At 48.0% G+C, this 53545-nt stretch carries 68 protein-coding genes; 30 read left to right on the forward strand and 38 right to left on the reverse strand.

The genetic code is table 11. From position 1 onward, the window contains the following. Positions 1 to 182: 182 nt before the first annotated feature. The 8 genes from EAO37_RS05810 (at position 183) to EAO37_RS05845 (ending at position 3979) form a co-directional block, all read left to right on the forward strand. Positions 183 to 596 (forward strand): hypothetical protein, encoded by a 414-nt coding sequence (locus EAO37_RS05810; RefSeq protein ID WP_120944664.1) that lies wholly within the window; start codon positions 183 to 185, stop codon positions 594 to 596. A 1-nt stretch (position 597) separates the two neighbouring features. Further along, positions 598 to 894: a YkgJ family cysteine cluster protein gene (locus EAO37_RS05815; protein WP_120944662.1), complete on the forward strand. Its 297-nt coding sequence runs from the start codon at positions 598 to 600 to the stop codon at positions 892 to 894. A gap of 13 nt (positions 895 to 907) precedes the next feature. Continuing rightward, on the forward strand, positions 908 to 1192 hold the full coding sequence (locus EAO37_RS05820; RefSeq protein ID WP_120944660.1) for a hypothetical protein: 285 nt from the start codon (positions 908 to 910) through the stop codon (positions 1190 to 1192). Continuing rightward, on the forward strand, positions 1189 to 2487 hold the full coding sequence (locus tag EAO37_RS05825) for an ATP-binding protein (protein ID WP_120952308.1): 1299 nt from the start codon (positions 1189 to 1191) through the stop codon (positions 2485 to 2487). Before EAO37_RS05820 ends, EAO37_RS05825 begins: the two co-directional genes overlap by 4 nt. Next, the gene (locus tag EAO37_RS05830; RefSeq protein WP_120952311.1) at positions 2480 to 2878 is read left to right on the forward strand and encodes a hypothetical protein; all 399 of its coding nucleotides are present in this window, start codon (positions 2480 to 2482) and stop codon (positions 2876 to 2878) included. The genes EAO37_RS05825 and EAO37_RS05830 overlap by 8 nt, the downstream gene beginning before the upstream one ends. A gap of 8 nt (positions 2879 to 2886) precedes the next feature. Next, positions 2887 to 3213 (forward strand): hypothetical protein, encoded by a 327-nt coding sequence (locus EAO37_RS05835; protein ID WP_120952314.1) that lies wholly within the window; start codon positions 2887 to 2889, stop codon positions 3211 to 3213. Between the two features lie 64 nt (positions 3214 to 3277). Beyond that, complete coding sequence (locus tag EAO37_RS09635; RefSeq protein WP_240451746.1) at positions 3278 to 3463, forward strand: hypothetical protein; 186 nt, start codon at positions 3278 to 3280, stop codon at positions 3461 to 3463. Positions 3464 to 3622: 159 nt separating this feature from the next. Then, entirely contained in the window at positions 3623 to 3979 is a 357-nt protein-coding gene (locus EAO37_RS05845; RefSeq protein WP_120952317.1) for a hypothetical protein, read from the forward strand. A gap of 777 nt (positions 3980 to 4756) precedes the next feature. Here EAO37_RS05845 and EAO37_RS05860 read toward each other — a convergent pair. From EAO37_RS05860 to uvrB, 8 genes are all read right to left on the reverse strand, one after another. Beyond that, positions 4757 to 5056 (reverse strand): hypothetical protein, encoded by a 300-nt coding sequence (locus tag EAO37_RS05860; protein WP_162982978.1) that lies wholly within the window; start codon positions 5054 to 5056, stop codon positions 4757 to 4759. 28 nt (positions 5057 to 5084) lie between these two features. After that, positions 5085 to 5510: a hypothetical protein gene (locus EAO37_RS05865; protein ID WP_120952329.1), complete on the reverse strand. Its 426-nt coding sequence runs from the start codon at positions 5508 to 5510 to the stop codon at positions 5085 to 5087. A 23-nt stretch (positions 5511 to 5533) separates the two neighbouring features. Next, the gene (locus EAO37_RS05870; RefSeq protein ID WP_120952332.1) at positions 5534 to 5812 is read right to left on the reverse strand and encodes an iron transporter; all 279 of its coding nucleotides are present in this window, start codon (positions 5810 to 5812) and stop codon (positions 5534 to 5536) included. 68 nt (positions 5813 to 5880) lie between these two features. After that, entirely contained in the window at positions 5881 to 6123 is a 243-nt protein-coding gene (locus EAO37_RS05875) for an iron transporter (protein ID WP_240451747.1), read from the reverse strand. A gap of 10 nt (positions 6124 to 6133) precedes the next feature. Then, on the reverse strand, positions 6134 to 6412 hold the full coding sequence (locus EAO37_RS05880; RefSeq protein WP_240451748.1) for an iron transporter: 279 nt from the start codon (positions 6410 to 6412) through the stop codon (positions 6134 to 6136). Positions 6413 to 6443: 31 nt separating this feature from the next. Next, entirely contained in the window at positions 6444 to 6863 is a 420-nt protein-coding gene (locus EAO37_RS05885; protein ID WP_120952335.1) for a hypothetical protein, read from the reverse strand. Positions 6864 to 7215: 352 nt separating this feature from the next. Further along, positions 7216 to 7494, reverse strand: coding sequence for an iron transporter (locus EAO37_RS05895; RefSeq protein ID WP_120952340.1), 279 nt, complete (start codon positions 7492 to 7494; stop codon positions 7216 to 7218). A 2-nt stretch (positions 7495 to 7496) separates the two neighbouring features. Further along, entirely contained in the window at positions 7497 to 9467 is a 1971-nt protein-coding gene (gene uvrB, locus EAO37_RS05900; RefSeq protein WP_120952343.1) for an excinuclease ABC subunit UvrB, read from the reverse strand. 744 nt (positions 9468 to 10211) lie between these two features. Between uvrB and EAO37_RS05910 the strand changes: the two genes are divergently transcribed. Next, entirely contained in the window at positions 10212 to 10535 is a 324-nt protein-coding gene (locus tag EAO37_RS05910) for a hypothetical protein (RefSeq protein ID WP_120952349.1), read from the forward strand. Positions 10536 to 10600: 65 nt separating this feature from the next. Further along, complete coding sequence (locus EAO37_RS05915) at positions 10601 to 11038, forward strand: hypothetical protein (protein WP_120952352.1); 438 nt, start codon at positions 10601 to 10603, stop codon at positions 11036 to 11038. Here the strand turns inward: EAO37_RS05915 and EAO37_RS09280 are convergent. Both EAO37_RS09280 and EAO37_RS05920 read right to left on the reverse strand, forming a co-directional pair. Next, complete coding sequence (locus EAO37_RS09280) at positions 11026 to 11181, reverse strand: hypothetical protein (RefSeq protein WP_162982182.1); 156 nt, start codon at positions 11179 to 11181, stop codon at positions 11026 to 11028. The genes EAO37_RS05915 and EAO37_RS09280 overlap by 13 nt on opposite strands. A gap of 45 nt (positions 11182 to 11226) precedes the next feature. Continuing rightward, complete coding sequence (locus EAO37_RS05920; protein ID WP_120944622.1) at positions 11227 to 11799, reverse strand: DedA family protein; 573 nt, start codon at positions 11797 to 11799, stop codon at positions 11227 to 11229. 57 nt (positions 11800 to 11856) lie between these two features. Between EAO37_RS05920 and EAO37_RS05925 the strand changes: the two genes are divergently transcribed. The 3 genes from EAO37_RS05925 to EAO37_RS05935 are packed head-to-tail and all read left to right on the forward strand — an operon-like array spanning position 11857 to position 13837. Continuing rightward, positions 11857 to 12672, forward strand: coding sequence for a flagellar hook-basal body protein (locus tag EAO37_RS05925; RefSeq protein ID WP_120944620.1), 816 nt, complete (start codon positions 11857 to 11859; stop codon positions 12670 to 12672). A 52-nt stretch (positions 12673 to 12724) separates the two neighbouring features. After that, positions 12725 to 13372, forward strand: coding sequence for an outer membrane protein (locus EAO37_RS05930; protein ID WP_120952355.1), 648 nt, complete (start codon positions 12725 to 12727; stop codon positions 13370 to 13372). A gap of 24 nt (positions 13373 to 13396) precedes the next feature. Further along, entirely contained in the window at positions 13397 to 13837 is a 441-nt protein-coding gene (locus EAO37_RS05935) for a DUF4149 domain-containing protein (RefSeq protein WP_235853001.1), read from the forward strand. Here the strand turns inward: EAO37_RS05935 and fliP are convergent. Beyond that, entirely contained in the window at positions 13834 to 14574 is a 741-nt protein-coding gene (fliP, locus tag EAO37_RS05940; protein WP_240451753.1) for a flagellar type III secretion system pore protein FliP, read from the reverse strand. The two genes, EAO37_RS05935 and fliP, sit on opposite strands and share 4 nt — an antisense overlap. Positions 14575 to 14655: 81 nt before the next feature. Here fliP and glmU point away from each other — a divergent pair, with 81 nt between their 5' ends. The 3 genes from glmU (at position 14656) to EAO37_RS05955 (ending at position 17319) form a co-directional block, all read left to right on the forward strand. Further along, the gene (glmU, locus tag EAO37_RS05945) at positions 14656 to 15954 is read left to right on the forward strand and encodes a bifunctional UDP-N-acetylglucosamine diphosphorylase/glucosamine-1-phosphate N-acetyltransferase GlmU (protein ID WP_120952361.1); all 1299 of its coding nucleotides are present in this window, start codon (positions 14656 to 14658) and stop codon (positions 15952 to 15954) included. Positions 15955 to 16016: 62 nt separating this feature from the next. Continuing rightward, on the forward strand, positions 16017 to 16775 hold the full coding sequence (locus EAO37_RS05950; RefSeq protein WP_120952364.1) for a disulfide isomerase: 759 nt from the start codon (positions 16017 to 16019) through the stop codon (positions 16773 to 16775). A 58-nt stretch (positions 16776 to 16833) separates the two neighbouring features. Beyond that, entirely contained in the window at positions 16834 to 17319 is a 486-nt protein-coding gene (locus EAO37_RS05955) for a DUF1104 domain-containing protein (protein ID WP_120944608.1), read from the forward strand. Here the strand turns inward: EAO37_RS05955 and EAO37_RS05960 are convergent. After that, positions 17316 to 17750, reverse strand: coding sequence for a N6-threonylcarbamoyl adenosine t(6)A37 modification in tRNA (locus tag EAO37_RS05960; RefSeq protein WP_205589754.1), 435 nt, complete (start codon positions 17748 to 17750; stop codon positions 17316 to 17318). The two genes, EAO37_RS05955 and EAO37_RS05960, sit on opposite strands and share 4 nt — an antisense overlap. A gap of 192 nt (positions 17751 to 17942) precedes the next feature. Here EAO37_RS05960 and EAO37_RS05965 point away from each other — a divergent pair, with 192 nt between their 5' ends. Continuing rightward, a complete protein-coding gene (locus tag EAO37_RS05965; RefSeq protein WP_162982979.1) occupies positions 17943 to 19481 on the forward strand; it encodes a methyl-accepting chemotaxis protein in 1539 nt (512 codons plus the stop codon). Continuing rightward, positions 19481 to 19978, forward strand: a complete 498-nt coding sequence (gene ruvC, locus EAO37_RS05970; RefSeq protein WP_120944606.1) for a crossover junction endodeoxyribonuclease RuvC — start codon at positions 19481 to 19483, stop codon at positions 19976 to 19978. Before EAO37_RS05965 ends, ruvC begins: the two co-directional genes overlap by 1 nt. Here the strand turns inward: ruvC and EAO37_RS05975 are convergent. From EAO37_RS05975 to greA, 10 genes are read right to left on the reverse strand one after another with little or no spacing between them, the layout of a single operon-like run. Next, positions 19935 to 20210, reverse strand: coding sequence for a hypothetical protein (locus tag EAO37_RS05975; protein ID WP_120944604.1), 276 nt, complete (start codon positions 20208 to 20210; stop codon positions 19935 to 19937). The genes ruvC and EAO37_RS05975 overlap by 44 nt on opposite strands. Next, positions 20203 to 20553 carry a dihydroneopterin aldolase gene (locus EAO37_RS05980; protein ID WP_235853000.1) on the reverse strand — a complete coding sequence of 117 codons (351 nt, stop codon included), beginning with the start codon at positions 20551 to 20553 and terminating at the stop codon, positions 20203 to 20205. Before EAO37_RS05980 ends, EAO37_RS05975 begins: the two co-directional genes overlap by 8 nt. Beyond that, a complete protein-coding gene (gene plsY, locus EAO37_RS05985; RefSeq protein ID WP_120952420.1) occupies positions 20550 to 21218 on the reverse strand; it encodes a glycerol-3-phosphate 1-O-acyltransferase PlsY in 669 nt (222 codons plus the stop codon). Before plsY ends, EAO37_RS05980 begins: the two co-directional genes overlap by 4 nt. A 40-nt stretch (positions 21219 to 21258) precedes the next feature. Then, a complete protein-coding gene (locus EAO37_RS05990) occupies positions 21259 to 21774 on the reverse strand; it encodes an HAD family hydrolase (protein WP_120952367.1) in 516 nt (171 codons plus the stop codon). Then, positions 21771 to 22460: a sulfite exporter TauE/SafE family protein gene (locus EAO37_RS05995; protein ID WP_120944599.1), complete on the reverse strand. Its 690-nt coding sequence runs from the start codon at positions 22458 to 22460 to the stop codon at positions 21771 to 21773. The genes EAO37_RS05990 and EAO37_RS05995 overlap by 4 nt, the downstream gene beginning before the upstream one ends. Further along, positions 22451 to 23065 carry a type III pantothenate kinase gene (locus EAO37_RS06000; protein WP_120944597.1) on the reverse strand — a complete coding sequence of 205 codons (615 nt, stop codon included), beginning with the start codon at positions 23063 to 23065 and terminating at the stop codon, positions 22451 to 22453. The genes EAO37_RS05995 and EAO37_RS06000 overlap by 10 nt, the downstream gene beginning before the upstream one ends. Beyond that, the gene (locus EAO37_RS06005) at positions 23062 to 24258 is read right to left on the reverse strand and encodes a hypothetical protein (protein WP_240451749.1); all 1197 of its coding nucleotides are present in this window, start codon (positions 24256 to 24258) and stop codon (positions 23062 to 23064) included. The genes EAO37_RS06000 and EAO37_RS06005 overlap by 4 nt, the downstream gene beginning before the upstream one ends. Then, positions 24255 to 24866 (reverse strand): hypothetical protein, encoded by a 612-nt coding sequence (locus tag EAO37_RS06010; RefSeq protein WP_120944595.1) that lies wholly within the window; start codon positions 24864 to 24866, stop codon positions 24255 to 24257. Before EAO37_RS06010 ends, EAO37_RS06005 begins: the two co-directional genes overlap by 4 nt. After that, positions 24866 to 25297, reverse strand: a complete 432-nt coding sequence (gene dut, locus EAO37_RS06015) for a dUTP diphosphatase (protein ID WP_120952370.1) — start codon at positions 25295 to 25297, stop codon at positions 24866 to 24868. The genes EAO37_RS06010 and dut overlap by 1 nt, the downstream gene beginning before the upstream one ends. Next, positions 25284 to 25775 (reverse strand): transcription elongation factor GreA, encoded by a 492-nt coding sequence (greA, locus tag EAO37_RS06020; protein ID WP_120944591.1) that lies wholly within the window; start codon positions 25773 to 25775, stop codon positions 25284 to 25286. The genes dut and greA overlap by 14 nt, the downstream gene beginning before the upstream one ends. Before the next feature lie 73 nt (positions 25776 to 25848). Between greA and EAO37_RS06025 the strand changes: the two genes are divergently transcribed. Together EAO37_RS06025 and rny are read left to right on the forward strand one after the other, a co-directional pair. Next, positions 25849 to 26466 (forward strand): 5-formyltetrahydrofolate cyclo-ligase, encoded by a 618-nt coding sequence (locus EAO37_RS06025; RefSeq protein ID WP_162982980.1) that lies wholly within the window; start codon positions 25849 to 25851, stop codon positions 26464 to 26466. Continuing rightward, the gene (gene rny / locus EAO37_RS06030; RefSeq protein ID WP_120952376.1) at positions 26399 to 27964 is read left to right on the forward strand and encodes a ribonuclease Y; all 1566 of its coding nucleotides are present in this window, start codon (positions 26399 to 26401) and stop codon (positions 27962 to 27964) included. The genes EAO37_RS06025 and rny overlap by 68 nt, the downstream gene beginning before the upstream one ends. On the opposite strand, the gene priA is transcribed toward rny, so the two are convergent. From priA to dapF, 3 genes are read right to left on the reverse strand one after another with little or no spacing between them, the layout of a single operon-like run. Continuing rightward, positions 27965 to 29449, reverse strand: coding sequence for a primosomal protein N' (gene priA, locus EAO37_RS06035; RefSeq protein ID WP_240451750.1), 1485 nt, complete (start codon positions 29447 to 29449; stop codon positions 27965 to 27967). Continuing rightward, positions 29377 to 29769 carry a hypothetical protein gene (locus EAO37_RS09640; RefSeq protein ID WP_240451751.1) on the reverse strand — a complete coding sequence of 131 codons (393 nt, stop codon included), beginning with the start codon at positions 29767 to 29769 and terminating at the stop codon, positions 29377 to 29379. Before EAO37_RS09640 ends, priA begins: the two co-directional genes overlap by 73 nt. An 18-nt stretch (positions 29770 to 29787) precedes the next feature. After that, entirely contained in the window at positions 29788 to 30552 is a 765-nt protein-coding gene (gene dapF, locus EAO37_RS06040) for a diaminopimelate epimerase (RefSeq protein WP_120952379.1), read from the reverse strand. A gap of 46 nt (positions 30553 to 30598) precedes the next feature. Between dapF and EAO37_RS06045 the strand changes: the two genes are divergently transcribed. Continuing rightward, positions 30599 to 31681, forward strand: coding sequence for an AI-2E family transporter (locus EAO37_RS06045; RefSeq protein WP_120944713.1), 1083 nt, complete (start codon positions 30599 to 30601; stop codon positions 31679 to 31681). Here EAO37_RS06045 and EAO37_RS06050 read toward each other — a convergent pair. Genes EAO37_RS06050 through guaA form a run of 3 tightly spaced genes read right to left on the reverse strand, consistent with a single transcriptional unit; the run spans position 31629 to position 34505 of the window. After that, positions 31629 to 32372 carry a hypothetical protein gene (locus tag EAO37_RS06050; RefSeq protein WP_120944583.1) on the reverse strand — a complete coding sequence of 248 codons (744 nt, stop codon included), beginning with the start codon at positions 32370 to 32372 and terminating at the stop codon, positions 31629 to 31631. The genes EAO37_RS06045 and EAO37_RS06050 overlap by 53 nt on opposite strands. Next, positions 32356 to 32973 carry a thiamine phosphate synthase gene (thiE, locus tag EAO37_RS06055; RefSeq protein ID WP_120952382.1) on the reverse strand — a complete coding sequence of 206 codons (618 nt, stop codon included), beginning with the start codon at positions 32971 to 32973 and terminating at the stop codon, positions 32356 to 32358. Before thiE ends, EAO37_RS06050 begins: the two co-directional genes overlap by 17 nt. Next, positions 32964 to 34505 carry a glutamine-hydrolyzing GMP synthase gene (guaA, locus tag EAO37_RS06060; protein WP_120952385.1) on the reverse strand — a complete coding sequence of 514 codons (1542 nt, stop codon included), beginning with the start codon at positions 34503 to 34505 and terminating at the stop codon, positions 32964 to 32966. The genes thiE and guaA overlap by 10 nt, the downstream gene beginning before the upstream one ends. Before the next feature lie 90 nt (positions 34506 to 34595). On the opposite strand from guaA, the gene ccoG reads away from it, so the two are divergent. From ccoG to EAO37_RS06100, 8 genes are all read left to right on the forward strand, one after another. Next, positions 34596 to 35993 carry a cytochrome c oxidase accessory protein CcoG gene (gene ccoG / locus EAO37_RS06065; RefSeq protein WP_120952388.1) on the forward strand — a complete coding sequence of 466 codons (1398 nt, stop codon included), beginning with the start codon at positions 34596 to 34598 and terminating at the stop codon, positions 35991 to 35993. 118 nt (positions 35994 to 36111) lie between these two features. After that, positions 36112 to 36738, forward strand: a complete 627-nt coding sequence (locus tag EAO37_RS06070) for a NapC/NirT family cytochrome c (protein WP_120944711.1) — start codon at positions 36112 to 36114, stop codon at positions 36736 to 36738. Positions 36739 to 36769: 31 nt separating this feature from the next. Next, positions 36770 to 38146, forward strand: a complete 1377-nt coding sequence (locus tag EAO37_RS06075; RefSeq protein ID WP_120952391.1) for a multiheme c-type cytochrome — start codon at positions 36770 to 36772, stop codon at positions 38144 to 38146. A 67-nt stretch (positions 38147 to 38213) separates the two neighbouring features. Continuing rightward, on the forward strand, positions 38214 to 38486 hold the full coding sequence (locus tag EAO37_RS06080; protein ID WP_120944573.1) for a hypothetical protein: 273 nt from the start codon (positions 38214 to 38216) through the stop codon (positions 38484 to 38486). 146 nt (positions 38487 to 38632) lie between these two features. Then, positions 38633 to 38968 carry a DUF485 domain-containing protein gene (locus EAO37_RS06085; protein ID WP_120944571.1) on the forward strand — a complete coding sequence of 112 codons (336 nt, stop codon included), beginning with the start codon at positions 38633 to 38635 and terminating at the stop codon, positions 38966 to 38968. Further along, positions 38955 to 40613, forward strand: a complete 1659-nt coding sequence (locus EAO37_RS06090) for a cation acetate symporter (protein ID WP_120952394.1) — start codon at positions 38955 to 38957, stop codon at positions 40611 to 40613. Before EAO37_RS06085 ends, EAO37_RS06090 begins: the two co-directional genes overlap by 14 nt. A 10-nt stretch (positions 40614 to 40623) precedes the next feature. Beyond that, positions 40624 to 41589, forward strand: coding sequence for an arginase (gene rocF / locus EAO37_RS06095; protein ID WP_120944567.1), 966 nt, complete (start codon positions 40624 to 40626; stop codon positions 41587 to 41589). Positions 41590 to 41599: 10 nt separating this feature from the next. Further along, complete coding sequence (locus EAO37_RS06100) at positions 41600 to 42748, forward strand: FAD-dependent oxidoreductase (protein ID WP_120952397.1); 1149 nt, start codon at positions 41600 to 41602, stop codon at positions 42746 to 42748. Here EAO37_RS06100 and EAO37_RS06105 read toward each other — a convergent pair. Next, positions 42745 to 43623: an outer membrane protein gene (locus EAO37_RS06105; protein WP_120952400.1), complete on the reverse strand. Its 879-nt coding sequence runs from the start codon at positions 43621 to 43623 to the stop codon at positions 42745 to 42747. The two genes, EAO37_RS06100 and EAO37_RS06105, sit on opposite strands and share 4 nt — an antisense overlap. 109 nt (positions 43624 to 43732) lie before the next feature. Here EAO37_RS06105 and EAO37_RS06110 point away from each other — a divergent pair, with 109 nt between their 5' ends. Further along, the gene (locus tag EAO37_RS06110) at positions 43733 to 44479 is read left to right on the forward strand and encodes a hypothetical protein (RefSeq protein WP_120944561.1); all 747 of its coding nucleotides are present in this window, start codon (positions 43733 to 43735) and stop codon (positions 44477 to 44479) included. Here EAO37_RS06110 and EAO37_RS06115 read toward each other — a convergent pair. Genes EAO37_RS06115 through EAO37_RS06155 form a run of 9 tightly spaced genes read right to left on the reverse strand, consistent with a single transcriptional unit; the run spans position 44463 to position 53449 of the window. Further along, positions 44463 to 45305, reverse strand: coding sequence for a glycosyltransferase family 1 protein (locus EAO37_RS06115; RefSeq protein WP_240451752.1), 843 nt, complete (start codon positions 45303 to 45305; stop codon positions 44463 to 44465). The genes EAO37_RS06110 and EAO37_RS06115 overlap by 17 nt on opposite strands. A gap of 8 nt (positions 45306 to 45313) precedes the next feature. Continuing rightward, entirely contained in the window at positions 45314 to 45682 is a 369-nt protein-coding gene (locus EAO37_RS06120; RefSeq protein ID WP_120952403.1) for a hypothetical protein, read from the reverse strand. Next, positions 45679 to 46752, reverse strand: a complete 1074-nt coding sequence (rlmN, locus tag EAO37_RS06125) for a 23S rRNA (adenine(2503)-C(2))-methyltransferase RlmN (protein WP_120952405.1) — start codon at positions 46750 to 46752, stop codon at positions 45679 to 45681. The genes EAO37_RS06120 and rlmN overlap by 4 nt, the downstream gene beginning before the upstream one ends. Then, positions 46752 to 47600, reverse strand: coding sequence for a glycosyltransferase family 25 protein (locus EAO37_RS06130; protein WP_120952408.1), 849 nt, complete (start codon positions 47598 to 47600; stop codon positions 46752 to 46754). The genes rlmN and EAO37_RS06130 overlap by 1 nt, the downstream gene beginning before the upstream one ends. Beyond that, positions 47600 to 49408, reverse strand: coding sequence for a glutamine--fructose-6-phosphate transaminase (isomerizing) (gene glmS, locus EAO37_RS06135; RefSeq protein ID WP_120952411.1), 1809 nt, complete (start codon positions 49406 to 49408; stop codon positions 47600 to 47602). The genes EAO37_RS06130 and glmS overlap by 1 nt, the downstream gene beginning before the upstream one ends. 9 nt (positions 49409 to 49417) lie before the next feature. Continuing rightward, positions 49418 to 49657 carry a DUF2443 family protein gene (locus tag EAO37_RS06140; protein WP_120944553.1) on the reverse strand — a complete coding sequence of 80 codons (240 nt, stop codon included), beginning with the start codon at positions 49655 to 49657 and terminating at the stop codon, positions 49418 to 49420. A gap of 2 nt (positions 49658 to 49659) precedes the next feature. Next, complete coding sequence (locus EAO37_RS06145; RefSeq protein ID WP_120944551.1) at positions 49660 to 50637, reverse strand: KpsF/GutQ family sugar-phosphate isomerase; 978 nt, start codon at positions 50635 to 50637, stop codon at positions 49660 to 49662. Beyond that, entirely contained in the window at positions 50637 to 51668 is a 1032-nt protein-coding gene (msrB, locus tag EAO37_RS06150; protein WP_205589756.1) for a peptide-methionine (R)-S-oxide reductase MsrB, read from the reverse strand. The genes EAO37_RS06145 and msrB overlap by 1 nt, the downstream gene beginning before the upstream one ends. A 2-nt stretch (positions 51669 to 51670) precedes the next feature. Continuing rightward, positions 51671 to 53449 carry a ribonuclease J gene (locus EAO37_RS06155; protein WP_120944707.1) on the reverse strand — a complete coding sequence of 593 codons (1779 nt, stop codon included), beginning with the start codon at positions 53447 to 53449 and terminating at the stop codon, positions 51671 to 51673. Positions 53450 to 53545 lie beyond the last annotated feature (96 nt).

Genomic DNA, 53545 nt, shown 5'->3' on the forward strand with positions numbered 1-53545 from the left:
AACTCCCTAGACTCTAACCAAACAACCTCTTATCTTTTTTCTCATAACCCCCAAATTTTTAAACTTCCGCTCTCTTTTTGTTACTAATTTCTACTTTTATCTTTTTTAATGCATATTTTGGGCTCGAAGGCTTGACAGGGGGGGGTAGAATATCATCGCAAATTTTCAAAAGAGGAGTTTGTATGTTTTTAGGCGCATTAGATTTAGAGGAGAAAAAGGCGTTTTTACGGATCGCCCACCATTTTGCTTGGAGCAATCACGACTTTTCAGACGCACAAAAGGGCGTGATTTCTACTTATTGTTTGGAAATGCAAGTGGAGGACATCACTTACAATGCCGATACATTCGATCTAAAAGCCACTTTGCAGACTTTTAAACAAAAAGAGCACCAAAAGATCGTCTTGTTAGAAACCATGGCACTAGCCATGGCAGATCGCCTAACCCACTTGGAGGCTTTGCATGAGGGGGAAAAAGAAGTGCTAGAGACCATGATTAAAACCTTTGGCTTAGAATCAAATCTTGCCACCATTTATGCGGATTGGACAAAGGCAATGTTGGTTTTGACCGATCAGGGCAAAAATCTCATCAAGCTTTAACATGGGCTTTGCTTGCACGATTTGTGGGGCGTGTTGTGCTAACATTGGCGGGGTTAAAGAGTTAGCGCATTTGGATTTAGGCAATGGGGTGTGTCGCCACTTAGACCCACAAACTAATCGTTGCCGTATTTATGAGAACCGCCCCCAAATTTGCAGAGTCGATGCGATGTATGAAAAAGTGTTTTACAAACACTATAGCCTAGAGGAGTTTTATGCCCTCAATCTCAAAGCGTGCCAAATTTTGCAAGAAAAAGAGGGCGTAGAGGAGGCTTTGAGAATCAAAGTTGATAAGAATTAAATAAGGAGAGAAAATGCCTTTACCATGGATCATAGGCGGGATAGCATTAGCGGTGATTGGGGGAATTGCCATTTTAAGCATTAGCCAGTTTTTAAGCAAGATTAGAGAACTCAAAGAGGAGCTGGCAAGAGAGCAAAGGCGACAAATGGCGGCAAAAGTTAAAGCCATGTGGAACGCGGGAGATTACGCCGAAGTTGATGTCGGTTTGTATGCTGATGGGCGCGAAATCGGTGAAAAAACCTACAAAGTGGATAAAGATGACGCTAGGAGAGAGCTTAGAGAGGGCATGGTTTTATGAAAACAGAGGTGCTGTTTATCAACAATGATTTGAGCAAACAAGCCAACCCAGAACAGCTAGAAACTTTTAGCCATGCCATAAAAGAGGTATTAGAAAAACCGGATTACGACTTTAGCGGTGTGGAGGAAGTGGCTTTAGTGGGGGTATTTGATCCAAACGGGGCGCATAAAATTCAGGTCAAAACCGACCAATACAGACCCGCGTCAGCGGAGGAAGTGGGCATTTCTTTACTCCTCTCTAGGCTTAACCACCCCATTAATGAGGTTCTAGTGGAGGGCAAGTTTTTAGGCATTGGGGCGCATTTTTACCTAGCCATTAACTGCACCCAAACTTTAATCAACCATCTAAATAAACAAGCTAACGAGAAAAAGGCAATCAAACAAGAGCAAGAAAATGCCCCAAGTTTAAACTTGCGTATGGAAGACCCGCGCTATAGCTTAGATCGCATTGAGCTAGACAAAAAAACCAAAAAGGGGATTTTAGAGGTCATCACTTTGGTGCAAAAACAACCCTTGATTTACGAGGAGTGGGGGTTTAAAGAGGTCGATGGGATTGCTAAAACCATTGTCAATTTTCATGGCAAGCCGGGCACGGGCAAAACCATGAGCGCGCACATCATCGCCAAAGAATTAGGCAAGCAAATTATCCATGGCAATTACGCCGACATCGAGTCTAAGTTCGTGGGGGATGCGCCTAAAAATTTGGTCGCCGCCTTTGATTTAGCCCAAAAGCACGATGCGATTTTATTCTTTGATGAAGCCGATAGCTTTTTAGGCAAACGGATTTCTAATGTAACCCAAAGCGCAGATCAGGCGGTTAATTCTTTGCGTAGTGAGCTCTTAAAGCTTTTGGAGGAACGCCCCGTCATTGTGATTTTTGCCACCAATTTATTAGAAAATTACGACAAGGCGTTTCATAGCCGAATCTTGCGCTCCATTAGCTTTGAGTTGCCCAATGACAAGCAACGCCAGAGCATTATTTTAAAACACATCCCCACAGCACTTTATGAAAAGGGCATGGCACAACTCACACAAGAGGAGCTAGCAACTTTAAGCAAGATTTCTAAAGGTTTTTCGGGACGCGAGATCAAAAACGCCGTGCTAAATGGCTTGATTAGTGCGGCAAGGGAGGAGGTGTTGCCTAATTTTGCACACTTTCAAAAGGCATTCAAGAGTGCCAAAAAGGAATTTGAAAAAACGCATAAGGAGGAGAACAGAAAACAAAGTTTGGGCGAGCGGATCAAGAGTAATTTAAAAAAAGGCAAATTCAAAACCATGAGGAGAAAAGATGATTGATAATAACAAAGGCAAAAACAGCAACATTGTAGAACAAATTGTCAAGTTTTTAAAAGACAATGGCATTGATTTAGCCAGCTTGCAAGAAATGCTTAAAGCCGATTCGTTTTTGCAGGCGTGGAATTATACAGAGCTCAAGCAAGACAAATACAGCTTTAAAGAGTTGCTTTCTTGGGTCAAAGAGCACTTCAACCCTAGCCTACACAGCGCGGCGAGCTTAACCAAAGAGGAGAAAGCAGGGGTGGGGATCATTTTAAGCTGTTGCTTTATGGATAAAAAGAACGAGGCAATGGCAGAGGCTAAAGACCCTTTCTTACGGGTTATTGCTAAGGAGATTGATGAGGACTTGAAAAAGAACTTTGGCAATAAAGACATGATTGTCTTAAAATAGGGTGTAAAATGGGTATCATTGACAATGTCCTGGACTTTTTTAGGAGTGTGTGGGAGTGGATCAAGCGCATTTGGACGCGTATTTTAAATTTCTTTAAAAATATTGTGGCTTGGTTTAAAGACCCGGGGAGATTGCAACGCCTAAAACAAAATAAAAAGGTGATCGCCACCTCTATTAAGGAGAGGCTGGACAATGGAGAGTATGGCGTTGTGAATTGCCTCTTTAACACAGCAACGGGGGACATTGAAGGGGAGGCAGAGGGTATTGAGAGCGAGCAGATCGATGAAGAAACCCGAAAGAAATTTGGCAATAAAGAAATGATTGTTCTCAAGTAGGGGGAGAGCATAGCACTAGGGCGCATGCCCTTCAATGTCTAAAAGATTGAAAAAAGGAGACACAATGGATTTTGCAGATTCTCAAAAAGCACGGGAGGCTTTGCTGTGGAAGTTTTTAGAGGATAGTATTATTTTTAAGGAGATTATTTCTTTCAAAGACGACATTATCGCTTGGCTTAAAAGCCCAGAACGCCTGCAATACTTGCAAAAAATAAAAACGTGCTGGCTGTTTCTATTAAAGAAAAGTTAAACAATGGAAATTATGGGATTATCAATTGCCTCTACAATAAAGAAACAGAAGAGATTGATGGAAAAGAAGTTCTGGGTATTCAAGGCAAGGAGATCGATGAGGATACTCAAAAGAACTTTGGCGACAAAGACATGATTGTCCTAAAATAGAAGGGAGCACATGCCAACTTATCTAATTGTTTTAATTGTGGTTGTGGTGATCGGCTTTGTGGCGTTAGTCGCCTTGCGTAAGAAAACTCCCACAGCGATCGAACAAGAAGTTTTGAGTATGAAAGAAGTGATCGCCTTCTTTAAAGAGGGGGATGTGATGCAAAGTTTAAGGGGCAATAGTGCTTTGATCGCCGTTGCCATGCGCGAAAGACAAAGCGATGGGCGTTTAAAGATCACCCTCACCCCCTATAACAAGCAAGAAAACGCGATCCCTCACAATGCGCCCATAAAGACTTATTTAGTTAAACGCCTAGATGAGGACTTAGAAAAGAATTTTGGGGATAAGGGGATGGTTGTTTTAACTTAAGGAGGGTAGGGGGTCTACCATTGTTATTTTACCTAGTTATGCGCACCAAAGAAAACCCGTGCAGCAAAACCCACACCTCCTATTAAAATCACGCCATTAAGTCCAGCGAATACCAAACAAGCCATCTTCCAAACACGACTAGGTTTTGTTTCACTATAAACCACCCAAATCAGTGCAAAAGACAACAAACTACAAAGGGGTGCGCTCAAAAGCGCTGAAATCTCATGCCCCAAATAAGATAATCTGCCCCCCACTCTAGCGCATAAAAAAAGCGTTAAAAAGGGTGTTATGAGAAGCAAAACCCCCCAATAAAACCTCTCTATACGATCGATCCACTTCTTCATATAACGCTCCAAACACAATCGATCCAAACACAATCGATCCAAACCCAACCTCTCATACACAAACAAAATGATAAGGGATATCAACACTAATCCCAAGAACAAGAGAAAAATTTTCAACATTGATCCTTACTAGGGCATAGAACGCAAGACTTAAAAACATAAGGGATACCAAGCCACCACAGCTAGAGCATTAAAAACCCCGCTAATGATACAACGCCACGCCCAAACTCTGCTAGGCGCATGGCGCTTGTAAATTTTAAAAATGGGGTAAAAAGACAAACCCCCTAAGATCCATGAAGCCATAAGGGCGAGGTTAAGATCAAGAACAATGCAAAGAACCAATGCAAAAAAGAAAAGGCACGATGCAAAAGTAACAAAGGGCATGAGCACCAACTCCAAGCAAAACAATGTTGCCATTTTCATTTTTACACTCCTAACAACAAAACAATTGCGTGTCCAAAAGAACCCCAATAAGCGACAAGCCCACCACAATCATTATGTTAGCGCATATACTGATCTTACAAGCCAAAGCCCAAATCTTGCTAGAGGCGGTGTATTGATAGATTTTGACAAGGGGCACCAAAGAGAGAGCCCCTAAGAGCACATTACTTAGGCAGACTAAACGCGCATGGCAGGGACCAAAGTATGTCATTACATCTGCGCACACCCAAGAAGTCAAAACAGGCACAAGCACCAACACAGCCCCCAAGCAAAACGCTTTGATCTTTTTCATAGTCTCTAAAACATCTTGGTCGGGCAACCTACCTAAGGGGCGCCCCAGTAGTAGCGCGCCCTAGACACTCAGGACAATACTTTCCAATACAACTATCTTTATCCTTCGGGTCTGTAGGGCAAGGGCTCTCATAACACATCCCCTCACACACGCACCGCTCTGCATAGCAAGGGCGATCCCAAACCCCCAGCCCCACAAAAAAACCACTCAGCACCACTAATAGAGTGAAAATCCCGCTCAAGCGACAGCCAAAAACCCAGCCCGTGCGCTTGTAAATCCCAAAAATCAACCCAAGAAACAGCACCCCTAAGAGCACTTGGCTTAAAGCTGCTAAGTGAGAATGGCAAGCATTCACAAGTTGCTTCCCGACAAACAAACACACTCCAAAAGCCAAAACAGGCATTAACCCCAACGCTAGCCACAACAACTCTAAAAGCTCTTCTCTTTTTTTCATCACCAACCTTTCCAATATGCATATCATGAATATGGGATACTGAGCATAAAACAACATCCCACGATCACAGCATTCACAATCCCACTCACCACACAGCCATCCCAACCCGTGTATTTATAAATCTCCCTAATGGGTAAGAAGGACAGCACGCCTAGCACCGCTACGCTTACAACTTGCAAAATATGAGTCCTATCGCAACCACAATCATGGATTGTTACAATTACCCCAAAACACATACACAAAGTAAGAATGGGCGTTAACCACAACGCTAGCTTTAAGAGAGACTCTTCTTCACTTTTCATCGCCAACCTTTTCAAAATATGCATGCTATATGCATGCTAGTATCAGGCACAATGCCACCACTAACCAATTAAACCCCACTCACCCCACAACCAAAAACCCAACCCGTGTGTGCATAAATTTTACTAATGAGCAAAAAGGACAGCACACTCAACACCGCTACGCTTATAAATCTCAAGATATGCTCAGGGTCGTAACCATAATGGTAACCATAATCATGCAATGTTACGATGACCTCCACACACATATACAAATTGACGCTAGGGATGAGCACCAACACCGCCCCTAAGAAAAACGCTTTGATAGCTTTCATTACTTATCTTTCAATATACATAGGATGCTATCATATGGCAAAACACCACCACCAACCCATTAATACCCGCACTCACCACACAGCCAGAATACCAACCCGTGTATTTATATATCTCCCTAATGGGTAAAAGAGACAGCACGCCCAACACCGCTACGCTTATAAATTCCAAAACATGGGCATGGCAACCATGATCAGCCAATATTGCGATCATCCCCATACACATACACAAAGTAAAAACAGGCATGAGCACCAACACCGCCCCCAAGCAAAGCGCCTTAATCTTTTTCATAATAACCCCTAAAACATCTTAGTCGGGCTACCTACCTAAGGCGCGCCCCAGTAGTAGCGCGCCCTAGACACTGAGGACATTGCTGTCCAATACAACTATCTTTATCCTTCACAGGGTCTGTAGGGCAAGGGCTCTCATAACACATCCCATCACACACGCACCGCTCTGCATAGCAAGGGCGATCCCAACGCCCCAACCCTACAGAAACCCCACTCAGCACCACTAATAAGGTGAAAATCCCGCTCAATTTAGAGCCAAAAACCCAGCCCGTGCGCTTGTAAATCCCAAAAACTAACAAAAGAAAAAACGCGCCTAAGATCACTTGACTAAATAATGCTAAGTGAGAATGGCAAGCCTTGACAAGTTGCCACCCGGCAAACAAACACGCTCCAAAAGCCACAACGGGTATCAACCCCAACACTATCCCTAAAAACACCTCTCTAGTTTTCATCACCAACCTTTTTAATATGGTATATGGAGTGCCATCAAAATATTATATATAATATTATTATGGGGAAGAGTATTACGCCCACAGCATTAACAATCCCACTCACCACACAGCCAAAAGACCAACCCGTGTATTTATAAATCTCTCTAATGGGTAAAAAAGACAGCCCATATAACACCACTATGCCCACCACGCCCATGCCTCCCCAAACCCCATTAAGGCAACCATAATCATGCAATGTTGCGAAGACCCAAAAACACATACACGCAGTGAAAATAGGCATGAGCACCAACACCAACCCTAAGAAAAACGCTTGGATATTTTTCATCACTCACCTCTTTAATATCATAGAGTGCTATCGTAGGAATAGCATGATTGCAGGGAAGAGTATTACGCCCACAGCATTAAAACCTTCACTCACCCCACAAGCAAAACGCCAGCCCGTGTATTTACAAATCTCCCTAATGGGCAAAAAAGACAGCACATAAACAAGCGCTAAGCCCATTGCGCCCATAGCTTGCCAAACCCCATTAGGGCAACTATAATCATGCAATATTGCAAAGACCCCAAAACACATACACGCAGTGAAAATAGGCATGAGCACTAACACCAGCCCTAAGAAAAAATTTTTCATCTTTACAACCCTCTAATGCGCGCGATCTCATCGCGCAGTCTTGCTGCCTCTTCAAAGTCTAACACCTTAGCGCGTTGTTGCATTTGTGCCCTTAAAGTTTTAATCAAGCGATCCTTTTCGCTCTTGGGCATTTTTTCTAGGGCTTTGGAGCGTTTAGGTTTGGTAGGTAGGCTCTCTGTGAGCTCCTCCTCTAAGAGTCTCTGCACACTCTTAGGCTCAATGCCATGCTCTAAGTTAAAGGCTTTTTGTTTAGAGCGCCTCTCATCACTAATTTGCATCGCTTTTTGCATGCTGGCGGTGATTTTATCCGCATAAAACAACACCTTGCCATGCACATGCCGTGCAGCACGCCCCATGGTTTGAATCAAACTCGTTTCACTACGCAAAAACCCCTCCTTGTCCGCATCCAAAATCGCCACTAAGGACACTTCGGGCAAATCTAGCCCCTCCCTTAACAAGTTGATCCCAATGAGCACATCAAATTCTCCTAATCTTAAGGAGCGAATCAAATGGTTACGCTCGATTGCATCAATATCGCTATGCAAATACTGCACTCTCAAGCCCCATTCTAAATAGTGCTTGCACAACTCCTCAGCCATGCGCTTAGTCAAGGTGGTAACTAAGACGCGCTCCTTTCTAGCTACTACCTCTTTAATAGTTTCATATAAATCCCGCACTTGGTTAGCCACAGGGCGCACTTCATACTCGGGGTCTAGTAACCCGGTAGGGCGGATAATCTGTTTGGCGATATGTCCTTGTGAGAGTTCTAACTCTAGGGGGTTGGGGGTAGCTGAGACAAAGAGAAAATGGGGGGGTTTGCTGATAAACTCCTCGTATTTAAGCGGGCGGTTATCCAGCGCACAGGGCAACCTAAAGCCATAATCTACCAAGACTTGCTTACGACTCAAATCCCCGGCATACATCCCCCTAAATTGGGGCAAACTCACATGGGATTCATCTACAATCACCAAAAAAGGGCGTTGTTTCTGGGCGAAATAATCCATGAGCGTGTAAGGGGTTTCTCCCGCCCTCTTGCCCGTAAAGTGGCGCGCGTAATTTTCAATACCCTTACAAATGCCCGTGGCACTGATCATCTCTAGGTCAAATTCGGTGCGGGTTTTAAGGCGCTCATACTCTAGGGGCTTTTGGGCTTGCTTGAAAAAGGCTAAGCGCTCTTGTAATTCTTGCTCGATGTCTTGAATGGCTTGTTGCAAACGCTTAGGGCTTACAATAAAAGCATTTGCCGCATAGAGGGGGTAGGAGTCTAGTTGCTTTAGGGGAGTGTTTTCTAGCGCGTCCATGCTAGTGATGCGCTCGATCTCATCGCCAAAAAACTCGATGCGGATAAAATTTTCATCATTGTAAGCGGGGAAAATATCCACGCACTCCCCCACCACCCTAAATTTGCCCCGCTCTAAGATGTCATGGCGCGCATAGCCCATTTCTACTAACTTGAGCAAGAATTGCTTGTAAGGGCGCACTTGCCCCACTTGGATTTTTTCTAGCATGCTCAAATACTCCGCTGGGTTGCCCAGCCCATAATTAGCCGACACGCTAGCGACCACGATCACATCCTCATAGCTTAAAAGCGAAGTTACCGCGCTCAAGCGCAGGCGTTCTAAATCCTCATTGATGGAGCTGTCTTTTTCTATGAAGAGATCGCGTCTGGGGATATAAGATTCGGGCTGGTAATAATCAAAGTGGGAGATAAAGTATTCTACATGATTTTTAGGAAAAAAGCCTTTGAACTCGCTGTAAAGCTGGGCACAGAGGGTTTTATTATGACTCATGATCAAGGTGGGCATTTGCAAATGCGCGATTAAATTTGCCATGCTAAAGGTCTTGCCTGAACCAGTAACCCCGATCAAGGTCTGATAACGCGCCCCTTGGGCTACCCCCTCACTCAAAGCTTGCACAACTTTTTCTTGTTCTAAACTCATGGCATAGGGGGCGTGTAGGTTAAATAAATCCATGTTGACTCTTTGTGGTTTTTGGCGCGATTGTAGCACAACCCCTAAGAAGACTCGATCAGTGCTTGCTTAGTTGAGTAACATTTCAAGGCGTGCAAAATTCTTTGTTTTAAATAATCAAGCTAGATTGCCTAAGATTTATGTTAACTTGAGATCGTGCTGGTTGGCACAAGAAAATACAAAGGAGCACTTATGAGGAAGTTGTTATTAGTGTGTCCCTTAGCTGCAGGGTTTTCTTGTGTAAGTTTGGAGGCAAATGAGTATATAATGGCTGTGCAGGACGCGCGCGAAACATACGCGCAATCCCACTCCCCAAAACCAACTCACAGTCCACAACATGATAGCAGAACGCCAAGCAGGCCAGAGAGTTATCTTAAATCGATTTTAGAGCCACCCACTTGCTGCACGCCCGCTGAAATGAAAGGGATGTCCACAATAGGCAAGACTACAGGCAAAGCTGTAGGAGAGGTTGTATTTGGTGTGGGGGGACATCTACTTGGAAATGTTATAGCCAACAAGGCTAAAATAGGGGGGGCTTCCCTAGCAGGCAAGACAGGTGAGCTAGCGATTTCAATAGGCATGGAAAAGCTTGGAGAGAAGGCGGGTTCTTATCTAGGGGAGAAATTTGGCGAGTTTATCGATCGCACCATTGAAGCGAACGCTGTGCCGCGCAACAGCTCCCACCGCTGGACGGGGTGGTATAGATAGGTTTTCTCTCATAAGAAGGAGGGGGTAGAAAGGATTTGCATGCAACAAGAGAAGTGGACTCTCGTGGACAATACGAAGTCTTTGTGTTATGCTACTGGTCTTTACTCAACCTCTCTGTTTATACGGTTGACAGAATCATCCGATCCCTTTGACTTTTTGAACGATTCTAAGCATTCTATCTTTTTATGGGCGATTATTGTGCCAGCTGCGCTTGTGCAGACCTATATTTTTAGTGCTAGAAGGAAGCCTTCTGCGCTAAAATCCAAATCTAGCTCCATCCAATTCCAACCCATCTTAGAATTGCTGGTAGCCCTAACCCCTGTGGCTTTAATCCATGTGATCTTTAACACCCCCCTTGGCTAGAGATACTTCTATTCTTAGGCATCACACAGCTCTACAACCGGCTGATAGTCCCTAGGGTCGCTTGTTTGCGCTTTGAGCCAGAAGAGGAGGATACAAGCATCCCTGCGGTCTCTATAGTGCGCGGGGGCATTTATCCCGGTGTGCTCTTTGGTCTTGCATGTATAGTAGGCGATCAATTCGCGGGACTTAAACTTCTCACCAATCCTAGTAATTCCGCGCTCATAGGGGCGGGTCTTGTTATGGGGGCGTTTCTTGCCGATTGTTTTTATAGCCTCAGGGGGAAGCTGGTATCTAGCTCTAATCGCGCGCCAAGACCTATCAAATGGCAATTCCAGCCCACCTTAGAGATGCTAGCCAAGCTAGCTCCCATTGCCTTGATCCATGCCATCTTTAACACCCCCCCTTGGCTAGATGTGTCGCTTCTGCTAGGCATAAGCGTGTTCTACTACAAGGTGGTGGTCCCCAACGCCACATTCTTACAGGTGCAAGGTTATTCTACCTGATGGGGCTCGCCATCATTGGGGGCGACCTTGGGGGGTTTTTTATGGCTTTTGTGTTGTTTGGGGGAGTTGGTGGGAGTGATAGGGCATTGGCAACACCCCGCCAGCCACAACAACGCACCCAAGCAAGCTAGAATTTTACCCATGTCGATCCTTTTTGCACGACTTTACTCTGTTAAAGCCAATGTTCATTAAGCCTTCTTGCTCCCCCGTTTAAGCACCCATACAATCCCCACAACCAAAGCCAAGATAAAGAGGGGCATCAAATAGGCATAAGCGCTCAGGCGATCCCATATATGGCGCACCCATGCGCTCGCATAAAAAGCGATCGCGCCCACCACCACCGCCCACAGCGCGCATGCCCCCCCATTTAACAGCGCGAATTTCTTTAGATCGTATTTGCTAAAGCCAATGGCTAGGGGCAAAATGCTCTTGATCCCATAGATGTATTTGTTAAAAAAGATCAACCACACCCCGTATTTTTGCAACCACATATGCACTAGGGCGAATTTACGGCGGTGTTTGGCAAAGTAGTTAAACAACTCTTTTTTCTGGGTGCGTCCCAGCAGAGCTAGCCCCATACTCCCCACAAAATTGCCCACCCCCGCGCTGAGTATGCTGAGTTTAATATCCATTTGCCCCATAGAGCTTAGGATCGCGGCCACCACAATCCCCACATACCCACTCCCCAAAGAGTAGGCAAATAAGAGCAAATACCCCCAAGTGCTAAATAGGTGTTGAAAATGCGCGATGCTCTCTTGCACGCCAATCCTTGTATTTTTTAGGTTATAATAGCACACTCGTATCATTAGGAGTCTAACATGACAAATGGGTATTATGACGCAACGGGGGGGATGGTTAATGAGTTTAACCGCTTGGATCAAATCTCCAACAACTTAGCCAACCTCAACACCAATGGGTTTAAACGCGATGATGTGGTGGTGGGGGATTTCTTGCGTCTGTATCAAAATTACCGCGACAAATTGCCACTAGCTGACCAAACTAAGCAGGCTGCGCAGTATCTAAACCGCAACCTCAACCGCGTGCCCATCATCACGCAACGCTACACAGACTACAGCCTAGGACCTATGGCTAAGACGGATAACGAATTGGATTTTGCCCTTAGCGATCCCAACGCTTACTTCGTGGTGCAAACCCCTCAGGGGATCGCCTTTACACGCGATGGGAGTTTCACCATTGACGCGCAGGGTTTTTTGAGCACTAAAGAGGGTTTTCATGTGCTTAGCCGCGGGGGGATTGAAAACCACACGGGGATTCACATGTTGCCCGGGGCGCGTTTGAGCGTGAGTGCCAATGGCGATTTGTTTTTCCATGATGGCAATGAAGAAGTGCCCGGGGGCGCGTTAGCCATAGTGGGCTTCCAAAGCCAAAAACTTTTAAAAAAGATGGGAGACAATCTCTACACCTACCCCCAAGATAAAATGGCGGAACGCGTGGAGCTCAACGCCCCCATTGTGCGCCAACACTTCTTAGAAAAAAGCAATGTCAACGCGGTTACCGAGATGACGCGCTTGATCGAGGCTAACCGCCTTGTGGACATGTATTCTAAGGTCTTGCGCACCCATATGGACGATTTGCACGCGGATGCCATCAGCAAATTGGCTGCTAGGGCTTAAGGGGTGTGGAATTTTTCCGATCTGCATGGTTTCATCATAACAAGGAGTGCGCATGCGTTTGAAAATCTTGAGCCTTGTTGGAGCGACAGCGTTGTGGGGGGGCTTACAGGCAGAAGAGAGCGCGTTTTTCGTGGGCGCGATGTATGAGATGGGGGGTTCTACCTTCAAAGCCGAAGTGCTAGGGGGTAATGCGCCTAAGACAAACGCCAACGCCATCACGCAGGGCGTGGGCGTGCACATAGGTTATAACCAACTCTTTGGGCAAAAGGGTTGGATTGGCTTGCGTTACTACGGCTTTTACAACTGGGGGATCACTGACTTTGGCAAAGTGGTCTACAACGATAAAGTGGCTTTTACCAATAACACTTTCAATTTGTCAGGTTATGGGGTGGGGATAGACTTGCTGGTGAATCTGATCAACGCCACGGGGTTTAGTTTTGGGGTGTTTGGGGGCTTGGCGGTGGGGGGTAACACTTGGTGGCTAGTCAAAGGCAATAACCCCCAAACCAAAGCCCAATGGTTCTTTAATGGCGGGGTGCGCGCCGTCATCGCCAAACATAATGGGATCGAGCTGGGTTTCAAAGTGCCCATGATGCGCGCTAATTACATCAGAAATTACAATGGTGTCCAAGTGGATAACACCACTATATCTCTTAAGCGCGATTGGGCGTTCACCATCGCTTATTATTTCTACTTCTAAATGTTAGGGAAATTATGGGGGGTGGTGGTGTTGCTTGTGCTGGGCGTGGGCGTGGGCGTGGTGTTCTTTGCGGGTGCGGGAGTAGCCCCTGTGATCTTTAAAGCTTCTGAGATCGCCCATGTCAATTTGGGTGCCCTAGAGGCGGGGGCATTGATGGGGCAGATTTTTGTGCGCGCCAACACACTCTTAAACGCTTTAGGGGTGTTGTTGGTGCTAGATAGTCTATTCTTAGCGCTCAAGAAGTCTAAGGGAGCGTGGCTAGTGCTTTTGAGCTTAATAAGCGCGGGTTTGATCGCCCTATTTAGTTTTTATTACACCCCCTTTATTTTGAACGCACAAGCCACCCACATGACTGACACACCTACATTTGCGCGCATGCACACCCACAGCGAAGTCCTTTTCAAAGCCCTGCTTATTTTACTCTGTGCCCTCTTTGTGGGGCGCGCATGGCGTGTAGCGCGCTAGCTCAAGTGCTTAAAGCTAGCCACTAAGTTTTCTACTAAGAGATTAAACCCGTCCACCAAGATAAACACTAAAATTTTAAAGGGCAAAGAGATCATCACGGGGGGCAGCATCATCATCCCCATTGCCATTAAAATAGAGCTGACCACCATGTCAATCACCAAAAAGGGCAGATAAAGCAGAAACCCGATCTGGAACGCCGTTTTGAGCTCACTGATCATAAAGGCGGGCACAAGCACGCTCAAGGGCACACTGTTGGCATCTTTAGGGTTTTCCAAATGGCGGATTCTAAAAAATAGGGCTAAATCCTTTTCACGCGTGTTTTGTAACATAAACTCTTTAAAGGGCACAACCCCCTTTTCAAAGGCTTGCGTATACGATATTTTTTCCGCTAAATAGGGCTTGATGGCGATCTCATAACTCTTTTTGGCGCTAGGCTCCATGATAAAAAAGGTCAAAATCAAGGCTAAGGACACCAAAATTTGGGTGGGTGGGGTTTGTTGCGTGCCCAAAGCGGTGCGCAAAAAGGAAAACACCACAATCAGGCGGATAAAGCTTGTCATCACTAAAATGAGTGAGGGGGCTAACACAAGTAAGGTTAGCACCAAGACCACATTCAAACTGGTTACCAATTGCGCGGGGGTGTGGGGCGCGCTCAATGATAGATCGATGGTGGGGATTATGGGGTCTTTGATCTGCGCCCCCAGCAATAAATCCACCCCTAACAACCCTAGCAAGATCACTTTTAGCAATCTAAAACCTTTTTACTTGATGTCTTAAGTATAATGCCCTAGAAGTTAAAAAGCTCTAAAGGAAACTTGATGTCTCTCTCTGTGATCATTTTAGCCGCAGGCAAGGGAACGCGCATGAAAACTCACCTCCCCAAGGTCTTACACCCCCTATGTGGGCAACCCATGTTATTTTACGCGCTAGAGAGCGCGCTAGCCTTGAGCCAAGATGTGCATGTGATCTTAGGACACCAACACGAGCGCGTGGGCGCATATCTCAAAAACGCCTTTGCTAACGCGCCCATACACACCCATATCCAAGACACCGCAAATTTCCCGGGCACGGGGGGGGCTTTGTTGCAACAAGGCGCGCTCATCCCTACCACCCATGAGAAAATCCTCGTTTTGAACGCGGACATGCCCTTGGTTGAGCCCTCAAGTTTGCAGGGCTTACTCACGCACACGCATGCCATCGGGGTGTTTAGGCTAGAGAACGCACGCGGGTATGGGCGGGTGCGCGTAGAAAAAGGTTTAGCGCACGCCATTGTAGAAGAAAAGGACGCTTCTTACAAAGCCCTAAAACTCCCCCATCTCAACGCTGGGATTTATGTCTTTAGCAGGGCGTTTTTACAGGCGTATTTACCCAAACTAGACGCACAAAATGCCCAGAGAGAATACTATTTAACCCAACTCATCGCCCTAGGAGCGCAAGAGGGGGTGGAGATTGTGCCCGTGCGTGTGGACGCTCAAGCGTGTATGGGAGTTAATTCTCTAAGCGAGTTGGCACAGGCTCAAGAGGTGATGCTAGGGCGTTTGCGCCAAGCAGCAATGGATCAGGGCGTGCGCCTAGAAATGCCCCACACGATCTATTTAGATCGCCATGTGCGCTTTGAGGGGGATTGTGTGGTCGAGCAGGGGGCGCGCTTGGTGGGCTGTGTGCTCAAAAACACCCATATCAAAGCCCATAGCATCATAGAGGAGAGTGTGGTGGAAAATAGCACCATAGGTCCTCTAGCCCATGTGCGCCCCAAATGCCATATTGTAGATAGCCACATTGGCAATTTTGTAGAAACCAAAAACGCGCAACTCAAAGGGATTAAAGCGGGGCATTTGAGTTATCTGGGGGATTGTTGCATTGATGAGGGGAGCAATGTGGGCGCGGGGGTTATCACTTGCAATTACGATGGCAAGCAAAAGCACCAGATTAACATCGGCAAGCATGTGTTCATAGGGAGCGACACCCAACTCATCGCGCCCTTGAATATCCCCTCGCATGTGTTAATAGGGGCTGGGAGCACCATTAGCCAGAGCATGCAAGAGGGGGATTTGGTGCTAAGCCGCGCGCCCCAAACCAACAAGGCGGGGGGGTATTTCAAGTTTTTTAAACGCTAAACTCAAGCGTTTGTTAGGCATTTCTTGCTAGAATGGGGCTAAAATTTCGTTTAGGAAGGTGTATGCGCCAATTTAAATTTCTATGTGCGGTCGTGTTATGCGTGGGGATTGTGGGGGCTAAGGAGGCTAGGGGAGTGGGCAAGAATATCGAGGAGAGTGTAACCCAGCTCATTCATAAACAGACAAAGCGTTCGGTGCGGGTGTTGCGCTTGCAGCCCCTCAAGTCCAATAAGGATTTCCAAATCGTGGTGGTAGAAGACCCTGAAACTAAATACCATATCCCTTTGCTGACCAATAAAAACGGCACTTTGGTGCTAGGACTTAGCAATGTGTTTTTCAGCAATAACGATCAAGACATCGAGTTGATCAACACAGTCTATCATGAAACCCAAACCTACAATTTCAAACAGGCTAATGGGGCTAAGATCAACGCCATGTTCGATGGGTTGCCTAAGGACTATGTGATCACCCTAACTTCCAAGAATAAGAAGGCTAAGGAGCTTTACATTGTTTCTGATCCCATGTGCCCGCATTGCCAGAACGAATTGCGCCATGTGCAAGAACGCCTCAAGGATGCCAATGTGCACATGGTGGTGGTGGGGCTATTAGGGGAAAAATCCGAGCTCAAGGCGGCGGATATTTTAGCGCAAGCCAAACAAGCCCACAGCACACAGAGTAAGATTGATCTACTCAACAAAGTGTATGCCAACGCTTACACGCCCGCAGAAGTGCCCGATGACAAGATCAAAGAAGTCAAAGAAACCACTAAGAAAATCTTAGCCACGGGGATTACAAGCGTGCCTTTTCTCTACGAACGCTAGTGTTTGTGGTTTAGAAAAAAAAGTTATAATGCGAGTCTAAATTTTACAAAGGATGTTCATGAGGTTTATGAGTGTAGTGTTGGCTTCGAGCTTGCTGGGTGTGCTAGGGGCGCAAACCATCGGGTTGAATGTCTTCCCTGAGTACCATGCCAAGCCGGATCAAGAAATGTTGGACATGGCCGGTAAGGTGGAGGCTAGCAAGGTCATCGTCTATTTGAGTGAAATGAAAAACCGCTATCTCAAAATGACTCCCAAGCGTCAGGCGGAATTCCAAAAGCATTTTCAAGATGTCTTAGCCAAGAATATCGCTAAACTCAGCCCATCACAACGCCAAAAACGCCTGAACGCGATTGAAAAAGCTCTAGCTGTGAGGGTGAAAAATGTAGACAACCTCAAAGAAGAGGTGGACACCGAATACGACTACTTAGAGCACTGGGAGTCCACTTTGAAGTCTAAAACTTTCTATGAGGATTTACAAAAAAACGGTTTTGTGCCTGCCAGCGTGACGCAAAAACAAAAAGCTAGAAAACAGCTTTCACACTAACGAAAACGCCTTTTGTGCGTGCGCGAAAGCTTGAAGATCGCCGAGGGGGGGGCTTTGTAAAGCCCGCGCTTGTCTTCAATGAGAATGTGTGCCACTTCCTGTGCCCATTTTAGATCGAAATCCCCCCCGCTCAAATTAGCTGAGGTGCTATAAAGCGCGCCAAAGTGCTCTAAAAAGTCTAGCACACTTGGATCTCTAATCACCCGAAACGCCTTGCCATTGGGGTAAATGCAACTTGCGCGCGTGCGTCGCACAAAGGCGCGGTGGATCACAGGCACGCGTGCCTTGAGATCGCTCAAATGTTCTACCACCTGCAAGAGGGGTTTATGGGGTGGGCTACGCTTGGCGTGGTTGAGTTGGCTAAACTCTGTGCTAAACAACCCGGCGGTGGTGTCGCTTTGGGCTAAAATAATGTAGGCTTGGGCTTGCATAGGCTTATCTTAGCACATTTATGCTAGAGTAATGGCTTGATTTTGTGTAGGAGTGCGCATGAGTCTTGGGGCTAAAATCATCGGTGTGGTTTTCCTATCTCTTTCTATTGTGGGGCTGGCGGTCGTGATGATCGCAACCACAAACAACATCATCTTATAGACCTAGTGATTGACAGCGAGAAAAAGGGGGACATGCGCCATAGAGAGAGGACTCTGAAATACGATACCCGCTTGATCGAGCAGGCGATCGCGGGCTATTACGAACGCTATCCTAAACCAGAAGCTAGAAAAATGGCATTAGAATACTTTAGCAAGATCAACAACGATCGGGGCATGATTTACATGGTGGTGGTGGACATGCAGGGCGTTGTGCTCTTTGATCCGGTCAATCCGGACACGGTGGGCAAGAGCGGGCTGAATATCTTGAGTGTGGATAAGGTGTGCTATGTGTGTGGGTATGTGGAGCAAGCCAAAAAAGGGGGGGGATTTACCTACTACCAAATGCCCAAATTTGCCGGGGGCAAGCCTGAGCCCAAAGTAGCCTACAGCCATTACGATCCCACAAGCCAGATGGTGATCGTTTCTACCTCCTATTTTAGCGACATCTTAAACGCCACTTCTAACACCCGCAAAGAGATCAAGCAACAAGTTGCTAAGAATCTGCGTAATTTGATTTACTACATTGCCTTCATTGTCTTGTTCTTCATCACGATCACCTCTTCATTCACTTATTTCACCATCATCAGGCGTTTGAATACGCTAGTGCGTATGATGGACGACTTCAATCAGGGCGAGCGCAATCTCACCCAGCGTTTGCGCATCAAGGGGTGCGATGAGATCGCTAGGGTGGGCAAGGGGGTGAACCACTTTGTAGAAAGCATCCAAGACTTCTTCAATTACATGAAAGCAACCGCTAAGAGCAATAAAGAGATCGCGACCATGCTCAAATCTACCATTCTTGCGGTGTTAGAGGAGATGAAAAACCGCACTTCTATGATCAATAACATTAGAAATAGGACAAATGAGATCAATGAAATCTTGGGCAAGTCTTTAGATCAAGCCCAAGAGAGTCAACAGAGTCTAGTCGCCGTGCAGGGCTCGATTCAAACCTCCAATGGGGCGATCGCCAGTCTCTTTGGACAAATCACCGAAGCTTCCAAAACTGAGGAGGAATTAGCCATTAAGGTAGAACAACTCAGCAAGAACGCCGATAGCGTGAAGAACATCTTGCACATCATCGATGACATCGCCGATCAAACTAATTTGCTCGCGCTCAACGCGGCTATTGAGGCAGCCCGGGCGGGCGAACATGGGAGGGGTTTTGCGGTGGTGGCTGATGAAGTGCGTAATTTAGCCGCGCGCACCCAGAAGTCCCTAGTCGAGATCAACTCCACCATCGGGGTGATCGTCCAAGAAATCAACGATGTGTCTTCCCAAATGAATCTGAATTCTAAAAAAATTGAAGAGCTCAATAGCGTAGGTCTAGAGATGCAAGACAAATTTAAAGAGATGAATTCCAGTTTGGAATTTGTGGTCCAAAGAGTCAACACCTCCATTGGGAATTTCGTGGGCACCAAAGAGGATATTGATGGCATGAAACCTTTCTTTGATGGGATTGATGCGATCAACGCCAATAACGCGGTGGAAGCGGCTAAAATCATCAAAGCCGCGGAGAATCTGCGCGAAGCCACCGAATCTCTAGATCACAATGTCAGCCAATTCAAATCTTAATGATCTTAGGCATTGATCCGGGGAGTCGCAAGTGTGGTTATGGGGTGATAGATGAGCAGAGCAAGCTCGTAGGGGCGGGGTTTATCCATATCCACAACGCGCCCTTCCAAATCCAAGTGTTAGAGATGGTCGCGGGTTTGGATCAAGTTTTGGATAGCTACCCCATTGCAGAAGTGGCGATGGAGGATATTTTTTACGCCTATAATCCCAAGAGTGTGCTAAAACTCGCACAATTCAGGGGGGCATTGAGTTTAAAAATTTTGCAAAGGGTGGGGCATTTTAGCGAATATACGCCCCTGCAAGTCAAGCGCGCCATTAGCGGGCATGGCAAGGCTAATAAAGAGCAGGTCGCCTTCATGGTGAAAAAAATCCTCAGACTCAAAAGCGCGATCAAGCCCCTAGACATCACAGACGCGTTAGCTATCGCCCTCACGCACGCCCAACAACGCCGCGCTATTGGTAAGCCCCATCTACACTCAAGCGCGCCAAATCGCTAGAGAGAGCGCGCAAATGGGTTTGATCACTAGAGACATTGATGCTTGCGTCCGTCTTGAAGAGGTCGCTAGGCTGATTGCTTTGGCGTTGTTGTAATTCTTTGCGTTTGAACACTTCGGTGTTGTTAAACTCAAACTTCTTAGGCGTTTTAGGGGGTTTGGGGGCGGGCTTTTCTTGCGCGCCCAAGAAGCTAAGAGATAATCCCAGCAAGATAGATAAGCCAAGTTTAACCATGGGAGCTCCTTTCAAAGATTTTACACACCCTAGCCCCCACTAAGGCGCGCTGGCAGGCTTGGGGCTTTTGGATTTCCATAGTGATTTGGGTGATGCTAGGAAAACACTGCTTGAGCCACGCGCTGATCTCCTCTAGGGCTTCTTCTAAAAGGGTGTAGGGGGTGGTGGCGAATTTGTTTTGCACCACTTCTAAAATGTCCATGTAGTCTAGGTAAGTCTGGGCGTTGTCATAGCGGTAGCCAACTTCTAAATGGATGATCAAGGGCTGAGGGTGCTTTTGTTCGCTCTGTTGCGTGCCTATGAACGCGTCTAGGCGGTAATTCTCTATAAGTAGGGTCATCATAAAATCTTTTTTTCCTGTCCGCTGATAAGTTTAAGCAGATTAGAGCCATGTTTATAAAGCGTGAAGAGGAAAATCAACACCATGGGCGTGGGCGTGCCTATTTGGCTATAAACATTGATGGGTGCGGGTAAACTGACATGCAAAGCCGGGAAAACAAACAATAGCAAAGTGGCTAAACCCACACCCACAATGGAAGCCAATGAGGAGATTTTGAGTTTCTTGCCCACAAAAGCCCATAAAGACAGCCCGATCAAGCTCTCTACAGGGATGAGCAAGAGCACTGCGCCCATCGTGGTGCTCACCCCCTTACCCCCCCTAAAGCCCAAAAAGGGAGAATAGCAATGCCCCAAAATTGTGCTAAGAGCAACCATCCATTGCGCCTCATAACTCAAGGTTGCTAACTTGGCTACTAGCACACAAAATACCCCCTTGAGCAAGTCCAACACCAAGACCGCTGTGCCCAGCCTTTTTGCCTTGCTAGGATCGATGGTATTCATCACGCGCACGACATTGGTCGCCCCGATCCCTCCGCTACCCTGTGTGGTAATGTCCACATTGTAACACACCTTGAGTATCCAATACCCAAAAGGAATCCCCCCCACGAAATAGCCCACAAGATACAAGATCACATTGATATTGCCCAGGAATGTCAAAAGTCCCTCAATGAATTTTTCCATCACCACCCTTTAAACCCATTATAGCCAATTAATCCCCCAGAAACTCTAAAGCTTGCTTGAGATCGCTGATGCTAAACACTTGGGGGTGCACGCTTACAGGACCATTGAGCCAAAGATTAAGACCTATCCCCCCTTGTAGCCCAAATTGCATGTCGCTAAGCTTGTCGCCCAACATAAGGCTTTGCTTTAAATCCAGATCAAAATCGCCCAACGCCTGTTCTAACATGCCCAGCCCGGGTTTACGGCAGGCACAACTACCGGGGGCATGGGGGCAATGATAGATTTTATCCAGCCCAAAACCCAAATGCGCGCGTAAAAGGGTTTGCATGTGCGCGCTCAAATCCCAAAAATCCTGCACACCGTAATACCCGCGCGCAATCCCAGATTGGTTAGTAACTAGCAAGAGCAAGAATCCCCGCGCTTTAGCCGCGCCCAAGAGTTCTAAAATCCCGGGCATCAAGACAAAATCTGCTATACGGCACACATAACCCCTATCTTCATTGATCACCCCATCGCGATCCAAAAACAGGGCTTTTTGTTTCAATGCCCGCCCATGTGGTGGGCATGCCCCGCCCACATAGAAAAACCCTTGTAGAGATCATAAGCCCCACAAGCCAACATGAGCACAAAGGCAAGTTTGGCAAATAGGGCTTTTGAGCCAAGCAAGCGCCCTGAGCACAGACCCAAGAGCAAGAGGGGCGCAAAAGTGGCTAAACTGAGCACCAACACTGTTACAAGCGCGTAAAGAAGATTGGGCGCGCCAAGAACATTGAGGAGAAAATAGTAAACTAGCGAACAGGGCAAGAGCCCATTGAGCAAGCCTAGCAAGTAAAAACTAGAGAGTTTAGAGCTCCCCAAGGTGGCTTTAAAGAGCTTGGAGAGTAGCGCTGTATGGAAATGCCATTTGAAGACAAACCCAAAGGCTAACAAGATCACCAACACCCCCACGCCCATGATCACCCCCCCTTGCAATTTGGTGCGCGCGATCGCGCTGTGTTGCGCGATCATGTCTAAGAGAGTGTGCCCCACAAAAGCCACAATGAGCGCGGCGATCATGTAAGTGCTCACACGCCCTAGATTGTAGAGAACATGCCCTAGCATTTGCGCTTTAAGGGGGGTAGAGGGGGGGAATTTTGCCTGCGTGTAAGCCAGCACCACCCCCCCGCACATCCCCACGCAATGCCCCAGCGACATCACAGACGCGCTCAAGAACAGGAGGACTAATTCCATGCTAGCGCGCGTTGCATGCCCTCAAAGATCAACCACTTATGGTATACCCCCCGCTGGAAAAACGCGCTCAAAAATTTCCCATCGCCCCCAGTAAACACCACCCGTTTATCCGCGATGATCTCTTGGAGCAATAAGATCACGCTCTTGAGTGTCCCAAAACTCAAGGCTTGCGCGGTGCTTTGGGGTAGGCTTTGCAAATCCACGCGCACATTGATAGGGTGATCTAGTGCTCCAGAAATGCTTTGAAAAGCCTGTTGGTAAGCCCTAAAGCCGGGCAAAAGCACCCCACCCACATGCGCTCCGCCCTCCATTACATCCACGCTAATAGCGCTCCCGGCATCCACCACCACGCCATCATCTCCTAGACCCAAACAAGCCACCTTGCGATCCACGCCCAAACCCTGATACGCGCTTTTGAGTTTGACACAGGGTTCTAAATTATGCGCGCGCGGGCAAATCTCTAACAACGCCTTTTCAAAGCTCGGGTTAACGCTGATGTAATGCACGGGCTGATCAAAGGGTTCCAAAGTTTGGGGAGTGCGATGCCAAATTTTCTTGCCATTGTAAAAATGCAGGGCACTATTGCCTATATCACACAAGATCATGGGTTTTGACTCAAGTCTATGTAGTAGCGATCGTAATAAATCTTATCCCCGGTGTAAAAACTCATCTTATCCAAACGCCCTCCCCAGTTCTTAGACACATTGCTGAGGTGATACACCCTATAATCATCAAAATGCTGCAAATCCACTTCCACTAGATAGCCCCGTTTTTCTAAAGTGTAGAGTTTTTTATCGGTTACCACTAGGCTTGTGAGCATCGCAAAGGGCAATTTCACAACCCCCATACTCTGATCGTTGAGGGTGCGATCCATCTCTAAAATTTGTCCGTCCAAAGTGAGCACATAGAGATGGTTATTTTTATAGAGCACATCTACAATGTCCGCATCAAAGCTAAATTCCTGCCCAGAAACAATGGAAACAAGTTTTTTAGCTGTCGCGGCAAACATGTTCTCCCCATCCACCCTCAAATAGATCACATTGTTGAAAAACTTTTCGCTATTGAGCACGATATTGCGCACCACTTTGGGGGTGTCTCCGCTCACATCCACCACCAAGAGTCGCCCATCTAACATAGGAAAAACCACCACCGTGTCCAAAAAGACGGGGGCAGCCATTAAGGAGTTGATCGCAGTGGTGGACGCGCCCTTTTCGCTAAAAATGAGTTTACGGCTAGTAATGTCAAAGATATTGGCTGAATTGTCCGACATCACCACCGCTAGGCGTTTACCTTTCACGCTCGCGCTCAAAGGGTAAGCGTCTATGGGGATAAAAATGGAGGGCTTGGCTTGCAGGGCGGTGCTGACTAATTCTAGGTGGTGGCAACGATCTTTTAACACCACTTGTTCGTCTATGGATTCAATGTTTTCTACGATCTCTTCTTGGGCTTCTTGCTGGGTTAATTTCACTTCCTTAGTTTTTTTGGGCTTGGGACCATTTTGTTTGTGGCTACGCCAACAATCTTCGGCTAAAATATAGTAATCTTGGCTTTGATTCAAAAAAGAGCTCTCTTTATACTCTTTTTTGGTGAGTTTCAGGGGTGTAACCCCTTGGGTGTCGATCACGCCTCCATTTTTCAAAATCGCCCCATAGCGGTTAGTGAAAGTGATGGGGTCTTTAAGCTCATGTTTGAAGCGCAACTCGCCCTTGATCTTGGATTTAGGCGGTTCAAAGTTCTTCCTAGAGCCACAGCCCAAGCACAGCAACGCGATCAGCAGCCAAACAATCCTCAAGCTCACTTGCTCTCCTTAGAGGAAGATTTTAGCACGCCATAATGTCTTAGTAAAGAAGCGATTTTATAGAGGCTGGAGTTAGGAGTGATGGGAGCTAAGATCGCCCCAATATCGCTTTTGGGGTTGGTTTGCAAACTCAAATACGCTTGTTGCAAAGCGATCCAATCTTGCAAACCCTCTAATTTTAAGCCCTCTAAGGCTTTCAAATCCTTGCTATAGGAGGCGCTATAATAGCGCGCTAAAACACTCACCAGAGGGCTAGAGGAGTGGCTAAGTTCTTTTAAAGCCTTGAGATTCTTCTCTTGGAGCGCGCGCGCGTAAGCATGCAGGCTGTAGAGATTGGGGGCTTTGCCTTGGAGTTTGTTTAAGAGAGCTAGGTTATTGGGGTTTTGCAAGACCTCGTTATACAAAGCGGTGATCTCTTGGACATGCATAGCTTTTTTGTGCTCTAAAAACTGCACCCCGCCCCACCAAAGCAAGCCCAAGCCCACCAACGCCCAAAGCCCAAACTTGTACTTTTGGTAGAATTTCTCCAGTCTAAACGCGCTTTCCAAGAGTTTTTCGTCGCTCTTAAACTCTTCTTGCACCTGTTTGAGATTTTGCTTGATTTCCATTAGACTCCACTGCTCCCAAACCCCCTACAACCCCGCGCGCTAGTCTCTAGCTGATTGACTAATTCAAACTGCGCGCTAAAGACCCGACACAAGATCGCTTGGGCGATGCGATCCCCGGGTTCTATGCTAAAAACGCGCCCAGAGAGATTCATCAAGATCGCCTGCAACTCGCCTCGATAATCGCTATCAATGGTGCCCGGGGAGTTCAACACCACGATCTGATCTTTTAAAGCTAGCCCGCTACGCGATCTAATCTGCAATTCAAAACCCCGTTCTAAGCTAATAGCCAGTCCGGTGCGCACTAGGGCTACAGCACCGGGCGCAATGTGTAAAGCTTCTAGCGCGTGCAGGTCAAACCCGCTTGCGCCCGCGCTTTGGTAGGCTGGGATACGCGCTTCAGGGTGGAGCTTTTGAATCTTAACTTTTGGCATAGGCGATGTCTTGGTAACAAATGTCTAAAATCTCAAATTCGCTCTCTCCTGTGGGCAAGCGCACACTCACCTCATCGCCCTTTTGGTGTCCCATCAAACTCTTGGCAATAGGGGAGCTACAAGAGATCAAGCCGCGCACAGGATCGCTCTCCATACTCCCCACAATGGTGTAACTCATCTCTTTATCCGTGTCTAGATTGAGGATTTTCACCGTGCTCCCAAAACTCACCTTTTGGTGGCTTAAGGTGGAGGGGTCAATGACTTGGGCGTTGGCTAAAGTGCGGCTTAGATCATTGATACGCGCTTCAATGAACGCCTGTTTTTCTTTAGCGGCATGGTATTCGGCGTTTTCCTTTAAATCCCCATGTTCTCTAGCGCGATCGATCTCTTTGACCACTTGGGGGCGTTCTTCTTCTTTTAAGCGTTTGAGTTCAGCGCAGATCTTTTCATAGCCAAACATGCTCATGGGTTCTTTCATCTAATCTCCTTAAAAAACCTTCATTATATAGCAAGCATGCTTAATTTGGGGCGATTGTGCTAGCATGCCCACCATGAGATTTAGCACTAAAGCCCAATTTCGCACTTGGTGCAAACACCAACTTTTCAAGCAACAAGGCTGGGATATCAAAGATCACAAAATCACCGCCCAACTCCAGCCCCACTTAAAACCCTGCAAGCGCGTTTTACTCTTTTGCCCCCTAGCCCATGAACCCAATCTAATGCCCTTGATTAAATGGGCACGCCAACGCCATATTCAGGTATTCGTGCCTACTTTAGCCCAAGACCGTCTGCGCGCCACCCCCTATCGCCTGCCCTTACAACGCAAGAAATATGGCATTTTAGAACCCGCGCCCTCGTTGTTGCGCGCCAAACTTGATCTGGGCATCATCCCCGTGCTAGGCATGGACAAGGCGCACAGACGCATAGGCTTTGGCAAGGGCTATTACGACAGCTTTTTTGCCAAGCACCCCAATGTCCCTCTTATCTTTATCGCGCGCAAAATCTTGCAATCTCAGAATCTACTAGGTGATAACCATGATATAGTAAGCGCGCGGTATTTTGAACAACGCACAACAAAAAAAATAAATACAAGGATAACCAATGGACTATGTCATAGAAATTGTTCTCCCCTGCGCCCTCACAGGCTTTTGCGTCTTTTGGGTAACTAAAAGATTCATGCTAGCCCACAGCCAACAATACCTGCACCAAGCCAAGGCTAAGGCGGACATGCTACTTTACCAAGCCCAAGTGCTTTACCAAGCCAAAGAGATCGAATCCCAAACTCTGCTAGAGAGCTTGCAGGCAGAATTTACCCAAAAACTCCAAGCCCACACCCTAGAGCACCAGCGCAAGCTAGACGCGTTGCAATCCCAAGAATTCCAGCAGAAACAATACCTAAGCACCCAAAAAGCCCGCTTGGATCAAGATCGCCAAGCCCTGCAGATCCAGCAACAGGACCTAGAGAGCCAAAGAGATGCCCAAGCGCAGTTACAAAGCGAATGCACGGAGCTCAAAGCCCAAATGTTAGAGGCGCTCGTGCAAGTTTCTGGCTACACCCAAGAAGAGGCGAAGGCGCTAATCCTCGCGCAAGTAGAAAAAGAATTACTGCTACAAAAAGCGGCTTTGGTGCGCCGTTATGAAAAAGAAGCCAAAAGGGAAGCGCGCGCGCGGGCTAATTTTGTGATCGCAGACGCCACCGCGCGTTTTGCAAGCCAATTTGCGATGGAAAACCTCACTAGCGCGGTGAGTTTACCCGACAGCGAGTTTATCGGACGCATTATCGGCAAAGAAGGCAAAAATATAGACACTTTCAAGCGCATTAGCGGCGTGGAAGTGATGATTGATGAAGAATCCAAAACCATTACCCTAAGCTGTTTTAATCTCTACAGACGCGCGATCGCGGCAAGAACCCTAGAAGAACTCATTGAAGATGGGCGTATCCAACCCAGCCGCATTGAAACCACTTACCAACGCGTGGAGGCGCGCATGGAAGAGATGGTTTTAGAAGACGCGCAAGAAGTGTTATTGGAGTTAAAATTAGATGCAATGCCCCAAGAACTCCAATACCTGCTGGGTAAAATGCGTTACCGCACCAGCTATGGGCAAAACGCGCTCATGCACTCCATAGAAGTGGCAATTTTGGCTAGCGATATTGCTACGCAACTGGGTGGAGATGCCAAACTGGCGCGCCGTGCGGGAATCTTACATGACATCGGTAAGGCACTCACTTACGAATGCGGGGGGGATCATGTGGAATTGGGCGCGCAGGTGTGTGCGCGCCACCATGAAGATCCAGTCGTGCTAAATGCCATCTACGCCCACCACGATCGCGAAGAAATCAAAAGCATCGAATGCGCGGCGGTGTGTGCTGCCGATGCGCTTTCAGCCGCACGCCCCGGGGCTAGGCGCAAGGACGCAGAAAACTTCCTAGCGCGCATGCATGATTTAGAGCGCATCGCTAGCCAAAAAAAGGGAGTCAAAAAGGTTTTTGCCCTAGATGCGGGTAGAGAAATCCGCGTGATCGTCTGCCCTGAACGCGTCAATGACGCCAAGATCACCATGCTAGCTAAAGACATTGCCAAAGAGATAGAGGAGAAACTCAAGTATCCCGGGGAAGTAGTGGTGCATGTGATTCGCGAAAAATACGCCAAGGCTATCGCGCGTTAGTCATACATCTATGGGGTCCATGATGATCTTAGCTTTGCTGTGATCTAGCTGGTGTAGGAGATTGAGAAGTTGGGTCGTGGAGCTAGCGCTCAGCAAAATTTCATAGCGGTAGTGTTTGGCGATCTTAAGCACGCGTGCAGGACCTGATCCTAAGATTTGCACGCTGGGGGGTAGGCTCTGCTCTAGGCGATCTAGCACGCCTTGCATGTTTTCTTGGGCTTTAGATTCCTCAGGCGCGCTAAAGAGTATTTGGGCTAGGCGTTTGAAGGGGGGGAAAATCTTGAGACGCGTGTCTAATTCGTCTTTGAGAAATTCCTCATAATCCTCAATATAACGGGCTAAAAAAGTGGCATTGAGGGATTGAATCAACACTTTACCCCGTTGTTTGCGCGCGCTGCGCCCGGCAATTTGGTGCATCAAGCTCACCCCTTGTTCAAAACTCGCGTAACTCCCATTGTGTAAAATTTCATCTAGACCCAAAATGATGGCTAGATTCACTTGTGGGTAATCATGCCCTTTGGCGATCATCTGTGTGCCGATCAAAATGTCTATTTCTTGGGCGTTAAGCGCGCCTAAAATGCGCTGGATTTGGGTATTGGTGTGGGTGTGATCCTTGTCTAAAATGCCAATGCGCGCATGGGGCAATAGGGCTTGCAACTCCTTTTTGAGTTGTTGGGTGCCCATGCGCTTGCCCTGCAATAAGGGGTGTTGGCAAGAGGGGCAGACTTTAGGGATGGGCGCGCTGTGTTGGCAATAGTGGCAACGCATGCGCTGGTCTTTGAGGTGTAAACTCATGTTCACACTGCAAAAGGGGCAATACACCCCCTGTGCGCAGGCTTGGCACAAGAGTTTCTTAAAATGCGCGCGGGTGGGCACAAAAATCACGCTTTGTTGCTCGTGATCTAGAGCTTCTTGCAAATGGGCGCACAGAAAGGGGGTGAGGGCGGTGCTTTGTTCCTCAAAGAGGATTTCTTTTTGCGAGTCAAAAAAACGCCCCTTGAGGCGCACTAAATAGTTCTTATTTTGCGCCATGTAATAACTGCGTAGGCTTGGTGTAGCCGAACCTAGGATCACCTGGATGGGCATTTGGCTAGAGAGATACAAGGCGGCATCGCGCGCATGGTAGTAGGGGGCTTGGTTGGATTTGTAGGAGTGATCGTGTTCTTCATCTATGATGATGAGTTTGAGATGGGGGATGGGCAAAAATAGAGCACTCCTAGTGCCCACCACGACACGCACTTGCTGGGTGTCAAGCTGACCTAACAGCTGTGTCTTTTGCGCGCTCTTGAGTTTGCTATGCCATAGCCCCACTGAATCCTTAAAGCTCTGTAAAAGGGCGTAATACACTTGGGGAGCTAGGGCGATCTCTGGGATCAACACTAAAGCGCAACCCTCTTTGAGGGCTTGGGCGATCAAATGCCTATAGAGGTGTGTTTTGCCACTGCCCGTATCTCCAAAGAGTAGGGCTTGGGGTTTGGCTTGCATTTGCAAAAGAGCCTGTTGTTGGGGGGGGGAGAGGTGTGGGCTTGTTTAAAGGGGTAAAATAGGGGGGCGATCGTGCCTAGTTGGGCACAGTAGTAATGCGCGATAAAGCGCAACAGGAGCATTTGGTGGGCGTTGAGATAGTGCCCTGTGGGGGTGGCTAATTTGCACGCAAAATCAGGGCGCGCGCATGCCTCTAGCACTACCCCTAAGATGTGGCGCTTTTGCAAGGGGATCTTCACTAGAGTCCCGGGGGCTAGATTTGGCGCGCCGGCATAGATCAAGGGCTTGGTGTTGGCAAAGGGGATAATGGTGTAAAACAAAGCAAACCTTTTAGAGGACTAAAGCCCCAAACAACTCCCCACCCTAAGCACCTCCCCCTTAAAATACACCCCATCTTTTTCTAGGCGCAAGTTTAGGGCTTCTCCACTAGGGGGGATCAAGCTGGCTTGGGGGGGAGTGTGGTGGCGGTAGTGGGCGCACACAAACACGGCAGCCATGCCCGTCCCACAAGCTAGAGTGATCTCTTCTACCCCGCGTTCATAAGTGGCTAGTTTAATGGTGTGGGGGTCTTGGATATGGGCGATATTGACATTGGCATCAAAGCGCGCGCGCAAATCCTGCATTTGAGGGGTCTTGTGTGTGGGGATTTGGCTAGGATGATCTACAAAATGCACCAAGTGGGGCACGCCCGTGTCTATGAAATCCCACACCTGCCCCTCTAATTCCAAACTCTCTAAGTGCTTAGGGTTGCCCAAATTGCTCTGCACCACACCTCGATTGCCCTCACACTCCAGCACTTCTACATGGATCACCCCAGCTGTACTCAAAAACGCATGTTTTCTGGGGGCTAAACCTTGTTGGTAGGCATACAAAGCCACGCAACGACTCGCGTTTCCACACATGGCTGCACAGCTCCCATCGGCGTTGTAAAACTCCCATGTATAAGCATACTTGGCATGGGGCAAGAGCACCACTAAACCATCGGCCCCAAAGCCATAATGGCGTTTACAAACCTGTTTAGCTAAAGCGTGGCGATCTTTGGGGCTAAATTGGTGGGTGATCAAAAAATCATTACCACTGGCGCAATATTTGTATAGATGCATGGTTAGCCTTTTTGGGTATTATAATGCAAAACTATTTGGGGTTGGCATGCGCCCGGTGTATTTTTTTTGGTTGCTCTTTGGCGTGGCGTTTTATTGGATGATCTACCTCTATGAGAACTTTCTTATGGACTTGCTCATCGCCGGGCTTTTATGCGTTACGATTTTTTGGCTCAAAGAGTTTTTAGACAGGCACATGCGCAATCTCTTTAGCGCGCTTTTGTGCGTGATCTTACTGCTAAGTTTCCTAGTCGTGCCCCTGTATTTTTTAATCCACAAGAGCACGGACTTTATCTTCCATCTCAATTTAGAACAGGTTTCTTTCTTTCTGAACAAATTCAAGGCTGATTTACTGGCGTTTTTGGATCGTTTCCCGGCCAATGGGGAGGCTAAAGCCTTTCTTTCTAATATTTCTGCGCATTCTTTGATGTCCTACGCCCTACGCTTTAGTAGCGACATTGGCAAATACAGTCTAAAATTAGTGAGCGACACTTTTATGGTGCTGGTGTTCTTGTTTCTATGCTTTTTTTATGGGCAACATTTCTACCACTATATCCTAGATATTCTGCCCTTTGAGCGCCACCACAGCCAACACATCTTCAAGGAAGTGGCCGGAATTTTGCGCGTGGTCTTGCTCACTTCTATTATCAATGTGGTGTTGCAGGGGTTGGCTTTTGGGGCGTTGGTGGTGTGGTTTAATCTAGATTGGCTCTCTTTGGGGATTTTATACGGGCTAGCTTCGCTCATCCCCATCGTGGGCGGAGCGTTGGTGTGGGTCCCCGTGGTGATCTATGAAACCTACCAAGGTCATAGCACAGTCGCCATTGTGATCGCCATCTACTCCATCGTGCTGATCGGAGGGTTGATTGACAGCCTCATCAAGCCCCTACTCATCGGCTTTATTAAAGGTCATGTCCTCAAGATCACGCTCAATATCAACGAGATTTTGATCTTCTTTTCTATCTTGGCGGGCATTAGCAAATTTGGCTTTTGGGGCATCGCTGTGGGTCCTACCATCACCGCCTTTTTCATCGTGCTTTTAAGGCTTTACGAACAATCTTTTATCAAGTCCAAAACCCTTAAGCACGCGCATCCAACAGACTCTCCTCAAAGCCAAATAGGGGCTCAATAGGGTTTATAGTGGCGATCAACACGCTTTCAAAGCCCTTTAGAGTGTGTTGGTGGGCTAGCAATAGATGTTGCACACTCTCATAGGCTACGCCCAAGTGCAAACTTAGCCCGGGATCGTGAAATAGGATACTCCCCTGCAAGGGTCCCAAATGCGGGTAGAGCGCGTAAAAATCTAGGCGTTGTTGCTTGCCCTTTTTGAATTGCACAAGAGCTTGCTTGTGGCGATCTTGGATCACAAAGCTAGCCACTTGGTGTTGCAAAGAGAGCAAGAGATTTCCTAGCAGTAAAAAATCCTGCTTGGTTGTGGCGTGGCTAAAGTGCTGGACTAGCATGTCCTTATAACCCTTGAAGTCTTCTTGACCTAGCAGACTGGGCAAGTCTTTGATCTCTAGCTTTAAGGGCGCGTCTTTGAGTTGTTCTATGATCTTGGGCTGGGGGGTTAGCTTGGAGAGTTGGATCGCCCCTACTGAGCTTTTTTGCATCAAAGCCCAGTAATTTTGCCCGATACTGAGGGGTTTTTGACTCTTGGTTTCTACAATTTGGTTGCCTAGTTGCAAGAGATACTTTTGCGCCCCCTTTTTTTCTAGCACCTTGAGTAAAATGGGGAGGGTGGCGTTGAATTGCTTGGGTTGATCTTTGAGCAATTCTTGGAGTTGGTTTAAGCTCAACAGCGCGCTAATGGGATTGAGCATGGGCACTGCTTAGTATTTTGGCATTGGCACGCACATCACCCTGCCAAAGCGCGCTGATGAGGGCGATCATATCCGCATGCTGGAGTTGGGCGATATTTTGGGCATTAATCCCACCAATGGCACAAATAGGGATTTTTAAGCACGCTTGTGCGCGCGCCAAGACTTCTAAGTCTATGCAGGGAGCATGGGGCTTAGTAGGAGATCTAAAACATGCCCCAAAGGCGACATAATCTGCCCCCTGATCTTGGGCTTGAATGGCGCGTTCCAAGTCCCCATAGCAAGAGACCCCAATCACTCCGCTAAAGCGTGCGCGTGCCTTACTTAAAGGCATATCTTCCTCCCCTAAATGCAACCCCCATGCGCCACACTCTAGGGCTAGGCAGAGGCGATCGTTGATCACAAATCCCACGCCCTTTTGGGCGCATAAATCCTTTAATGCTTTAGCTAAACCTAGCAACTCGTTATGACTACTCTGCTTGTCCCGTAGTTGCAAGAAACGCACCCCCCCCTCAATGGCATATTCAGCCAACTTAAGTAGATGAGAATAGGGAGTGAGTTTGGGATCGCTGATCGCATACAAGCCTTTAAGCTCTATTCCCATTCAATGGTCCCCGGGGGTTTAGAAGTGATGTCATAGACCACGCGGTTAATCCCGGGCACCTGATTGATAATGCTATTAGCCACGCGTTCTAAAAACTCAAAGGGCAAGGGCGCACAATGCGCGCTCATCCCATCGCTAGCCTGCACGGCTCTAAGCGCGATAGTATTATCATAGGTGCGCTTATCCCCCATTACTCCTACAGAAAACACATTGAGCAAAACACAAAAGGCTTGCCACACCTCATTATATAGCCCCTCTGTATGCAAGGCTTGTATAAAAATGTGATCGGCTTGAGCCAAGAGTTCTAAACTAGGTGTATTCACCTCGCCTAAAATGCGGATCGCCAACCCGGGACCGGGGAAGGGGTGGCGGGCTAACATCTTTTCAGGTAGTCCTAAACGCGTTCCCAACGCGCGCACCTCATCTTTAAAGAGTTCTCTTAAGGGCTCTAAGAGTTTGAGATTCATCTTTTCAGGCAACCCGCCTACATTGTGATGAGATTTGATCACCGCTGAGGGACCCTTAGCACTCACCGACTCAATGACATCGGGGTAGAGCGTGCCTTGAGCGAGCCATTTGATCGCCCCCTGCTTAGAGAGTTCTTGTGCTTTTTGTTCAAAGACTTCAATAAAAGTATGCCCGATGATTTGGCGTTTTTGCTCAGGCTCCACCACCCCTTTAAGACGGCTTAAAAATAAATCTTGTGCCTCTATGACATGCAAGGGGATTTGCAAATGCGCAAACATATCCACCACTTGGTCGCGCTCCCCAACTCTGAGCAAACCATGATCGACAAAGACCACCTCTACTTGGGATTTTAGCGCGCGTGCGCACAGCGCAGCAACCACGCTTGAGTCCACCCCCCCGCTCACCGCGCACAGCACCCGATCGCTCCCCACTTGATCTTGGATGCTTTGGATTTGCTGGGTTAGAAAATCGCGCATATTCCAATCGTGCCTGCAACCACACAGACGCGCGAAATTGCTCAAAATACGCCCCCCTTGCGCGCTATGCGCAGATTCGGGATGGAATTGCAAGCCATAAATGGGCTTATGTTTGTGCGCGATCGCACAAAAGGGGGCGTGCGCACTCTTAGCTAACACCTCAAAATCAGCAGGCAGGACCTCCACACGATCCCCATGGCTCATCCACACCACGCTAGATTTTTCAATCCCTGCTAACAAGGGGTGATTTTGCAGATTCTCCAAATGTGCGCGCCCAAATTCTTGAGAGGACGCACGCGCCACGCGCCCCCCCAATGCGTGCACCAACCACTGCATACCATAGCAAATCCCCAAAATGGGAATATTGAGATCGAGAATCTTAGGATCGCAGTGGTAGGCTTGCAAATCATAGACACTAGCCGGTCCCCCGCTTAAAATGATCCCTTTGGGGGCTTTGGTGCGGATCTGATCTAGAGGAAGATTATAGGGGTAAATCTCTGTATATACCCCGCATTCGCGCAAACGCCGCGCGATGAGTTGGGTGGTCTGACTCCCAAAATCCAAGATCAAAATCTCCGGGGTTGCCATTTTTTGCCTTTTTAGGGCTATTATAGCGCGTTTGCGCGTTTAAACCCCCTTAAACAAACTTTGCTAGCATGGGGCTATTTACTCTCAAGGATGCCAAGCATGCCTCCCTCTGCTAAGAAGATTCCCTTTAGCCGCTCATGGCGTTTTAAGCGCTATTGGGGTTATGTGTGTATCAGCCTTTTATCTATTCTCATCCCCTTTATCCATGTGGGCGATGGGCAAATTTTCTTGATCTCTTTTGAGCACCACCAGATCCACCTATTAGGCAAGATTTACAGCGCCCAAGAGATGTATTTATTGCCCTTCTTGGTGATCTTTTTATTCATCTTTATCTTTTTTATCACCTCCATGCTGGGGCGGGTGTGGTGTGGCTGGGGTTGCCCTCAGACGATCTTTAGGACAATCTTGCGCGATCTCATTGAAACCAAGTTATTAGGTTTGCATGCCAAAATCGCCAATAAACAACGCCCCACACCCCCCACGATGGCTAATAAGCTCAAAAAGGTCCTAGCCCTGATTCTCTTTGCTCCCATCCCCCTAGCCTCTATGGCGGTGTTGCTCTTTTATTTTGTCCCGCCCCTAGAGTTTTTTGCCTCCCTGGCTAACCCCCAAGATCACGCCTTGTTATTGGGGATTTGGGTGGCTTTAAGCGCGATTGTGTTCTTAGACATCGCTTGGGTGCAAGAGCGCTTTTGTATCTATCTATGCCCCTATGCGCGCGTGCAAAGTGTGCTCTTTGATGAGCATACTTTAAACCCCATTTACGACACGCGCAGAGGGGGGGCGATCTATGATGAATCCGATGTGAAAATCCCCATCTTACCCCAAAAGCGTAGCCCTAGAAACGAATGCGTGAGTTGCAACCACTGCGTGCTCGTGTGCCCGACACATATTGACATCCGCAAGGGCATGCAATTAGAATGCATTAACTGCCTAGAATGCGTGGACGCGTGCACAATCACCATGGGCAAACTGGGTAAAAAAAGCCTCATTAATTGGTCCTCAAGCCAAGCGCAAGCCACAAAAACCCCCGTGAAGTTATGGCGGACCAAGACTGTAGCCTATGTGGGGGTGTTATTAATCGTGGTGGGCGCGCTGGTGGTGGGCGCGCTCAATAAGGCTAGTATGCATTTAGACATCACCCATGGGGGGCAGCTGTATGCCCTGCATGGCAAGTTTGTGGACAATAGCTATTTGTTTTTGTTCCAAAACACTAGCTCCAAGCCCCATGCCTACACCTTCAATATAGACGATCCCAATGTGAGTATCTTGCGCCCCACCGGCACGCTTAACATTGAACCACAGGGCAAGCTTAAAGTTGTGGTGATCTTGCGCATGCCCATAGAAAAAGCCAAGCAAGCCTACATGGCGCACAATGTTACCCAAGCCAAGCGCGGGATTCTCCCCATCACCATCAAAGCCTATAGCATGGACGATCCCAATATCGTTTTGGAACAAAAAACCTTCTTTATGGTGCCACATTTTTAAGATAAAAGGCGGGGGAATAAACTTTTTATCTAGTTTGCTTGCAAAATTAGCTCTTTGGTTATATCTTTAGTTAATTTTACTCTGTATGATCCCTAGCATTGTTATTGGCGAGGGCATCATGAATGTGTTAGAAACTCTCAAAAGCAAGAAGTATTTTGTGTTTTGGATTTTTGTGGGGGGGTGTGTGTTGGGGGTGTTTTTGAGTGTGTTGACCGTGCAGGCGGTGGAGTGGACGGCTGATGATAAATTCTGTGGGATTTGCCACATCATGACCCCCGAATTAGAAGCCTACCACGCAGACAGGCATGGGGGGCATAACCATGTGGGTTTTAAGGCTAGATGTGTGGATTGCCACTTGCCCCATGACAATGTGGTGCATTACTTTGTGAGCAAAACAATTTTAGGGATAGAAGATGTCTATGGCAACACCCTCAAAGACCCTAAGAAGTTTGATTGGGAGAAAAACCGCCGCCGCGCTAGTGAATATGTCTTTGATTCGGGCTGCTTGCATTGCCATGACAATTTGATGCGCGCTAGCGCGTCCAATATGAAGTCCTTTTTGCCCCATCGCGATTATTTTGAGGGGCTTAGCCATAAAAAATGTGTGGAGTGCCATATAGATGAGGTGGGGCATAAGAATTTGGGTCTACACCTAAGGGAGTATCTCAAAGATCATTACCAGCCCTACCCTAGGGAGTTTGTAATGGAGCAAGCGCGCCAAATTAAAGAGGCGATCAAGGAGTGAAGATGTCTAAAATTCGTGCAAAGGAGGCAGTATGTTAAAAGGCTTGTTGTTGCGATGGGGGCTTGTGGTGGGCTTGGGCGTGGTGGGCTTGGGCGCGCACCAAGGGGGGGGCACGAGTGTGGACAACGCCATGGATGTGCAATTACCCTTGAAAACTTTCAGAGACATGAAAGCGGAGGCTAAGGGCTGTATTGAATGCCATGCCAAGAAAACCCCGGGCATTGTAGCCGATTGGAGGATGAGTCGGCATGCCCATGCGGGGGTGAGCTGTATTGACTGCCATGGGGTTACTAGAGATAGCCCCATGCTCACAAGAGATGGGCATGAAGGCTCCAAAATGCCCATTTCTGTGTTAGTCTCCACCAACACTTGCGGGAAGTGCCATGAAAAAGAAACTACAGAGTTTAGACATAGCGGGCATGTGAGGGGTGCTGTGCAGGTGTGGTCTAAGGCGAGTATGCGTGATTTAATGGAGCTTGTGGAAGGCAGAGGGCATCCGGATTTAAAACATGCCCCTGAAGCCACTGGGTGTATCCAATGCCATGGCTCTATTATCAAATTAGACAAGAACAGACGACCCACCCCAGAAACTTGGCCCACCTATGGCATTGGCACAGCCTTCCCTGATGGCTCAGTGGGTAATTGTGCGAGTTGCCACAGCGCGCATAAATTCAGCCTAGCAGAGGCTAGAAAACCTGCCGCCTGCGCAAGTTGCCACTTAGGTCCTGATCACCCCGATATTGAGATTTATGACAACTCCATGCATGGGCACATTTTCAACGCTGAGGGGAATAGCTGGAATTTTGATGCCGCGCCCGGGACTTGGAAAGTGCCCGACTTTAGAGCCCCCACTTGCGCGACATGCCATATGAGTGGCAATTCTAAGAGCGCGGTAACCCACAATGTGAGCCGCCGTTTAAAATGGAATCTCTTCTTGCCTTTGAGCAAGCTTAGAACGGGAGGGTATGAAACCGCCAGCGATGCCTACAAAGATGGTTACAAACTCACGCATGGCAATCCTTTGGCGGGCAACCCTAAGGGTCCAGAAGCCGCGCGCGCGGAAATGAAAGCGGGCTGTATAGACTGCCACAACTCCACCCACATTGACAACTTCTTCCTCATGGCTGATAAGAATATCTTGCTCTACAACGAGTATTGGAAAGAGGCGGTGAAGATGAAGGAAGAATTAGCCAAGAAGCATTTATTAGGCAAGGACATGTGGGCTGATGACTTCCAAAATGTCATGTATCACCTCTGGCACCATGAGGGTCGCCGTATGCGCCAAGGTGGGATCATGGGCGGACCAGATTACTCCCACTGGCATGGGGTGTTTGAGGTCCAGCAAGACATTAGAAAGTTGCGTAAAATTTACGCCAAGCGCTTGAAAACCAACCAAATTGAGGACTAGCGCGGTGTAAGCCCCCCTTAAGTTGGGGAGGCTAGCATTGAGCTCTAAACACCACTAAAGGAGTCGCATGGAAGATAAAACACCTGCACGAATCGAGCAAGACCCAGAGGTCAATCAAACCCCTAGTGCGGTTTCCTTTGGGTTTATGGGATTTAGCCAGCCCACAGAGGGTGCTGTCATCATCCACGAAAGCGTGAGCGTGAAAGTCAAACGCACTTACCAAAAGGGCGATATCAAAGAGGTGCATGAGGAAGTGCGCGAACAAAAACGCGTGATCGAACAGCGCGCGCCCAGCTCCCAAGACTCCCGTCCTGCTTGGTTTAAATCTCTACTCCCCTAAAACCCCAAGGGCGCGATCGCGCGCCTCCTAGGCGTTACCAAAATCTACAGCACTTTTTGGCTTCCAGTGGAGGAAACTCCTTAAAAATCTTTGCTATCTTTAATTGCGTGTAAAATGGCTTTATATCTCAATATAAGGAGTGGCTAATGCCAGAAGCCTACCAAAAATCCATCCAAGCGTTTAAGGAGTTTGTGTGTTTGCGCAACAAGGTCTGTTGGGGGTTGTCCATTGTGGTCTTTGTGTGTTATTACGCCTTTGTGCTGGGCATTGGGTTATTCCCGCAGGTGTTAGGTTACCGCTTAGGTCCAAGTGCCATCACTTTGGGGATCATCGCTGGGGTTTTCCTCATCGTGCTGTGTATCGTGCTCACAGGGCTTTATACTTTTCTAGCCAATGAGCATTTTGATCGCACCCAAGCTGAGATTTTAAAGCAATTAAAATCTAGTGGCGCGCTTGAGGAGATGCAACATGGCGCGCATTAATTTAAGTATTCTTATCGCGCTTTTAGGGGTGGAGGGGTTGTGGGGAGCTAGCTTAGAATCCATGCCTGTGAGCACGCAGAAGTTCAACCCCATCGCGGTGTCTATGTTTGTGATCTTTGTGCTGAGCACCCTGTGTATCACCTATTTTTCTAGCAAGAAGAGTCAGAGCGCGAGCGGGTTTTACACCGCTGGGGGGAGTATCACCGGGTTACAAAATGGGATCGCCATCGCTGGGGATTACATGAGCGCGGCAAGTTTTCTAGGGATCACGGCTCTAGTCTTTACCAACGGCTTTGATGGGCTGATTTATTCGGTGGGCTTTTTGGTGGGTTGGCCCATTATCTTGTTTTTGATCGCTGAAAAGTTTCGCAATCTAGGCAAATTCACCTTTGCAGACATCACGGCTTACCGCCTAGAAGCCAAACCTATCCGCGTGATTTCAGCGATCTCCGCTTTGAGTGTGGTGGTCTTCTATCTCATCGCCCAAATGGTGGGTGCGGGGCAGTTGATTCAACTGCTCTTTGGGCTGCCCTACAGCGTGGCGGTGATCTTGGTAGGGATTTTGATGATTTGTTATGTCGCCTTTGGGGGCATGCACGCCACCACTTGGGTGCAGATTATCAAGGCGATCTTATTGCTCTTTGGCGCGTCTTTCATGGCGATTATGATCTTGTATCTAACCAAATTTGATCTAAGCTACTACTTCGCCCAAGCGATCAAACACCACCCTAAGGGCGAGGCGATCATGGCTCCGGGCACCTTTTTACCCAACACCACCGCGGCGATCTCCTTAGGGCTCGCCCTCATGTTTGGCACGGCCGGATTGCCCCATATTTTGATGCGCTTTTTCACGGTCAAAGACGCTAAAGAGGCGCGTAAATCGGTCTTTTATGCGACAGGTTTCATTGGGTATTTCTACATTTTGACTTTCATTATTGGCTTTGGGGCGATCGCCCTGCTCTATGCCCACCCGCAATTTGTAGGTCCTAATGGGGTTTATAATGGGGTGAAAAACATGGTCGCCATTAATTTAGCCGGGGTCGTGGGGGGCGATGTGTTTTTGGGCTTTATTAGCGCGGTGGCTTTTGCTACGATTTTAGCCGTAGTATCAGGGCTAGCCATCTCAGGGGCAGGGGCTATTAGCCATGATCTCTTCGTGCATGCCTTTAAAGGAGGGGTGTGCGATCCCAAATTAGAAATGCGCGTTACTAAGGGCGCGACTATTGGTTTAGGGGTTTTGGCTATCGTGCTAGGCTTGGTGTTTGAAAACCAAAATGTGGCTTTCATGGTAGGCTTAGCTTTTGGGATTGCCGCTAGCGTGAATTTTCCCATTCTCTTTTTGAGCATTTATTGGAAAAATCTCACCACTAGGGGGGCGTTTTGGGGCGGGCTGGTTGGCTGGCTGGCTGTGGTGTGCATGGTGGTGCTCAGCCCTAGCATTTGGGTGAAAAGTCTAGGGCATGCTCAAGCGATCTTCCCCTATGATCACCCTGCTCTTTTTTCTATGCCCTTGACTTTTATTCTTATTTATCTTATTTCTAAGGCGGACAAAAGTCCTAGGGCACAAATAGATAAAGCGGGCTTTGGCGCGCAGGATTTTCGCGCCCAAAGCGGGATTGGCATTTCAAGCGCGAGCGCACATTAAAGGAGAACAGATGATTTTAGTGAGTTTGGCAGCAGAGTTAGGGGCTTCTAAGCAAGGGAGCAATCAGGGCGTGCAAGAGCTCAGGCGGGCTTTAATTGACTCTTATCCTGAGATCACCGAACACATGGTGCTCATCCGCCAAAAGCAATGTTTGTTAGACACTTTCTTTAGATTCGCCAAGAATTTTGAAGACTACTTTGTCTTTTGTAGGGACACCTTGATCCCCAAAATGCACGGGGTGTTTAAAAGCAAGAATTTCCCCTTGATCTTGAGCTCAGAACATGCCAATGTCTTTGGGATTTTGCAAGCCTTGCGCGGAGTGCACCCAGATAAGAACATCGGGGTGCTATACCTAGACGCGCATGCGGACATCCACACCGCTTATGACAGCGATACCGGGCATTTGCATGGCATGCCCTTGGGGATGTTGATTAACCAAGTCCACTCAGGGCATAACCAACTCAATGCTAGAGAAGAGCACTTTTGGCAACAACTATGCCACTTAGGCATAGAGGGGGGCGCAAAAGCCTTTGATCCGCGCCATTTGGTGTATTTTGGGGTGCGTAGCACGGAGCCTAGCGAGGATGCCATGATTGCCACGCACCATATTCCTTTATTTAGAGTGCCAGACATCCAAGCGGACATGGAGGGGTGTGTGCGCCAAGCGCAAGCGGCGTTAGCAGAAGTGGACTTGGTGTATCTGAGTTTAGATTTAGACATCATGGATGGCAAACTCTTCCACTCTACGGGGGTGCGCGAAAATGGAGGGCTACGCCCCGAAGAATTAAAAGCCTTGCTGGTGTTGCTCCTAAAACGCTTTGCGCCCAAATTAGCCGCCCTAGAGATCACCGAATACAACCCTCAAGTGGGCATTCAAGAAGACGCGCCGGTGGTCTTAGAGATTATCCACAGCGTGGTTAAGCATTTGTGCAAAAACGCCAAGGTGCGATCGAATAAAATCTGTAGTTATTGCTAGGGGGGGGTGTATGCTAAGTGTGGGTTTACCCAAAGAGAACATGGATTTAGAGGCGCGTGTGGCACTTGTGCCAAAAGATGTGGCTTATCTTATCCAAAACGCGCCCATAGAGTTATGCGTGCAGGAGGGGGCGGGGGTGTCAAGCGGGTATGAGGACACGGCTTACGCGCGCGCTGGGGCGCGCCTTGTTAGCAAGCAAGAGGCATGGGCGCAAAGCGTGGTGGTCAAATGTAAAGAACCCCTAGAGGAGGAGTATGCGCTTTTACAAGAGGGGGCGACTTTATTTAGTTACTTGGATTTGGCTTATAACAAACCCCTAGCCTCCATGTTGGTAGAAAAAAAGATTCTCTCTATCTGCACAGAAACTATCGCGGGTCCCAAGCACAATTACCCCATCTTAGCCCCTATGAGTGTGCTAGCTGGGCAATTAGCCGCGCATTTGGTGCAACATTATTTGCTAGGCTTAGAGCATTTGCCCGGGGTCTTTGGGCTTGGAGTGATGCTAGGCGGGTTGGCTGGGCAGGCGCGCGCTAAGGTGGTGGTTGTAGGCGGGGGCGTGGTGGGGTTAGAGGCGGCTAGGGCGTTGAGTCTGATGGGGGCGCGTGTGGTGGTGTTAGAACTCAATTACGCCAAATTGCAAGATCACCCCTACACCTATTTGCACCATTTAGAAGTGTTGAGTGTGAATGAGCCAAATATTCTCTACGCCCTAGAGGGAGCGGTAGGCTTAGTGGGTGCGGTGTTACAAACCGCTACAGCCACGCCCAAAGTGATTTTAAAACGCCATTTACAGAAGATGCAAAAGGGCGGGGTGGTGATCGATGTAGCTTGCGATTTGGGCGGGTGTGTGGAGAGCATCCGCCAAACTAGCCACTCCAACCCGCTTTACTTGCAAGAGGGGCTTTTGCACTATGGCGTGCCCAATATGCCCGGTGTGGTGGCTAAAAGTAGCTCGATCGCCTATAGCCATGCCAGCATGCCCTATTTGCTCTATTTTCTCCAACATGGCTTAAAGGGATTTTTGCAGGCTAATACCCCCATCGTGGCAAACACTCTAGGGGGCTTGAGTGCCTATCAAGGCTATCTTACCCAAGAGGGGATCGCGCGGGCTTTCAATTTGCCCTTTAAATCCCCCCATGCTGTGCTAGAGCAACTTTAAAAGTTGTAGACATAGTTAGCAAAGACGGCGATCACACGGCGGAAGGCGAAATCCACCTTGACGCTGTCCTTGATATGGAGTTTGAAGATGGGATCATTGATGACAGGGACGCGCACGCCCACTTCAAACCCGTTGTGTTGACTCAAATTGGCGCGTAGCCCGAAGTTAAAGATGAACTGCACCCAGTTGTTAGAAAAGCTCGCCGTGTTGCCATTGCGGTTATAGCTGTCCGCCATAGCCTTGAGTTGCTTGTTCACATTTTGGCAAATCATCTGCCAGCTCCCAGAACTGGCGAACTGTTGCCCCACACAGCCCCCATGGACGCGACCATTCCCCATAGACCAAGAACTCCCCCCAATCATCGCGCCCCCAAAGACCCCGACTACATAGTCCTTTTTCTCAAAGAAGTTCAATAGCACATCCACACCCGCGCCATAGAAATAATTAGAGAGAGAACCCCACACAGCAGGGGAGAACGCGCTCCTATAATTGCCTCCCTGCCCGCTAAACAAGCCATAGTAGCGCAACCCAAAACGCTTTTTCTTCCCAAAGAACTGCTTGTAACCCACTAGCACATCCATCCCATAGAGGTTGCCCGAATAAGTGCCCTTGTTTTTAAAGAGCGTGCTAAGCAATTGCTGTTGGTTTTGTTGGCAATTTGCCGGAGCGGACGCAGTTGGACCGCTGATATTACACAGCACATCTTGATCTAGCGCATTAGGATTAGTTGTGGAGTTGGTGATGGGGGTGCTAGCCATATCAGAATACTGGAAACCCGCCGCGGCAAAGGCTCCATTGCGCTCCGCACTCAAGGGGGCTAGGCTTAAGAGTGTAAAGGCGGTGGTGGTTAAAAGTTTGCGACTCGTGCTTGACATGAAACTCCTTGTTTCTATTAAAATAAGGGCTCTATTTTAAAGAAAAATAAAAATGTTGTCAAGAGAGGAAATCTGTTATACTAAAGGCATTTTTTAATCAAGGAGTGGCATGGATTGGCGTTTGTGGTGTGTGGGGGTTTTGGGTCTTTGGGCTTGGGGGTGCATGGGCTTTTTTCCCTTCTTTGCGCTCTCTTCACTCTCTTCAAATAACCAAGATCAACTGAGCGATTTCACGGTTTCTAAACAGGGCGATGTAACTTACTACACCCGCCTAGAACCCCCCAGCTTTGATGACATCCCCCAAACCCCCGCGCAACCAGATATAGGGCTCTCTTCTCAAGACATCCAAGGCACGCCCATCCCCAATAGCGTTGAAATCCGCCGTAGCGACTTACTAGCCGAAGTGCAGGACACGCAAGCCCAAGAGGCTAAACTCCCCCCACCAACCCAGCAATCTTTCCATACCCTATTGAATAATTGCGCCAAAAACGATCTCTTCAACCAACTAGGCGCGGGGCTAAAAATCAAAGCTAGCGAACAAGCCCAATGCGCGCGCTTGCAACAGCGTTATTTTGCGACCCTAGAGGAACATTACAGCCATTTAACCCACTCCCACACCACCCTTTTACAAGATATTCTAGGGGCTTGCCACACCCGTATTAGCAAACAAGCCGTGCTGCAAAGCGCGTTTTTCAAACGCCTAGAGCCCACACTAAAGGGGCGCAAACAACGCGTTTTGCTAAAAGAGCTCACACAAGCCAAGCCCTTGAGTCGCCAAAAACTCCACGCCTTGCTCCAACAACCTAATTTAGGCGAGCGTTTTTATCGCTGCCAATACTTTATCCACGCGCGCTAGGATTCTCCAAGAGGTTTTCTATGACTTCTATATGCGCTTGCATGCTTTTTTTCAAGTCAAATTGTTTAACCCGTTTCTTCCCCCTAGCAATGCAAGCAGCGCGCAAAGACTCATCTACTAGCGCGCGCTCTAGTTGTGTGGCGATGTCTTGGACACTATAGGGATCGCAGTAAATGCCCGCATCGCCTAGAACTTCTGGCATGCAAGAAACATGGCTGGCTAAAACCACCAAGCCCGCCTCCATCGCTTCTAGCATGGGCAAACCAAAGCCCTCAGCCAAACTACCATACCACAATACCCTAGCGCTCTTATAAAGGCTAGCAAGGAGCGCATCAGATACAAAGCCTAGATCTACAACAAAGCTTTCGCCCACCATTTCTAAAAAATTTTCATCTATATTCCACTCCGTGCCCGTTAGTGCAATTTTGTAGCGCGCTTGCAAATCTGTGGGCAACAGTTTAAAGGCATTGATGAGATTTTTGAGGTTCTTACGCTTACCCTTAGCCCCCACTGCTAGAATAAAGCCTTGTTCTTTTAAAGCAGGAGGCAAGGAGCAAGGTGTTAGAACGCTGTAATTTCTTAGTCCATGGGGGATAACATGGATTTTAGCCCCCATGTATTGCGCGTGGTTGAGAATGTCCTGTTTGACACAGGCACTAAAGCAAATAATCTCACAACTGCGTTTAATGAGCGTTTCTAAAGGCATCTTTAATGAGGCTTGTGTTTGCGCGTCCAAGCACCATTCTGGGCTAAAGGGGACATCGTGGATAATCCCCAAGATATTTGCCTCAATGTGCGCAAGGATACTTGTAGATTCATCGAGCAATTTAGGCTCTATGTAGAGAGAGAGAGAGAGAGAGAGAGAGAGAGAGAGAGAGAGAGAGAGCGGTAGAATGCGGTCTTTTTGCGTTGCAAATGGCGTTGTAAATAGGCGTGGTAGTGTTTGGCAAGAAAAGTCCTCAAAATTTTACGCACAACCCGATTGAACAAAGAAGATCTGGAGGCTTCTAGGGCTAATTTTGCTATTTCTAGGGCTTTAATACTTGGATAGAGTGTGTAATCTGCATAGAAGTGCAACACAATATCCTCTCTATTTGAAAATGCTTTTTCTAGCGCACGCGCCAAAGCACAGGAGTAAACCCCAATGCCTGAGGGGTGTTTTTCCATCAAGGACGATGCGTTGATGATGAGGTGTTTTTTCATGACTCTTCCTTTGTGAGGCGTTTTTCTCTAAGTTGCCCGCAACCAGCCGCGATGTCCTGCCCTTTAGAAATGCGAATGGTGCAGAGCAAACCCTTTTGATTGAGAAAATCCGCGAAAGCTTGCACCCTCTCTAAGTCTGGGCGTTGAAATTTAGAATGGGGGGTAGAATTGTAGGGGATGAGATTGATCTTAGCCTTAAGCCCATTGAGCAGTCTTAATAAGTCTTTGGCGTGGCTTAGCGAGTCGTTGGTGTCTTTAATCATCAAGTATTCAAACATCACCCGCTTGCGTTTGTCTAGGGGGAAAGCTTTGAGCGCGCTAATCAAGGATTCTAAATTGTAAAGCTTGTTAATGGGCATCAGTTTGGAACGCAGGCTGTCATTGACCGCATGCAAAGAGATCGCCAACTGCACGCCCAAATTGAGCGCGCCTAAAGTTTGCAGGGCAGGCACGACCCCGCTTGTAGAAATGGTGATGCGTCTAGGGGCAATATTGAGCCCTTCATGGGTGCTTAAAATCTCTAGCGCGCGCACCACCTGTGTAAAATTATGCAAGGGCTCGCCCATGCCCATAAAAACTAAATTGATCCCCCTAGTGGGTTCTAGCTGGTGGGCACGCTTGAGGGCGACCACCTGCTCTACAATCTCGCCCGCGCTTAAATTGCGCACAAAGCCCCCCTTAGCGGTCGCGCAAAACACACAGCCTACCTTGCACCCAATTTGACAACTCAAGCACAGCGTGATTTTCTCTTGTGTTTCTCCCTGCTTAGCTTCTCGCATCACCATGTAAACACTCTCAAAACTATGCCCATCAGAGGTTTTAAAGAGGTATTTCACGCTCTTATCTGCGCTTTGTTGGCACTCTAGTACCTCTAGGGGGCGCACCTCAAAATCGGCATGCAATGCCTCCTTAAAGGCTTTGGGGAGATTGTGCATTTGATCTAGGCTAGCATAACGCTGATAAAGCCACGCATAGAGTTGTTTAGCCACAAAGGGTTTAAAGCCATGTTGCGTGCAATAGTTTTGCCATTGCGCCAAAGTGAGCGCATACAAAGAGGGTTTGTTTTGCATTAAAAACGCCTAAAGAGGAGATTAAAGAGGTGGTAACAACACAGACGGACTTTTAAGACATAATTACACAGACGCAACCACAATGAGAGGTCTTTAAGCCGCCCTCTAAAATGCTGGGTGCTGGCATGGGGCACTTGAGTGGGGATATTTTCAACCAGCAGAGCGTAGGATTTTAGCGTGAGGGTTTTAGCATGGTGGGTGTAGTGCGCGTCCATGTAAGTGTCCACGGGCAAAACCCATTGAGGCGGGCAGGCTTTTAAGAGTTTTTGTGCGCCCTGTGGGCTTAAAATATAGCCCTGTGTGCCCATCCCCCCATAGGGGCTAAAAATCCAATCAAAATAATGGGTGAGCGCGCTTTTGATTTGATGGTGCTTGAAATAGAGCGAAAAGAGACGCACAACTTGGGCTTGTCCAGTATTGATCGCCTCCAAACTCAAAGCGCACTTTTCATAAAAATCAAAAGTAGGTAGGACATCATCTTCTAACACAATGATGGGCTTTTGCAACTTGACGCACTCCTGCCAAAGCAAAAAATGGCTAGCAAAACAGCCCAGTTGCCCCAAACTCTGAAAATTCACCCGCATGCGCAAGGCAAGGCGCATAAGTTCTAGGATTTGGGCGCGCTTAGGGATACTGGGGGCAAAGTCATTAAGCACGGGATGGGTGTGCTTGAGAGTGATCCCCCCCTTAGCAAAATCCTCTTTACCATTGACTCCCTCAAATAAGGCGATCTCAAAGGCATCAGGGGTGCGCGATCGCTTTAGCAGATAGTCCAAATGCCATAGCAAAGGCGTAACATCTCTGCTACTCTGGCTCAAGTGGATGATATAAATAGGGGTCGCGCCCATCACTCTACAGTTACACTCTTGGCTAAGTTACGCGGTTTATCCACATCTAAGCCTTTGAGTTGTGCCATCTCTAGGGCAAAGAGTTGCAAGATCACCAGCATGTGAAAAAACTCGGGCATGTAGTGATCGTAGGCGCGGGTTTGGATTTGAAAGGTGGCATTAGATATAGGCGTGGGGCTCAAGGCAAAAATGAGCGAATCGCGCGCGCGCAATTCTTCTACATTGCTTAAATTTTTGGCAAATAAGAGGTGTTGGGGGAGTAAAGTGGTGCTAAGCAAGCTAGAGTCGGCTAGGGCAATGGGACCATGTTTCATCTCTGCGCTAGCATAACCTTGCGCATGCACATAGGCGATCTCTTTGAGTTTGAGCGCGCCCTCTAGGGCTAGGGGGTAAAAGACCCCCCTACCCATGAAAAAATACCCCTTTAAATCCCGCTCTAGCATTTGCGCGCTAATCTCACGCACGCGCTCGTGCAATTCCAACCCCTCTTGCATCGCCTTTAAGCTGGCTTGCACGGCTTTAATTTGTGTTTGTAGATCCTCTGTGCTTAGGGTGCGCCTCTCTTGGGCTAATTGCAATGCCAACAGCCATAAAATCAAGACTTGACTTGTAAAGGCTTTGGTAGAGGCTACGCTACGCTCTAGCCCTGCATGGGTTAACAGCAAGCCATCCGCCATGCCTGCCATGCTCGAACTTTGGGTGTTGCAAAGGCTAAGGGTTTTTAAGCCCAAATTTTTGGCTAGGCGCAACGCCTCTAGGGTGTCCGCACTCTCCCCACTCTGTGAGATCGCCATAAAAAGCTCGCCCTCTTGGGTGGCAAAATGCCCATAGCGGTATTCACTAGCTAGCTCGACCTGCACTTTCACCCCGGTTAAACTCTCGATCAAATACTTGCCCACTAGCCCGGCGTGGTAACTTGTCCCACACGCGCTAATGCTAATACAGCTCACCCCTTTTAAAAAATCTGTGGGTAATTCCAAACACACGCGATCAGCGCAAAGTCGCCCTAGCAAACTTAGCACTTTGGGTTGCTCGTAAATCTCTTTTTCCATGAAAGTGCTAAAACCCTCTTTATCGCTCTGTTGGGTGGTGCTAACTGGTTGCACCTCTCCTAAGGCTTGCAAATCTAAGGGCTTGGTAACATCTAACACCCCTACACTCCCCTCCTCCAAGCGCACCATGTAACTTGCATGCCCACAAAGCGCATTGGGCGCGCTAGCAAAATACACCCCGCCCTCACCCGTGGCAATGAGCAAAGGCGAGTGTTTTTTGGCATAAAAAATACAATGAGGATAGTGCTCACAAATAAGCAAGATCGCATACGCGCCCTCTAGCCTAGCGATCGTTTCTTTAAAGACTTGTAGGGCTTGTTCTAGGTTGCTAGGGGGGTTTTGCTCTAAATTCTGCTCAAATAAATGCACCACCACCTCGCTATCAGTTTGGCTAGAAAAAACATGCCCTTTTTGTTCTAATTGCGCTTTAAGCGGGGCGTAATTTTCAATGATCCCATTGTGCACGATCGCGCTGGAGCGGTAGGCATGCGGGTGGGCGTTTTGCGTGGTGGGTTTGCCATGGGTTGCCCAACGCGTGTGGGCGATCCCCACCCCTAAGCCCTGTGTGTGCACCCCCTGCACTAAGTTTTCTAGTGCGCTGATTTTGCCACTGGTTTTAAACACCTGCAAGCGTGCGCCCTCCCCTAGCAAGGCTAACCCCGCGCTATCATAACCCCGATACTCTAACTCTTTAAGCCCTCCTAGCAACAGCTCTACTCGCTCTAAAACGCCCAAATAGCCCACAATCCCACACATGCCAAACCTTTAAAAAACTAACATTTCTTTTTTGTATTTATTGAGCGCGTTAATACACTCCTTAAGCTCCTCCACATGCTCGCTAATTTGGGTGTAAAAAGCCATGTCCAAACTCTGTGGGATGTCTAAACTCCCGCGCTTCATCAAAATAAAATCGCTTAAACTCACATTGGCTAGCTTTAAGAGTAATTCTACCTCCTCTTTGGCGTTTTCAATATCTTTAATGAGTTGTTCTAAGCGTTCAAACATCGCTACTCCTTGATGTCTTTAAGTCCTAAGGCTAGCAAAGCGTGTAAGTGCACCACCCCTAGCACTTTTTTATGCGCGTCTAGCACGATGAGTAAAGAGATTTGGTGGGTTTCTATGAAGTCTAGCGCGTCTAGCACTAACATATCTGGGTCTTGGATGGTTTTGGGCTCTAGGGTCGCAAAGGCGCGTGCGGGGGCGCAGCGATCAAAGTCTGCCTGCAGGAGCGCGCGCCGAATATCCCCATCGCTTAGCACCCCTACAAGTTCTTGATTTTCATTGAGCAAAAGCGCGTTGCCCAAACCCTGATGGGTGGCTTCTAGAAGGGCTTCATGCAAAGAGGCTTGTGCGCTCACTAGGGGGAGGGCATGGGTGCGATAAATGTCGCGCACGCGTAGGTGCATTTTTTTACCCAGCAAGCCCCCCGGGTGGTAGCGCGCAAAATCGCTTTGGGCAAAGCCCTTATATGCCATCAAGCACACCGCCAAAACATCGCCTAAGGCTAGGCTTAAGGTGGTGGAGGTGGTGGGCACCATGTTAAAAGCACAGGCTTCTTTGTCAATGTTTAGGCTTAAGTGGTGCTTAGCCAGCTTGCCCAAGGAGCTATTAGGGCTTTTGCTCATCGCCACCACGCCCCCACTTTTTATAAAGCGCAACGCCTCTAAGAGTTCCACACTCTCGCCCCCATAGCTAATGGCTAAGATGACATCTTTTTCCCCCACGATCCCCATATCTCCATGCAGGGCTTCAGTGGGGTGCAAAAAGATCGCCCTAGTGCCCGTGCTAGTGAGAGTAGCCGCGATCTTGCGCCCGATATGCGCGCTCTTACCCACCCCCATCACCACCACTAGGGGCGCGTTGGCTAGGCATGTGATCATGGGCTCTAATTTGGCATGATTTAAAGATTCTTTAGTGCGTGTGAGCGCATCTATGGCTAGATCGAGTGTATGAGAGGCAAGCGCGCCATAATCTAGGGAGCGCATTAACGCTTAATCTCTTGCTTAACTAAGGCTTTTTTGAGCATGGGCACTAAATAGCCATAGCCCTTAGCCTCCATGTCCTCTAAGGGGATGAATTTGAGCGCCGCACTATTGATACAATAGCGCAAGCCCCCCAACTCTTTAGGTCCATCCTCAAAGACATGCCCTAAATGCGCCTTGCCTACACGGCTACGCACTTCGGTGCGGATACGATTGTAGCTGGTGTCCTTTTCATACCCCACCACCTCTTTACTAATGGGTTTAGCAAAGGCGGGCCACCCACACCCGCTATCAAATTTGTCTGTAGAAAGAAACAAGGGCTCGCCGGTGGTAATATCTACATAAATCCCGGGTTTAAACAGAGTGTCATACTCGTTTTCAAAGGGGCGTTCTGTGTAGTTCTCTTGGGTTACCTTGTATTGTAAATCTGTGAGTTGTTTTTTGAGCGTGGCTTGATCGGGCTTGTGGTAGTCCTTAGGGTCGATCACCACCTCATCAGCCTTTTTGAGATCAATATGGCAATACCCCCCCGGGTTTTTCTTCAAATAGTCTTGGTGGTATTCCTCTGCGACTACGAAATTTTTAAGGGGTTCTAGCTCAATGCGCACCTTTTGTTGGTAGTGGCTTTGCAAATTGGCTAGGGCTTTGGCGATGATGGGTTCATCTTTAGAATCGGTGTAGTAAATCCCGGTGCGATACTGCCTGCCCCTATCATTGCCCTGTTGGTTTAAACTGGTCGGATCGATCACCTTGAAATAGTAGAGCAAGAGTTTATCTAGGCTAATTTCTTTAGGGTCAAACTCCACCTTCACCGTTTCAGCGTGGTCGGTGTTATGCAATTCGTGGTAGTTGGTTTGATCGCTCTTTCCATTAGCATAGCCCACTAGCGCGTTTTTCACCCCATAAATGCGCTCCATATACGCCTCTAATCCCCAAAAACACCCCCCTGCTAAGTAAATCGTATGCATGCCTCTCTCCTGTGCACTTTGTAATGCCCCCATTGCCAACAACACCCCTAACACCCACGCGCGCATGGCTAGCTCACAAAGACATGGCTGACAATAGCCGGGTATTTCTTGGTGTGCTTGAAAAGGGCTTTACGCAAGAAATGCCTTACACTCTCATCTAAGGACTTGTGATTGCCCAGCACATCTTGGCGTAGGGCTTTAATGTGCAAGCCTAGCGAATCTTGCAAATCCTCTAAGAAGTGGCGCTCTTCTTTGAGATTGACAATCCCCACACTGCTAATTTTAGAATGGGGCATCAAGCTTTGGGCTTCTTTAGAGATGAATAACACCGCGCTAAGTAGTCCGGCACTAGCGATCTCCAAGCGCTCATCTACGATTTTTTGCTCAATGCTGACATTGTTGGTGTTGTCCACATAGTGTTTGCCACTCTTGATACTCTTAACCTTGCGCATAAAGTTAGGATTGACCTCCACTTGATCCCCATCTTCCATCAGATAGATATTTTTCTCCGGGATTCCGCACGCCATCGCGGTTTCTTTATGCTTGGCGACATGGTTATACTCCCCATGCACGGGTAAGAAAAACTTAGGCTTGATGAGGCGCAACATCAGCTTTTGCTCCTCTTGGGCGGCATGCCCGCTCACATGGATGTCAAAGGCATGGTGCACCACTTGGGCATCTTTTTTCATCAGCAAGTTTAAGATACTAGAAACGCTGGCTTCATTGCCCGGGATCGCCTTAGCCGAGATGATGACTAGATCGCTAGGCTTAATGCTAATATGGCGGTGTTCATCGGTTGCCATGCGATAGAGCGCGCTCATGGTTTCTCCCTGCGAGCCCGTGGTTACAATAAAGACCTCATGATCGGGGAGCTTTTCTACCTCATGGGCTTCAATGAAAACCTTAGAGGGCAGGTGGATATAGCCTAACTCTCTAGCGATATCTAGGTTTTTCTCCATAGAACGCCCAATCACAGCGACCTTGCGGTTATGCTTGAGGGCATGCTGAATTGCCTGATACACCCGGTGGATATTAGAGGAAAAGGTGCTCATAATCACGCGCCCCTTAGCACTCTTAAAAAGGTTTTCAAACACAGGTCCCACGCTAGTTTCACTAGGGGTAATGCCCGGTTTATAAGAATTGGTGCTATCACTCAGTAGCAACATCACCCCCTGTTCGCCATAATAAGCAAGCCTATAGAGATCGCTGGGCAAATTATCCACTGGGGTGTGATCGATTTTAAAATCCCCGCTATGGATGATTGTGCCCACTTTGGTTTGGATGGCTAGCGCGCTCGCGTCAATAATGGAGTGGGTGATGTGAATCCACTCCACAATAAATTCGCCAATTTGAATGGGCTGGCGTTTTTGCACCATTTTAAAGAAACTCTTAAACTTCTTGAGTCCATGTTCGTCAAATTTATTGCCGATCATCCCCAAGCTTAAGGGTGTGCCATAGAGAGGGAATTGCAATTCTTTAAAGAGATAGGGCACAGCCCCGATGTGATCCTCATGGGCATGGGTGATGAGCACGCCTACAATCTTATCTTTAATGCTGTGCAGATAGCTAAAATCTGGGATGAGAATATCCACCCCATGCATGTCCTCACTAGGAAAACTCATGCCCACATCAATGATAATCGCTTGGTGCATGGTTTCAATGACCATCATATTCCCCCCGATCTCGCCTAAGCCCCCTAGAGGGGTAATTTTAAGGCGGGCTTTGACATTGAGGTCTAATTTGTAATGGGGGTTTAAATGGTTGATGTGAATCTTATTATTGGTTTCTACCCCGGCTTTGAGCTCCTTATGAAAGCCCAAATTGCCCCGCTCATTGGCTTTAGTGATGTTTTTTACCCCGACTTGCTCAGGGTGCTGGGCGTGGTGTCCTCTGCCCTGTTTAATGCGGTTGGGGCGGGGGTGCTTTTGGGGGGGGGTGTTGGT

This window comes from Helicobacter sp. L8 (assembly GCF_003660355.1).
GTDB classification, from domain to species: Bacteria; Campylobacterota; Campylobacteria; order Campylobacterales; family Helicobacteraceae; genus Helicobacter; species Helicobacter labacensis.

Bases quoted from the DNA above. Each gene is read 5' to 3' on its own strand.
- EAO37_RS05810 (WP_120944664.1), top strand. From the start codon at position 183: ATGTTTTTAGGCGCATTAGATTTAGAGGAGAAAAAGGCGTTTTTACGG.
- EAO37_RS05815 (WP_120944662.1), top strand. From the start codon at position 598: ATGGGCTTTGCTTGCACGATTTGTGGGGCGTGTTGTGCTAACATTGGC.
- EAO37_RS05820 (WP_120944660.1), top strand. From the start codon at position 908: ATGCCTTTACCATGGATCATAGGCGGGATAGCATTAGCGGTGATTGGG.
- EAO37_RS05825 (WP_120952308.1), top strand. From the start codon at position 1,189: ATGAAAACAGAGGTGCTGTTTATCAACAATGATTTGAGCAAACAAGCC.
- EAO37_RS05830 (WP_120952311.1), top strand. From the start codon at position 2,480: ATGATTGATAATAACAAAGGCAAAAACAGCAACATTGTAGAACAAATT.
- EAO37_RS05835 (WP_120952314.1), top strand. From the start codon at position 2,887: ATGGGTATCATTGACAATGTCCTGGACTTTTTTAGGAGTGTGTGGGAG.
- EAO37_RS09635 (WP_240451746.1), top strand. From the start codon at position 3,278: ATGGATTTTGCAGATTCTCAAAAAGCACGGGAGGCTTTGCTGTGGAAG.
- EAO37_RS05845 (WP_120952317.1), top strand. From the start codon at position 3,623: ATGCCAACTTATCTAATTGTTTTAATTGTGGTTGTGGTGATCGGCTTT.
- EAO37_RS05860 (WP_162982978.1), bottom strand. From the start codon at position 5,056: ATGAAAAAGATCAAAGCGTTTTGCTTGGGGGCTGTGTTGGTGCTTGTG.
- EAO37_RS05865 (WP_120952329.1), bottom strand. From the start codon at position 5,510: ATGAAAAAAAGAGAAGAGCTTTTAGAGTTGTTGTGGCTAGCGTTGGGG.
- EAO37_RS05870 (WP_120952332.1), bottom strand. From the start codon at position 5,812: ATGAAAAGTGAAGAAGAGTCTCTCTTAAAGCTAGCGTTGTGGTTAACG.
- EAO37_RS05875 (WP_240451747.1), bottom strand. From the start codon at position 6,123: ATGAAAGCTATCAAAGCGTTTTTCTTAGGGGCGGTGTTGGTGCTCATC.
- EAO37_RS05880 (WP_240451748.1), bottom strand. From the start codon at position 6,412: ATGAAAAAGATTAAGGCGCTTTGCTTGGGGGCGGTGTTGGTGCTCATG.
- EAO37_RS05885 (WP_120952335.1), bottom strand. From the start codon at position 6,863: ATGAAAACTAGAGAGGTGTTTTTAGGGATAGTGTTGGGGTTGATACCC.
- EAO37_RS05895 (WP_120952340.1), bottom strand. From the start codon at position 7,494: ATGAAAAATTTTTTCTTAGGGCTGGTGTTAGTGCTCATGCCTATTTTC.
- uvrB (WP_120952343.1), bottom strand. From the start codon at position 9,467: ATGGATTTATTTAACCTACACGCCCCCTATGCCATGAGTTTAGAACAA.
- EAO37_RS05910 (WP_120952349.1), top strand. From the start codon at position 10,212: ATGCAACAAGAGAAGTGGACTCTCGTGGACAATACGAAGTCTTTGTGT.
- EAO37_RS09280 (WP_162982182.1), bottom strand. From the start codon at position 11,181: ATGGGTAAAATTCTAGCTTGCTTGGGTGCGTTGTTGTGGCTGGCGGGG.
- EAO37_RS05925 (WP_120944620.1), top strand. From the start codon at position 11,857: ATGACAAATGGGTATTATGACGCAACGGGGGGGATGGTTAATGAGTTT.
- EAO37_RS05930 (WP_120952355.1), top strand. From the start codon at position 12,725: ATGCGTTTGAAAATCTTGAGCCTTGTTGGAGCGACAGCGTTGTGGGGG.
- glmU (WP_120952361.1), top strand. From the start codon at position 14,656: ATGTCTCTCTCTGTGATCATTTTAGCCGCAGGCAAGGGAACGCGCATG.
- EAO37_RS05950 (WP_120952364.1), top strand. From the start codon at position 16,017: ATGCGCCAATTTAAATTTCTATGTGCGGTCGTGTTATGCGTGGGGATT.
- EAO37_RS05955 (WP_120944608.1), top strand. From the start codon at position 16,834: ATGAGGTTTATGAGTGTAGTGTTGGCTTCGAGCTTGCTGGGTGTGCTA.
- EAO37_RS05960 (WP_205589754.1), bottom strand. From the start codon at position 17,750: ATGCAAGCCCAAGCCTACATTATTTTAGCCCAAAGCGACACCACCGCC.
- EAO37_RS05965 (WP_162982979.1), top strand. From the start codon at position 17,943: ATGCGCCATAGAGAGAGGACTCTGAAATACGATACCCGCTTGATCGAG.
- ruvC (WP_120944606.1), top strand. From the start codon at position 19,481: ATGATCTTAGGCATTGATCCGGGGAGTCGCAAGTGTGGTTATGGGGTG.
- EAO37_RS05975 (WP_120944604.1), bottom strand. From the start codon at position 20,210: ATGGTTAAACTTGGCTTATCTATCTTGCTGGGATTATCTCTTAGCTTC.
- EAO37_RS05980 (WP_235853000.1), bottom strand. From the start codon at position 20,553: ATGATGACCCTACTTATAGAGAATTACCGCCTAGACGCGTTCATAGGC.
- EAO37_RS05995 (WP_120944599.1), bottom strand. From the start codon at position 22,460: ATGGAATTAGTCCTCCTGTTCTTGAGCGCGTCTGTGATGTCGCTGGGG.
- EAO37_RS06000 (WP_120944597.1), bottom strand. From the start codon at position 23,065: ATGATCTTGTGTGATATAGGCAATAGTGCCCTGCATTTTTACAATGGC.
- EAO37_RS06010 (WP_120944595.1), bottom strand. From the start codon at position 24,866: ATGGAAATCAAGCAAAATCTCAAACAGGTGCAAGAAGAGTTTAAGAGC.
- dut (WP_120952370.1), bottom strand. From the start codon at position 25,297: ATGCCAAAAGTTAAGATTCAAAAGCTCCACCCTGAAGCGCGTATCCCA.
- greA (WP_120944591.1), bottom strand. From the start codon at position 25,775: ATGAAAGAACCCATGAGCATGTTTGGCTATGAAAAGATCTGCGCTGAA.
- EAO37_RS06025 (WP_162982980.1), top strand. From the start codon at position 25,849: ATGAGATTTAGCACTAAAGCCCAATTTCGCACTTGGTGCAAACACCAA.
- rny (WP_120952376.1), top strand. From the start codon at position 26,399: ATGGACTATGTCATAGAAATTGTTCTCCCCTGCGCCCTCACAGGCTTT.
- priA (WP_240451750.1), bottom strand. From the start codon at position 29,449: ATGCAAGCCAAACCCCAAGCCCTACTCTTTGGAGATACGGGCAGTGGC.
- dapF (WP_120952379.1), bottom strand. From the start codon at position 30,552: ATGCATCTATACAAATATTGCGCCAGTGGTAATGATTTTTTGATCACC.
- EAO37_RS06045 (WP_120944713.1), top strand. From the start codon at position 30,599: ATGCGCCCGGTGTATTTTTTTTGGTTGCTCTTTGGCGTGGCGTTTTAT.
- EAO37_RS06050 (WP_120944583.1), bottom strand. From the start codon at position 32,372: ATGCTCAATCCCATTAGCGCGCTGTTGAGCTTAAACCAACTCCAAGAA.
- thiE (WP_120952382.1), bottom strand. From the start codon at position 32,973: ATGGGAATAGAGCTTAAAGGCTTGTATGCGATCAGCGATCCCAAACTC.
- guaA (WP_120952385.1), bottom strand. From the start codon at position 34,505: ATGGCAACCCCGGAGATTTTGATCTTGGATTTTGGGAGTCAGACCACC.
- ccoG (WP_120952388.1), top strand. From the start codon at position 34,596: ATGCCAAGCATGCCTCCCTCTGCTAAGAAGATTCCCTTTAGCCGCTCA.
- EAO37_RS06070 (WP_120944711.1), top strand. From the start codon at position 36,112: ATGAATGTGTTAGAAACTCTCAAAAGCAAGAAGTATTTTGTGTTTTGG.
- EAO37_RS06075 (WP_120952391.1), top strand. From the start codon at position 36,770: ATGTTAAAAGGCTTGTTGTTGCGATGGGGGCTTGTGGTGGGCTTGGGC.
- EAO37_RS06080 (WP_120944573.1), top strand. From the start codon at position 38,214: ATGGAAGATAAAACACCTGCACGAATCGAGCAAGACCCAGAGGTCAAT.
- EAO37_RS06085 (WP_120944571.1), top strand. From the start codon at position 38,633: ATGCCAGAAGCCTACCAAAAATCCATCCAAGCGTTTAAGGAGTTTGTG.
- EAO37_RS06090 (WP_120952394.1), top strand. From the start codon at position 38,955: ATGGCGCGCATTAATTTAAGTATTCTTATCGCGCTTTTAGGGGTGGAG.
- rocF (WP_120944567.1), top strand. From the start codon at position 40,624: ATGATTTTAGTGAGTTTGGCAGCAGAGTTAGGGGCTTCTAAGCAAGGG.
- EAO37_RS06100 (WP_120952397.1), top strand. From the start codon at position 41,600: ATGCTAAGTGTGGGTTTACCCAAAGAGAACATGGATTTAGAGGCGCGT.
- EAO37_RS06105 (WP_120952400.1), bottom strand. From the start codon at position 43,623: ATGTCAAGCACGAGTCGCAAACTTTTAACCACCACCGCCTTTACACTC.
- EAO37_RS06110 (WP_120944561.1), top strand. From the start codon at position 43,733: ATGGATTGGCGTTTGTGGTGTGTGGGGGTTTTGGGTCTTTGGGCTTGG.
- EAO37_RS06120 (WP_120952403.1), bottom strand. From the start codon at position 45,682: ATGAAAAAACACCTCATCATCAACGCATCGTCCTTGATGGAAAAACAC.
- rlmN (WP_120952405.1), bottom strand. From the start codon at position 46,752: ATGCAAAACAAACCCTCTTTGTATGCGCTCACTTTGGCGCAATGGCAA.
- EAO37_RS06130 (WP_120952408.1), bottom strand. From the start codon at position 47,600: ATGGGCGCGACCCCTATTTATATCATCCACTTGAGCCAGAGTAGCAGA.
- glmS (WP_120952411.1), bottom strand. From the start codon at position 49,408: ATGTGTGGGATTGTGGGCTATTTGGGCGTTTTAGAGCGAGTAGAGCTG.
- EAO37_RS06140 (WP_120944553.1), bottom strand. From the start codon at position 49,657: ATGTTTGAACGCTTAGAACAACTCATTAAAGATATTGAAAACGCCAAA.
- EAO37_RS06145 (WP_120944551.1), bottom strand. From the start codon at position 50,637: ATGCGCTCCCTAGATTATGGCGCGCTTGCCTCTCATACACTCGATCTA.
- msrB (WP_205589756.1), bottom strand. From the start codon at position 51,668: ATGCGCGCGTGGGTGTTAGGGGTGTTGTTGGCAATGGGGGCATTACAA.